Source organism: Ginsengibacter hankyongi (assembly GCF_008710285.1).
GTDB lineage: Bacteria > Bacteroidota > Bacteroidia > Chitinophagales > Chitinophagaceae > Ginsengibacter > Ginsengibacter hankyongi.
In genome coordinates, this window is sequence record NZ_VYQF01000011.1 from 57,672 (window position 1) to 115,342 (window position 57,671).

Sequence of the window (57,671 nt, forward strand, 5' to 3'; positions counted from 1 at the left end):
TTTTGGTTGAATATCCATCCTCATTAATCTTCGTATTGCAGTTGGAGCCGTGTACCAAACATTTACTTTTTGGTCCTCCAGGATAGAATACCATCTCACTGCATCAAATTCTTCTGCATCGACAACATTGGTAATGCCATTTACCAGGGGTGCAATAATCCCATAGGAAGTTCCGGTAACCCATCCGGGGTCTGCAGTGCACCAGAAAATATCTCCTTCATGAAAATCTAAAACATACTTGCCGGTAATATAATGCATCAGCACAGCACCATGCACATGCAATGCACCCTTAGGGATACCTGTAGTACCACTGGTAAAATGAAGCAGGGCGGGATCTTCCGGATCAGTCGGTGGAATAAAAAATTCATCATAAGCTTCTTCCAACAATCTTGGCAGTGATAGGACTTTATCATTCACATGCAATTCTTCATCAGTTAATAAAATAAATTGAAGCATTGGTAATCTATCAAGCAATTGCTTTACTTTTTTTTCAAACAATTCTTTAGTTGTAACTAACACTTTTGCATCGCCTTTACTTAAACGCTGAAATATGGGCTCAGGCCCAAATACTGAGAACAAGGGACAAAATACCGCTGTCTTTTTTAAGGTGCCAAGTGCAGCGATATATAATTCAGGTATCCTGCCGGTTAATGCAAAAACCCTTTCACCTTTTTTTATTCCTAATGAGGTAAGCACATTGGCAAAACGTGAACTGAGTTTATGTATATCGTAATAAGTAAAGTCTTTAAAGGTTTTATCTTTTAGTATCCAGCGGAGAGCAACAGTGTCTTTTAATTTCCCCTTAGCATGTCGCTCCAGCGCTTCATAAGCTATATTAAATCCTTTTTGTTCGGGTAATCCATCCAGGAATTTTTGTTCATCCTGCCAGGTAAAAGAATGGCGGAAGACTTCATAATCCTTTAGGTTTGGAACAACACCGGGAGATAATGTAATTCCGGATCGATTTTGCATTGACTCATTCATTTTTATAAATCCTATAAAAGTGTTTCAGGCTTGTCTTCATTTTCCGTAAACTTTTCCTCATAATCAGAAATTATCAATTCATCAGAAGAACTTCTTCCAAATTCATTTACCTCTTTTAGAGTAAAATCATCCATGCCTGTTGTTTGCTCCCATTTGTCTTTTTCTTTGCGCAGAATTTGAACAGAAAGGCCAAAGCGCTGTATGAATTCTTTCTCAACATCTGCAATTCGATAGTAGGGTTGAATTTCCAATAAACCGGATACATGACTGAGTTTAATATCACCCACCAGGCTGTTAGGATCAAGGCGGTCTGCTTCTGAAGAAGCTTCATATTTTTTGTGTGGTTTATGAAAAAAATCAATTTTCAGGTAAGGATAATAGTTAGAAAATGTTTCCTGTATTTCCCTAAAACTTGTGTTATCATTTATTTCGAGATGCATTACTACATTTATAAGTTGTTAGTAAATGAAGCCATCTCAAAGCTATTGCAAGGTTGTAGCAGGCTCAATGATAACCGTTACCCGAGGGTATGATGGTGGTCAGAATTTGGTTATCGATATTTTAAATTAGAAGACAAAAATTTATCATCACTTAGAAAATAAAATCATTCCGCTAATTCTGATTAATATCATTCAGTTCACTGCACACCGTCATCTATATAAGTTGTTCAACATTGTAATTTCATTAAAAAGAAAAGATTATGCCTGTTGTAAATAAAGAGTTAGGCAAGATTTTTAGTGACATGTCTCATATTTATCAATATAAAAATGGTAAGCAGAGATTCCGTGCTATAGCATATGAAAAAGCATCAAGAGTAATTAATGATCTACAGGACGATATTACAACGTTCACTAAAAAAGGCCAGCTGGAAGAAATACCCGGGGTTGGGTCGAGTATCGCAGAAAAAATAAATGAATATGTCAAAACAGGAAAGATCAAAAAATTTGAGAGCCTGAAAAAAACGGTTCCTATTGACATGCTCGAACTCATGAATATTTCAGGGTTTGGACCGCAATCTTTAAAGCGCATTCACCAAAGGTTAAAAATTAATAATCGTGATGAAGTGATAAAGGCTTTGCAGGATGGAAGGATCAGTGAAATAAAAGGCTTTGGAAAGAAAAAGGTGGATAACATGCTTCGTAGCCTGAAGCTGCATAAAACGGTTGAAGAACGCATGTTGCTTTGGAATGCGATTGAAGCAGGCAACAAGGTCCTGGATGAATTTAAAAAGATGAAAGAAGTACGGCAGGCAGAGTTGGCTGGCAGCCTTCGAAGAAAAAAAGAAACCATAGGCGATATAGATATTTTAGTTACATGTGATGAAAAGAGCAGGAAAAAAATTATTACAAAGTTTGTAGCTCTTCCTCTTGTTAAAGAAGTGCTTGCGAAAGGCGACACCAAAGCCAGTGTAATTATTAATGAGTTTAACAAGCAGGTAGATGTTCGTATCATTAATCCTGATGAATGGGGTTCTGCTTTATTATACTTCACAGGATCAAAAGAGCATAATGTTCAGTTGCGAACCATAGCCAGGGATAAAGGATATAAGATAAGTGAATATGGTTTGTTCGATATAAAGACGGGCAAACGAATTGCCGGAGGCACCGAAGAAGAAATCTATAACAAATTGGGATTTGAATCGATTCCTCCCGAGATGCGTGAACAAAAAGGCGAGCTTGATCTTGCTGCCAAAAATAAAATTCCTTCGCTGGTTACATTGACAGACATAAAAGGCGACATGCAAATGCACAGTACCTGGAGTGATGGAACAATGGATATTGAAGATTTGGCCCGGTTTGTTTCAGGGCATTATCCTTACGAATACATTGTATTGACAGACCATTCGAAATCAGAGATAATTGCAGGTGGAATGAATGAAGAACAATTTATTGACCAGGTAAAAGAGATCAGGCGTGTAAATACTAAACTGAAAAAAGATTTCATTAAAACGGGTACAGAAGTTGACATCAAGGCCGATGGCAGCTTAGATCTGAAAGATGAACTGCTTGAGCAATTGGATTGGGTTTGCGCTTCTATTCACACCGGGTTTACACATGATAATACAGAAAGAATTATTGCAGCTTGTGAAAATAAATTTGTGAATTGCATTGGTCATCCTTCAGGTAGATTAATTGGCCAACGGGAAGCTTACCCTGTTAATTGGGAAAAAGTTTTCAGAGTAGCTAAACAAACAAATACTGCTTTTGAAATTAATTGCCAGGCTGATCGTATGGACCTGAATGATGAGCTCGCCATAATGGCAAGAGAAAATGGGGTTAAGCTGACCATCAGCACTGACAGTCATCAGCAAAGTCAATTCGCTTTTATGCAATTAGGAGTTTTTATTGCCCGCCGTGCCTGGTGTACAAAGAACGATATATTGAATACAGCATCATGGAACGAGATTAAAAAATTTGCAGAACGTAAGAGAAAAAAATAATTATTCAATGCCATTTTCAAAAAATGCTTTAAAGGTTTTGGAGAGCCGTTATCTCCGCAGAAATTTAAAAGGAGAATTAGCTGAAACTCCGGATGAATTATTTATGAGAGTTGCTAAAGCGGTAGCAGAAGCAGAATTGGCGTGGGGAACACATAGCGAAGCAGAAAAATGGCAGGCGATATTTTATGAATCCATGAAGAACTTATTATTCCTTCCGAATTCTCCTACGTTAATGAATGCAGGAACGTCATTAAATCAGCTAAGTGCTTGTTTTGTATTACCAATAGAAGATAATTTGGATAGCATATTTACCACTTTAAAGAATGCAGCGATGATTCAACAAAGCGGCGGCGGTACCGGTTTTAATTTTTCACAGCTCAGGCCTAAGAATGATCTCATTTCAGTAACAGGTGGCGAAGCTTCAGGTCCTGTTTCATTCATGAAGGTTTTTAATTGCGCAACGGAACATGTAAAACATGGCGGAAAAAGGAGAGGAGCCAATATGGGTATTTTAAAAGTTGATCATCCCGACATTGAAGAATTTGTTGTTTCAAAAACAGATGAAAAAGCGCTGAACAATTTTAATATCTCCGTGGGCATTACCGATAAATTTATGCAGGCTGTTGAGAAAGACGAAACGTGGGAACTCATTCATCCAAATTCCAAATCAATTATCAAAACAATAAAGGCAAAAGATTTATGGAGATTAATTATAGAAAATGCCTGGTCAAGCGGTGATCCCGGATTAGTATTTCTGGATACCATTAATGCAGGTAATCCTTTGTTACCACTTGGGAAAATTGAATGCACCAATCCATGCGGTGAAGTTCCATTGTTGCCTTACGAATCATGCAACCTGGGTTCTATAAACCTTTCAAAATTTGTTGAACAGGAAGGAAGAAAAAACATTATCAATTTTACAAAGCTGGGATCAACAATTGAAATGGCCATTCGGTTTTTGGATAATGTAATTGAAGTGAACCATTACCTGCTTCCGCAAACGAAAACCATTGTTACAGCAAATAGAAAAATCGGTTTAGGTATAATGGGTTGGGCTGACCTGCTGATCATGCTTGAGCTTCCGTATGATTCCAATGAGGCAATATCACTCGCTCACCAGGTAATGAAATTCTTCAAAGAAAAAAGCCTTGAAGCTTCCGTTCAACTGGCAAAGGAAAGAGGCGTTTTCAAAAATTGGGAGAAAAGCATTTTCTATCCAAATATTAAACTTCGCCATGCAACAAGATTAAGTATTGCGCCAACAGGAACTATCTCTATTATTGCTGACACTTCTTCGTCTATTGAACCTTTGTTTGCCGTTGCTTATCGCCGCAGTCATGTGCTTGACGGAAATATTCTTTCAGAAATAAATCCTCTTTTTATTGATTATCTCAAAAAAAATAAATTGTATTCTGAAGGCTTGATGGACGAAGTAAAAGAAACCGGGTACTTACAACATATCAAACAAATACCAGCCGCAACTAAGAATGTTTTTAAAACAGCTTTGGAGATTTCCCCTGACTGGCATTTGAAGCACCAGGTGGTTTTTCAGCGCTATGTTGATAATGCTGTTTCTAAAACAATCAACCTGGCCGAAACAGCCAGTGTGAGTGATATAAGTGAAATCTATTTGAATGCATGGAAACAAAAGACAAAAGGAATTACCATTTTCCGTTACAATTCAAAAAACAAGCAAGTACTTGAAAAGGGCATCAGCAGCGGCATACAATCCTGCAAGGTTTGTATTAATTAAATTCAAAAAAATTGTTTTTTTATAATAAAAAGGGACTGTATTAGCAGTCCCACGATACAGTAGTTTTAATATCTTTTTGCGAATTTTCAAAGCATCCCCGTGTCAATGACAACGGTCAGCATATCTGATGATAGACAGCATTATTTAAACTATCGCCTTTTATATAAACCAATCAGTTCGCCGAATCCAAGAATATGATCGCTCATAGCTTTTTCCAATTCTATCTTTTTTGTTGTAGCAGGCAAACGCAACAATGCATCCAGGGCATAAATTTTAAAAAAGTATCGATGGGTACCAGATGGCGGGCAGGGGCCGTTGTAATGATTTTTCTGAAAATCATTAATTCCTTCTATACCCTTTATATCATTTTCTTTTATGTGGTGAGTTACGGGAATATTCCATACCACCCAATGAACCCATGTGCCAATCGGGGCATCGGGATCATCAACAATCAAAGCAAGGCTTTTTGTTGCTTCCGGAATAACTTCAATTTCAAGCGAAGGGCTGATATTATCACCATCACAAGTATATTTTAAAGGAATATATTCATTGTTATTAAAAGCGGAACTGGTGATTTTTAGCTCCGGGTTAGTAACTTCAACAGATGGAATGGCGAATTCCTTGTCTGGTTGTTTTTTCTTTTGCATAATGAACGTTTACTGCACTAAAAACATAAAGTTTAAAAAGAATCGCAAAAATTAAAGCGCCGTTTTTAAATATCCCCCAAAGCAAATACATTAATTGTTTGGCGTCAATGAGTATCGTCAGCGGTTCTATTGATTATGATCATTATAAAATCGTATTCAGCCAATAGAATGTTTTAAGGTTGATAAGCACAATTTATATTTCCCGAAGGCAAAACTGCTGTTGTTTTCTGATTACAATCAATGCAATCAATAATTATCGTCATAAATAAAGAATCCGGATATTAGTTCCTTTGAATACTAATAGGGATCTTTTAAATGAAATTATTTGCATTAAACAAAACGCGAAGCTTTGGCGAATTGGTCGCCAAAGAGCTAAACTTATCATTAAGCTTATATGAAGAAAGGGAATTTGAAGATGGCGAGCATAAAGCCCGGCCACTTGAAAATGTACGTAACCAGGATGTGTTTGTAATTCATTCTCTTTATAGTGATGGAGACCAAAGTGTAAATGATAAACTGTGCCGCCTCCTTTTTTTTATCAGCGCTCTTAAAGATGCATCAGCAAAAAAGGTTACGGCAATAATCCCTTACTTATGTTATGCACGCAAAGACCGGAAAACAAAATCACGCGATCCTGTGAACACCCGCTATGTAGCCCGTTTACTCGAAGCTTCGGGAGCTGACAATATAGTTACAATGGATGTACATAATCTGCAGGCTTTTCAAAATTCATTTAGAATACCAACGGAAAACCTCGAAGCAAGAAAACTATTTGGCGTTTACTTGTTACCGTTAGTTAAAGACGATTCCCCCGTAATTATGTCGCCCGATTTCGGAGGTATTAAGAGAGCAGAACAGTTTCAACGTACGCTGACTAAACAATTAAATAAAGAATTACCGGTTATATTTATGGAAAAATACCGAAGCAGCGGTGTGGTATCCGGCCAAAGAATTACAGGAGACGTTAAAGATAAAGCCGTCATCATAATTGATGATTTAATAAGCACTGGTGGTACTATTGCTAGAGCTGCTGACTCCTGTAAAAAATTGGGCGCAAAAAAAGTATTGGCGCTGGCAACACATGGCCTTTTTACAGGCACACCTGATGAAACATTGCAAAAGAGCCCACTCGATCAAATATTAGTTACCAATACAATTCCGCCTTTCAGATTGGACAATACCAGGACAAAAGAAAAAGTGACTGTTTTAAATGCAGCGCCGCTTTTTGCAGAAACTATAAAGCGTATGGAGGAAGGAGGATCGGTTACGGAGTTATTCGATGATTAAAGAAATTATCGTTGATGCCAAAAAATAACCATATCGAATCAGTTGTAGAACATAAAGTGCCATTAACTGAAAAGGTTTCTTTTTTAATGCAGCCACAATCTTATCCGCACCCCGTTACCAAAGTAGAAGCAAAAGAAACTCATATGTCATGGGTTTTTTTGGTGAATGGCTTTGCATATAAACTTAAAAAACCTGTTACAAATAGTCTGTTTGATTTTAGAACGCTGGAAGCCAGGTTGAAAAACGGTATAGAAGAGGTACGTGTAAATAAAAGATTAGCTGATGATATATATCTTGGAATAGTGCCGCTTGTTATTAATGAAGTTGGAAAACTGCAAATAGAGGGAAAGGGAAAAATTGTTGACTGGCTGGTAAAGATGAAACGCATCTCCGAAAAAAATTTCCTTCATCTGGCAATAAAATCTCAAAAGCCGGATAAGGCTTTAGTTGAAGAAGCGGCCAAAGTATTGACTGAATTTTATAAGAATGCTTCACCTGTAAAAATAGAGCCGGTACTGCACAGGAAAAAATTGAAAGAGGACATAACTTCTACTCACGCAGAATTGATAAAAGAGATTTATCATTTTTCGGTTGCATTAGTTGAGCAAATTAGTAGTACGCTGCTTCACTTTCTAGACAATCATTTCTTGCTTTTTGATAAACGAATTGAGGATGGAAAAATCATTGAAGCGCATGGAGACCTGAAACCAGAACATATTTGTCTTTCACCCCAATCTGCTTTCATCGATGCATTGGAATTCAATACAGAATTAAGAATAATGGATATAGCAGAGGAATTATCTTTCCTTGATATGGAATGTGAAATGATGGGCGACCTTGTTACGGGTCAAATCTTTTTTAATCATTATAGAAAATTAAGTGCTGATGATATCCCTGAATCCCTGATCTTTTTTTATAAATCAAAGAAAGCTTTTCTTCGTACTTATCTGGTTGCACGACATATAACAGAACCCAGCTATAAAGATGATCCAAAATGGATGATCAGGGCTAACGCTTATTTACAATTGGCTAAAAAATACGCTTATAAATTAATTCCTTAGTAATTCAGCTTTTCAAAACACCTTTTTCTTTTTCCCAACGCTCCATAAATCCCAATGCATCATCATCACTAAGATTATAAAAGCTTTGGTAGGCTTGCGATACGGCGAAGAAATCACCGGGCTTTTCCAATATAATAACTTCATCTGCTTTTTCACCCAGCATTTCTTCCATGTCATACCCCGAAACCGGTGCTGCAATAACAATCTTGCCGGCTTTTCTTTTCTTACACATTTCTATCGCAGCAAAAATGGTAGCGCCTGTTGCTATCCCATCATCTGCCAGGATAACGGTCCTGTCTTTTAAATCAGGTAATGGTTTTCCTTTGCGTAAAATTTTTATCCTCCGCTCAATTTCTTTTTTCTGTAGATCTATTATTTCATTTATCGTTTCTTTTGAAAATTCTTCATTTGCAAACGGGCTTAAATAAACACTTCCGTCTTCTGCAATGGCGCCAAGAGCATATTCCGGATTTGAAGGATGGCCCAGTTTACGTGAAATTAAAAGAGAAAATTCAGCATGTAAATGAAGCGCTATATAATAAGCGGTTTCAGCGCCACCTCTCGGAATACCCAATACGATTACGTTTTTATCCTTGTATTTTTCAAGGGCCTTTGCCAATTTCAGGGCAGCATCTTTTCTATCTGTAAACATGGCTTATTTTTTAAATTTTATAATAGTTATGTTTTCATTCATGTCAATAGTACTTGTCCCCTGTCACTAACCTTTGTTCCGAATTTTTCTGACAAATATTGCATACGTTTTATACTCCATTTATATTCATTGCCAACTGCTAAGTTCACCTGGTAACGGGAAATCAAAACGGGGAAGAGTTCCAATTTTGTCAGGCCCTTTTCACCGGCATCAATACGAAAGAAAAAGGAATGGTCATTTTTTAATACAGGATCAACCATATAATCATCTACAAAATCTCCTGTGTCGTAGAGTATCAATTTATGATGGTATACCTCTATGCCCTGGAAATTATGGGCACTATGGCCATGAATAATTTCAGCACCTTGTTCAATCATTTGGTGTGCAAAATCTATAAAATACTTTTGGGGAAATTCCTGCATATTCGGTCCCCAATGAATACTGACTACAACAATATCTGCTTCTTTTTTTAGCTGCTCTATGTTGAGTAATGCCCTTTTGCGATCATCTTCACTGGATACATTAATATAATTTATTCCGCTGCTGGAAGCACCGGCTTTCCAGGTGGGTTCGTTATCTGTAAACCCTAATATCCCTGTTATAATATTGTTCCTGGTTATAATAACATGTTTGGAAGCTTCTTTATCATTGATACCTGCTCCTACATATTTTATTCCGGCGTTCTTTAATGTTTGAATCGTTTCTATTAATCCCTGTTCCGAGAAATCTAATATGTGATTGTTAGCAAGATTAGCAACCGTTACATTCGCATCTGTAAGACATTTAATTTTATCAGGTGTAGCTTTAAAGTTGAAGGTTTTTTCAACAATTTTATTGCTATTGGTTAAAGTTGTTTCCAGGTTCACAATGTTCAAATCTGTACTGTGAAGTAAGGGCAGCACATTTCCCCATACATACCGGTAACCTTCCTGGGAGATAACAGTATCAACTTCTCTTCCAATCATAACATCACCCGTTAAACCAATAACTAATTTATCATAATTCATATTTCAATTACAGATTTTATCCTTTCAACCTAATATCTCGTAATTAATGCGATGTGCTGGTAGTCTTTAAGCATACCGTTATCTGTAAAAAATACCTGTCCATTTTTTTCCAACATCATTTCAATAATATCATCTACAGCATCTGCTAAAATTCTATGTGCATTTTGCGGTGGGCGAATGAAAAGCCGGTAGGCATCCTTTACTAAAAATCCGGGTTGGCGAAAATCTTTCTCTACCAAAAGCTTTAACCCTCTTCCTTCCTGTACTGCCTTCCAAACTTCCTCTACACCATGTATGCCGTGATGTTCACCAATCTTTTCGATAAACTGTTTTATTAATTCGACTGTTTCATTATCAAGGTGGGAGCGCATCACCGGCCATACAATCGTAGCAAGGTCAATCGGATGCGTATAATTTAAACTCCGGTCAATTTTACTAATGATGTTTTTTTTGTGTGCCAGTAAATCGTCGAATAATGCCAGCTCTTTTTCGGTACCCAGCAATATTAGCGGAATGTCGTTTAACAGGTAATCATTTAAAGCTTCATTTACCCCGCGGAAAAAATCCCGGAACCTGATATCTTTCAGTGCAGATTTTTCCTTTTCAACATTTCTCACATGCGCATATCCTGCAGCAGGTGTGCCGCGGCTGGGTGGATTGTAAATGTATTCCTCTTTATATTCTTTCGGAAAATTGTTGTCATTGATCTCATTCAGGATGTTCCACGTGCCTTCGAAAAGTTTTATTTCTTTTTCGGTAAGCAGTAAAACAAAATACGGCTTCGAGTAATTCATTTTATAAACCAGGTCACGCAATTCAAAATTGTCGCCCACCATTACTTTCTCCTCAACTGGAAAAGGAAATTGTACTAAAAGTTTGATATTGGGTGACACATATAATCCTAATCCCTCGGGGTTATGATTAAAATCAATGCTCTTATATAATTCATCCAATGACTTTAACAATGGCTTTATTTCTGATTCTTCGTATTTGAATTGAAGAAATTGCCGGGCGTTTTCCAGCGCTTTATCCACTTCAGGTTTATCGGCCCTTCGTTCCGGAGACAACTTGTGCGTGGGAACAATAACTGAAACGCAAATTTGCCCTTTTTCCTTTTGCATTTTCAGCAAATCTTCTTTCAATAATTTTTCACTTTCCATAAAATAGCTTTGTGATGAGTGTTGAAAAATAGGTTTATAAGTTTCCCGTACAAATGATGGCTCTCAAATATTGGTATGATTGTTATCACATCTCTTAAAAAATAATTATTCTAAAATTTCTTATTTAAAATTTACGTCATGGTATACTGCGTTTATCCGTACCGGTTATATAAGTATTTTCATGCCGCATCGATAAAAAATGCATTCTTCTTAATCCTTTTATGAACTTCAGGTGTCTCATCTCCATATCCCAGGATTATGGCAAGTTTTATCTCTTCTTTTGGTGAAGTTTTTAACTGGGAGTATAGTTTGGTATGCTGCAAATATTTTCCAAATCCGACAGGGCAGGTATCCAGTCCCATGGATTTTGCTGCGAGCATAATGTTTTGTGCGCACATGCCAATGTCGAGATCAACCCACTCATTATTCCTGGGGCCGGTAATAAAAATTACAACCGGGGCTTCGTAAAACACATGGTCTTTAGTTTTTAAATAATGAAAACCACTTGAAAAATTAAGCAAGTGAATTATATTCTTTACAATTCGTGTCGGACCAGCCTTTAAAAACTCTTTAGCTGTTATTTTTGAGATTGCCTTTGAAAACGATTGGATAGTTTCTTTATTAGTCACTACATAAAATTTCCACGGTTGTTCATTCATCGCAGAAGGCGCCATACGTCCGGCATCCAGTATTTTTTCAATAATGGTTTTGTCAACATTTTTATTCTTGTATTTTCTTACAGACCTTCTTCCATAAATCGATTGAAGGGTTTCAATTGTTTCCGTTACTTCGTTAATTACTGAGGTTGCCATTGTAAAAGATATTTAGAAATTAACTAATTCTATGACCACAGTTACACCACCTTTCTATCAAAATTAATTTTACAAATTCTCAGTATTAATGACCTACGTCATTTGAATACATAATTGCTCTCATGGTTTTTAACCATAAACAAATTTTCACTGGCAAAGTGATTTAATGGTAATCAGCTAGCGATATTTTTGGGTATTTGCCCGCATAGACACTTAAAACACTAATCCTTATATTCCAAAGGCCCAATCTTTAAACTACTTTGCGTGGTAAACAACCGGATGCATAATAAATGACATTTCAGATCCCTAACAAAAGAACAATCCAGATAGCACAGTAGAACGAGGAAGAAGAAAAATCGACGAGCAGACGGGCCTGCGAGTTTGTACATGATTTAATTGAAAGTAAAAAAGGTGAGCATGGTGTACGACCCCGGGCAAGCGATAGCTGCAAGCCTTCTTTAAGACGCCTATTGCTAACTTTCAGATTGTCGCTGAGGGCCACAATCGCTTCCTGTTGCACTTCATTCATCTGTTCTGAAAGGTGCTGCCGGTAAACCTTCCTTATTAATTAAATTTGGATTAATGGGTTCGTCTGCCCAGGCATAGCGCACATATTTTGGCGACGGGACATCATCACTCCAAACAATCACTTTATCACCTTCAATTTTTGCATTTGCCCAAACGAATTTTTTGTCATCGCCCGCTATAGCAAACTCAGCAGGCGCTTCACCATCATTCGTGGTTAATCCGCTACCTGTTTCGTTGAATGAAATAATTATTTTGTTGCCGTCGATGGTTGAAGTTTTATATATCGGCCCCGCATAAACGATATTTTCCCCGTACGCGATTTTTTCTGCCGCCAATGCAAGTCGGTCACCTACTTCTTTCTTATGATCCGGGTGTATGTCATTCCATTCACCCACATCAATAGCCACTGCCATTGCGGTGTTTGACACGGATAATGATTTTGCCTGGGCTTCTCTGAATGTGGCCCATTGACTCTCAGAAGGCAAATAATTGTAATCACCAAAGCCGGGAAGTTGAACGAACAAAAAGGGAATATCACCTTCTTTCCATTTGTTGCGCCAGTCGGTAATCATTGCGGGCTGCCGTTTCGCATAATCGCCTGGCTTTCCTGTGTTGCTCTCACCCTGGTACCACACAAAACCTTTGATAGTATAACCGACCAAAGGAGCAATCATTGAATTATACAAGGCTGTTGGTTGGTTTTGTGCTGCAATGCCAAAGCTGCCAAAACCACGTCGTGGGAAGTTCACACGTCCCGCTTTATATTCCCAATAACCAGTGAGATCGATCGTATCATTGCCTGCAATTAATTGATATGGTTTATCCGGAACAAAGCCGCCTTTGCCAAAGTTATTGGTAACCCGAACTACAAAAAGATTTTTACCAGGTTTTAAAACACCACCAGGAACCGGATAGCGCCGTTGCGGGTACATGTAACCGGTAGTCCCAACTTTTTTCCCGTTAATATATAATTCATCGGCATCTACAATGCGACCAAGAAATACTTTTGCAGGCACGTTAGTCATAGACGCAGGCACATCAATTTCCCTTCGATACCATACTACGCCATTCAGATTTTTTGCGCCCTGGTCTTCCCAAAAGCCCGGTATGGCAATGCGATGCCACTCTTTGGGTGTGTATGAAGGTTCAAACCATTTTTCAGTCATGCCCTTATCTTCGGGATGTGGCATCGAACTCATAGCAGCAAACGCTTTACGATTGGCTCCGTTAACGTAAGCAGTGTCTTTATTTTTTTCAATTGTACTAAGTATTGAAGGAAGATCTTTGAAGCTTTCTTCGCTCATCATGGATTCAATGGGAACGCCGCCCCAGCTTGCATTAATGATGCCGATGGGCACATGATATTTTTGATACAAAGCTTTAGCAAAAAAGTACGCCACGGCTGAAAATTCTTTTATATCATTTGGGTTCGCCCATTTCCATGAGCCGCCCGGCAAATCTTTCTGGGGACCTTGCAGGTTGGTTACATTAGGAACCCAGAACTGTCTTATTTCAGGATTGTTAGCATTTGCAATTTCATCAGCATAACGTATACCATGTAATATCATTTGATGTACCATGTTTGACTGGCCTGTACACAACCACACGTCGCCCACTAATATGTTATGTAAAGTGATTTTGTTTTTGCCCGATATCTCCATCGTATAAGGTCCGCCGGCTTTCATAGATGATAATTGTAGCGACCACCTTCCATTATCATCTGTTCTTGTTTTATACTTTTTACCATTAAACTTCACGCTTATCTTTTCGCCGTTTGAAGCCCATCCCCACAAGTTTATTTTTGCGTCCCGCTGGAGTATCATGCTGTCTCTTATAAGTTGTGGTAGTTTTACCTGTGCACTTGCATAATGTGTTGCAATCAGACAAACACCAACCGTAAAAATTTTCCTGATAAACCTCATGGTAATCTTATTTAATCTTTTTAGCAAATTCAGTTGAACCGTAACGGGCTAACTCAAACCCTGAAACATTTCCATTATTATCTTTTATAAAATGAATTTTAAAGAATGAGGATGTGAGATAGAAATCAATTTCAGATGCGGCAAATAATCGGGACCAATTGTTGCCCACATAAACTGTAAGCGCATTATTTTCTGATTTCATTTCTATCATCATTCCATCGTTCAATTTATAAGTACCGTTATATTGTTGAAGAATGTTAGCTGACAATTGTAATGAAGGCCGCTTGAATACAAATTGCAAACCTCTTGCATATCCTTCGCCTTTTGTTCCTGAATGACCCGTGTTTTCTAAAATTTTACTTTCTATTTGCAGGTTTGCATAATGACGGCTTTTTAAAAATGATGTCAGCTTTTTAAAACCCGGAACACTTAATTCTGCACCACCCACACACATAAATAACTTTGCAGGAGAATTGGATTTATTTGAGTAATAATTTTTTTCATACGGATACAATATCGAATTGCTCCATGTATATGCAGGACTTGCGGCTATATAACGGTTAAACATATCCGAATGTGTGAAGAGCGTGTAAATGGTAAACAAGCCTCCAAGGGAACAACCGACTAACGTTTTATCATTTGCATCAACACGATAATTGCTTTCAATGAAAGGAAAGATTTCATTTTTTATAACTGAAAGAAATTTATCAGCACCGCCACTTTGTGGCAATCGCTTTTCGTTGGTGGGTGTATAATCTCTTGCTCTTAAGCTGTCAGGATTTGAATGATCGCCGCCCCAGGTAATACCAACAATAATAACTTCCGGAACAAAGCCATCATAATATTGCTGACCGTATAAAGCGGTTAACAAGGGAAAATCCCATTGCGAATCCATTAAATAAACAACAGGATATTTTTTATTGCTGTTGGCATAACCTGACGGTAATGAAATCTGCAAGACATATTCTTGTCCGTTTACGATTTTCGAAATAAATGTTTTTGCTTGTGAACCAGGAATTGTTACTTCAGTTGATTGGGCAAACGTTAGAGATGCAAACAAGATGGTGAATGATATCAGTAAGTATTTTTTCATGTTATTGTATGTTGTTAGACCTAACAGGTTTCAAAAACCTGTCAGGTCTTCTGCGGGTAATTATAGCAACACTTCTAAATCATTATAAGGATTAATTGTTTTGATCAAACCATTTTCATCATAATCAATTTTATCAACCTTAATACTTCGTAAATGTGTTACTCCTTTGCTTAAGCTGCTATCATGATAAAATAAGTACCAATCGCCGTTAAATTCAACAATTGAATGATGGGAAGTCCAGCCAATAACAGGATTTAAAATTCTTCCAGCATACGAGAACGGTCCGTAAGGATTATCAGCAATGGCGTAACAGATGAAATGTGTGTCACCTGTTGAATAAGAAAAATAATATTTGTTATTGTATTTATGCATCCAGGATGCTTCAAAAAATCTTCTATCGTTATCGCCTTGCAATAATGCTTTTCCATTTTCATCTGTTATCACAACATCTTTCGGCGCTTCAATAAACTGTAATAAATCACTTGTGAGCTTCGCAATTTTTGCACATAAAGCTGGTTTATCATCATTGGGTAAATGTGCCGTTGGACTTTCTGGCTGCGATGCATTAAATGTTCCAGTTTGCCAGCGTTGTAATTGTCCGCCCCAAATACCTCCGAAGTACATGTAATAACTCCCATCCTCATCTTTAAACACGGCAGGATCAATTGAAAAACTTTCTTTGATGGCTTCAGGTTCCGCTTTAAACGGACCGGTTGGTGAGTCGCTTATTGCAACACCAATTCTAAAAATTCCATCATGATCTTTTGCAGGGAAGAATAAATAGTATGTACCATTTTTCTCATTTGCATCGGGTGCCCACATTTGTTTTTCAGCCCAGGGTACATCGCTTACGTGTAAGGCTATACCGTTATCTTTTGCGTCACTGATTGGTGAATCCATTGAGATAACATGGTAGTCTTCCATTGCAAAGTGGCTGCCGAGATCATCAAATGCTTCGCCTGCATCCACATCATGCGAAGGATAGATATAAATTTTCCCATTAAACACATGTGCCGAAGGATCTGCTGTAAAAATATTTGTTATTAGCGCTTGCGAAATCGCTTTTTTATTCAGTTCATCAAAGTTGATGTGTTGTATGTCGTCTTCGGGCATATTTGAAGTTTTGTGGATAAACCTAACAGGTTCCGAAAACCTGTTAAGTTTAATTGCTGTTATCTACGTCTTTTTTGTTTTAAATCGCTTTCAATTTGTACTTCCATTTTTTTATTGATAGAATAGAAAAACAATAAACCTGCGCCGATCAAAAACGGGATTGCCGGGTAAACGCTAACGAGCATTTTTGTTCCCTGTATTGCTTCGGGCGATTGTACATTGCTGTTGGGAACATAGTTGTATAAACCGAGAATCCATGTGAGTACAGCGCCTCCAAGGCTGAGCCCAACTTTTAAACCAACCATCATCGCAGAAAAAATAATGGCTGTTGCACGGCGGTTGTTTTTCCATTCACTGTAATCTGCAACATCCGCGATCATTGCCCATAACAATGGGATGGTTAAGCCATAAAAAAAGCCATGCAAAATTTGCGATGCAAACATTAACCCAACCGAGGTTGACGGAAATAGAATGAACGCTAAGATGAACAGTGTTGAAATAAATAAGCAGGTGCCGAACACATCTCTTTTACCATATTTGTCTGCAAATTTTTTTGACAGGGTGATGCCAATGATCATAAAAATAATTCCACCTGCATTAAATAAGCCAAAGCCTGCTGATACCGGATCTTCGCCAAAAACATTGAGACAAATATTGGAAAGGAAATGAACGATGGGACTTACAAATTTAGTAAGGCTTGCACGATCAACATAATTGTTGAAGTAATAAACATAAGAGCCACCCTTCATTGAAAGGGTGATGAACACAAGTGTTGTAAGCACCAACATAATGATCCATGGTTTGTTTTTAAACAAATCAGCTAAGTCTTCTTTTACACTTGATTTTTGTTCGGGCTTTGGAACAATGCGTTCTTTCGTTGTTAAAAAAGTGATGAGCAACATAACGGTTCCGATGATGGCAAGCCATGTCATTACTTTTTCAATCCCTTGCGATTTATCGCCGTGACCAGCAGATTCAATTATTGCCAACATGAATACCTGTACAAAAAATTGCGCAAACATCACGGCAACAAAACGATAAGAGGATAAGCTGTTACGCTCGCCCATGTCGCCGGTAATAACGCCACTTAGCGCAGAATAAGGAAGGTTATTTGCAGCATAGAAAAATAACAACAACGTGTATGTAATAACAGCATAAATAACTTTGCCCTGGTAAGAGAAATGTGGCGTGCTGAATGCGAGTAATGCAATAACACCGAGAGGAATAGCGGTAAATAAAATCCATGGCCTGAACTTTCCCCACCTGGAATAAGTTCTGTCAGCTAATGCTCCGATGATTGGATTAAAACCAAAGCCGGCAATTAGACCCACCGTTAGTATTAATATCGAAGCGTGTTCCGGTTTAAGACCATAAATATCGGTATAGAAATAAGCAAGGTAGGTTACTAATGTTTGAAACACGAGGTTTGCTGCAAGGTCGCCAAGACTGTACCCAACCTTTTCAAGCACAGATAATTTATGAGGCGCCACCGCGAGTTTACTTGCATTCGCTGCGCCTGTTTTTTCTTCGGGTAATGATAATTCTTCGGTGCTCATATAAATTGCTTTGGTTTTTATTTGCTTACAGATTTTGCAGTTGCAATAACACGATAAAATGCCGGCTTCGGCTGAAAATTTCTGTCGAATAACAACGGGTAATTTGTACGGCCACGAATTGGCCAGCCATTCAACCATGATTGTCCGTCATTAACGCCCCAGAAAGTAACGCGGCTTACACTCTTTTTATATTTTAAAAAAAGTTGAAACAAATCTGCATAGGCTTTAGCCTGCATTTGTGCCACAGAATCCGGTAGGCCATTGGCATAAGGATTCATCTTTGCGTTGCCAGCCGCCGTTGCACTCACATCCGCTGTTGCATTGTCCCATGGATTGGGCAGTACACTTAAGTCCAGTTCAGTGAACATCACTTCAATCCCTAAAGTGGAAAATTCTTTAATACTTTCTTCTATGTCTTTCATTGGAACTTTATCATATCTCCAATGGCCTTGTATACCCACACCATCAATACGAACACCTGCAGCCTTGATTTTTTTAATCAAGGCAATAGCGCCTGCTCTTTTCTGAGGCTGTTCTATGTTATAATCATTGTAATACAATTTTGAATGCGGCGATGCTTTTTGGGCGAGACGAAACGCTTCGACCACATAATCATCTCCGAGTTTTTGCAGGAAGATAGATTTACGTAAAGTGCCATCTTCATTCAATGCTTCATTCACCACATCCCATGAATACACTTTTCCATCATAATGTGCGGCAACAGTATTGATATGATTTACGAAATATTTGCGCACTGAATCAGCATCCTGCATGTGACGCATGAACGAAGGCAATTGGCTGTGCCAGATAAGATTGTGTGCATTTACTTTTAAGTTATTCTTTTTTGCATAAGCGACTAACTTGTCAGCTAAATCAAAATTGTATTTATCCCAGCCGGGCTGTATGATCTCTGCTTTCATTATATTTTCCGGTGTAACAGCATTGAATTGTTGTTTAATTAACCTGTCGGATGCTGTATCTTTTTCTTCGATCTGCTGTGTGTTTATTGCAGTGCCAATGAGAAAATCATTTTTAAATACTTCCTTTAAAGAAGTTGCAAACGTGCTTTGTGCAACAACTGTTTGGGTATTTATAATCAACGCTGACAATAATATCGTTGCAGCATAAAGGTTGAGTGACATTTTTTTTATCATAAACTAATTTTTTTTACTTAACAAGTGTTTCCTGCGGACCGAGATAGCTTCGTTTTAATCCGCCGAAATCGAGAACTATTTTTTGCAGGATAACTGCCGGACTTACCATCCAAAACTTAACGGTGTGTTTTTCTTTTTTACTTATTGAATGATTAGTTGTTTTAATGATGATATCATTTGCCACCCATTGATTCCATTGGCGCCCGTCATTATCATCTTTGTTGATGGAAATAATCTGCGGCTTTTCATTATCAATTGAAATCGCGTATTGTAGACCGTTAGTGTCATTGTGAAAATTGAGTGTTGGTGAGAAGTAAGCATTCAATTTGATGGCGCCGGAATTGTAAGCATAAAAATCATATTCAAGCTGTGGCGTGGTTGAACCAATGGTTTGCGTTTGCGATGTTACCGGAAAGGTTGTAATTCCATCGCCGTCCCGGCCAATGTTTGGAATTACTTTCCATTGAATATTTCCGGCATCTCTTCTTTTGGTGAAGTGTGCGGCTTCAATGGAAACATATCCATTCAGTTCATAAAATAAATTTCCTTGACTATTATGCGGTATTAAAGATCTTGCAGTCCTTTCAACAGAATCTATTATGGTTAATGGTTGCGATGTGGAAGCCTGTGAGACATATTTTACTTCAGGCATTTTTTGACTGCGTGGTTCCTGCCAGTAAGTATAACCAATGTGCGTTTGATCCATCATGTGATTCCATTTGCCGTTGTTTAGCCGGTTATATTCAGCTGAGATTAATGAATCATTTGCATAAAATTGTTTGACTTCATCCGCATATTTATTTGCCTGGGGATTCTCCTCTTTTGCGTAAAAATGATTCCATGCAACTGCAGTATACATATCCTGGAGATTGGCACACGCTTTTACAGGATGCAACACTAATTCAAAGAATGCATCCTTATATTCAGCCGGCAATTTATTGCTAACGTTCTCTGCTTCATCCCGGAGTTTATTCCATTTATCTGTTACCCTGTTTGCTTCGTTATAGTTTTCGATGCTGTAGGTATTTTCATTAAGCAATTCGGGTTTTCTCCTTGCATTAAATTGTGAATATTCTTTAATAATGTTGCCGATCTCTTCTGCATGCTGCGGACCAAATTGTTTTGAAGCCCATTGCGTGTAATAATCATTAATGTTGTTTTCGTTCCACTTGTTTACATTCCAGGCATAATCTAAGAAAAAGGAGATAGGAAATTCCATTGGTTTAAGATCGCCCACATTTACTACCCATATATTTTTTACTCCATATTCATATGCCAAATGCATTTGCTCCCATACCCGTGCAATGTTGTTTGTGTTGAGCCACTTGTAATTTCTTGGTCCACCCACGTAATCGAAATGATAATAAATTCCATAGCCGCCGCTTCTTGGCTTATCAGTAAGTTTTGGAAGCTTGCGAATGTTGCCCCAGTTATCATCGCATAACAATAAGGTAACGTCGTCGGGTACACGCATACCTTTATCATAATAATCCTGCACTTCTTTATACAAAGCCCAGTCCTGTGGCGTTTCACTGGCGGGTTTGCCGGTAACGTCTGTAATAATTTTTCGCTGGTCGGCCACAATTTTTTCCAGCAAGCCTATGGCGGTGCCTTGTGCCATTGGCTTATCGCCATCGCCACGCATGCCAATAGTTACAATGCTTTCGTGATGATCCATGTTCTCAATTCCTTTTTTCCAAAAAGCCTTTAAAACAGAATCATTGGTGGAATAGTCCCAGGCGCCTTTTCCATAACGTTTCCATTCCTGCTGTGCACGCAACATCGGTTCATGATGGGAGGTGCCCATTACAATGCCCCATTTATTTGCAAGAACCGGGTTCAATGTATCATCATCATTAAATGCATTGCCCCACATGGCCGGCCATAAATAATTTGCTTTTAAGCGCAGCAATAATTCAAACATCTTTTCATATGCGAGGTGATTTACACCGCCAAACTTTTCCTTTGTCCACCTGGAAAAAGCAGGCGCTTCATCATTGATAAATATGCCGCGATATTTTACCGAAGGCGAGCCATAATTATAGCTTCCCTTCTTAATATAGATTTCGGATTTCTTTTTTACAGGAACATCAGCCCACCAATACCAGGACGATACGCCCATCTGTTGCGATAATTCGAATATGCCGTAAGCTGCACCACGCTTATCGCTTCCCACAATTACCAATGCACTGCTTACACCTTTGATCGGATTGCTGATGGTTTGCAGTTTAAATGCTTCCCATTTGTTTTGTACACTTTCAACCTTTAATTTTTTTTCTTTAATGAGTTGATGAATTGTTTGCGAACCATTGATAGTGCCAATAATGATAATATTTTTTGAAGAGGAGGGGAGTGAGGAAATGATTGGTGGTTTCCTGCCGGTTACCATTTCAATATCGCCCTGCAATAGTGAAGCAGCCTTGTGAATAAGCCAATCATCATTATTATCTACGTATATTGAAGCGATGTCTGTTGCGGTAACTAAAGGGAAAGCACCATTTTCAGTTTTTCCTGTGACAAAAGATTGAGCGGTGGAATAGTTTATAAGCAATATTGAAAATGTAAACAGTTCCAAAAACTTTTTTTTCATATAACAAGCATTCTTACTAAAAAATGAGGCATCGTAATAAATCAAATCTAAAAAAGCACTAATAAGTAAATTGTCTGTTCTCAAATACCAAGCGACAAGCTAGTAAGTAACGTAATCAAATTTTCCACAGTAAAATCGGGCGAAAATCGAATGTTAAGTAAAAATAGAAAAAATATTGCAATCGGTTGCTTTTTAAAAAAATACTTATTATCTTCGGTTAATAATTGTCACATTTACACTTATAATAAAAGAAGTTAGCAGTTAATTGAAATAAATAGGGATAAAATTGGTGCCGTCAAACGGCATTTACGTTTGCCCCTCATATTTTAGACAACCTTTTAATACTACAAGAGAATTAAGGGAATTTGAAGTTCAATCTTTTTGCAATAGTTGTGGTTAAGTTTTTCTCAAACTATATCAAGTAGTGGAGGGATGTTTCTACATCCTTCTTTTTTTTACAAAATTGTGAGATAAAAAAGCTACCTGGCAATTCAGGGCTATTTCCAGAGAATTATAATGATTCAAACAATAGAAGCTGGTAATGAGTCGCAGAACGTTGGGTATGCCAGCAACTTTTTAAGAATCTTATTTATGGCTGGTACTTGCTTTTTTTAATGACGATTCCCTTATAATTAATTCAGATTTTATCACCACTGTACTGGAAAGACTCAAGTCCCATACACCTTTCAGGTGATTTATAAGATTATGCGCAGCCACCTTACCCATTTCAAAACCCGGATAATTTATAGTGGTAAGTTTCGGACTTACAACTTTACCAATATTATCGTTGTTAAACCCAACAATTGCAATATCGCGGGGGATTTGAATACCGGCATCTTTGAGTACCTGCATTACAACCGCCGCACAAAAATCGTTGGTTATAAAAATGCCATCCGGCAACGTTTTCAGCGCCAGGATTTGTTTTGCAGCTCTCGTTGCATCTTCTTCTTTAAGACCCTCAACAACTACCAGTTTTTCATCAAATTTTAAATTATTGTCAAGCAGTGCTTGCTTATACCCACGCATCCTTTCTGAATACACATTTCTTTTTAAACTAGACGTTATGTGTGCAATACGTCGACAACCTTGCTCTATCAAATGCGCAGTTGCATCATAGCCGGCCTGGAAGTTATTGATGATAACCTTGGCATCGTCACTCTTTTCAAAAACGCGGTCAAAAAAAACAACGGGTATATTCTTGTTCTGGAATTGTTGAAAGTGAGACAGGTTCTCGGTATCAGAAGATAGTGAAGCGATAACTCCATCAACTCGTTTATTAAAAAGATTGCGGGCATTCACTTCTTCCAGCGCTACGCTTTCGGCGGAGTGAACAATTATCAGGTTATATTTCGCTTCGCTCGCAATTTTCTCAATGCCTGCTAATACCGATGTAATGAAAGAACTGTTTAATTCATGAAGGATAACCCCAATGGTATGGGTTTTTTGTGATCGCAGGCTGCTTGCGAAAAGATTAGGGCGGTAACCCATTGATTCCGCCATCGCATTAATTTTCTTACGCGTGGAAAGGCTGGTGGATGGGTTATTTTTAAGTGCACGACTTACTGTAGCTGTAGACACACCAAGTTTATCAGCTATGTCATAAATTGTAATTTCCTTTTTTACTTTCACTTCCTTTTTGATTATTCCATAAAAATAAGGTAACCTTTTAAAAAAATATTATGCAACCGATTACTATTTAGAAATAAATTGGTACTTTAGATTTTAATTAGATCAGGCATTGTTTTACGATTGCCACGGTATTGGGAGATTTTGAGAAAATTTCCTGTTCGGCTTTTTAATAAACGATTGCATCTTCTACTAAAACAAAAACGTGTTATTTGAAACAAGGATTTTAAAAGATATACCATTTTTTACTCGTCTTTCTGATTATATCAAACACACTAATTCAAAGGGTTTTCAATATTTTTATCACAATAAAAAATTTAATTATTAAACAATTATGGAAATAATCTTAGGAGAAAAGGAATATTTTAAAGGATTGGGCCAGGTTAAGTATGAGGGACCGGAAAGTGACAACCCATTGGCATTTCGGTGGTATGATGAAAATAAGGTTGTCGCCGGGAAAACCCTGAAAGAGCATCTCCGCTTTGCCTGCGCCTATTGGCATTCTTTCGTAAACGAAGGTAGTGACCCCTTTGGTCCTGGCACTCATGTTTTTGAATGGAACAAAAAAAGCGATCCTGTGGAAAGGGCAAAGGATAAGATGGATGCGGCATTTGAATTTATCACGAAAATGAATTTGCCTTTTTATTGTTTTCACGATGTTGACGTTGTCGATTACACGAGCGATGTTGCGGACAACGATAAGCGTCTGCAGACTATGGTTGAGTATGCAAAGCAGAAACAAAAAGCCAGCGGCGCAAAATTATTATGGGGCACAGCTAATGTTTTTTCTAATCCGCGCTACATGAACGGAGCCGCAACCAACCCGGACTTTCATGTGCTTTCTCATGCGGCGGCACAGGTGAAGGCAGCGATTGATGCTACAATTGAGTTAGGTGGTGAAGGCTATGTATTTTGGGGTGGGAGGGAAGGTTATATGACCCTTTTGAATACCAATATGAAACGTGAGAAAGAGCATTTTGCCCGGTTTCTTCATACTGCTAAAGATTATGCAAGAAAGAATGGATTTAAAGGTACTTTCCTTATTGAGCCGAAACCGATGGAACCAACGAAACATCAATATGATTATGATTGCGAAACCGTAATTGGTTTTTTGCGTCAGTATGATTTGTTGAACGATTTTAAAATTAATATAGAAGTTAACCATGCCACGCTAGCCGGGCATACTTTCCAGCACGAATTGCAAGTGGCGGCCGATGCGGGTATGCTTGGATCGTTAGATGCTAACCGGGGCGATTATCAAAATGGCTGGGATACAGATCAGTTTCCTAATAATATTAACGAACTAACGGAGGCGATGCTGGTGTTCCTCGAAGCAGGTGGTTTAAAAGGTGGCGGTATCAACTTCGATGCAAAGATCCGTCGTTCATCAACTGATCCCGCAGACCTTTTTTATGCCCACATTGGTGGTATGGATACATTCGCGAGGGCATTGATCAGTGCTGATGCAATTCTTGAAAAATCAGATTTTAAAAAGTTCCGTAAAGATCGTTATTCCTCGTTTGACAGTGGTAAAGGAAAAGAATTCGAAGATGGTAAATTGTCGCTGGAACACCTTCGTGCATACGCTATTCAAGCGGGCGAACCGGAACAAATAAGCGGCAGGCAGGAATATCTCGAAAATATCGTGAATAGGTATATCTAATAATATTTGAGGTACTTAAGGCGGACACCCCTGGCAATTTACCAGGGGTGTCTTGCATTAATGGGTATTTAAAAATTCGACTTTGTTTTATTCTCCCGCTGACACCTTATTTACGGCGGCCACCAGGAAAATATAATTAGCACAACCGCCTACTGTCACTTCATTTTCACCCCAGAAAAATGGCCAGTCCTCTTTGTTTTCAGGAAAGTCCGGTTTTATCAATAATACACCAGGCACAATACCTCCTGCAATGAAACTGAAATTTGCCCTGTTATTTCCATAAGTAACTTTCTTCGATTTTGTTCCGACAGAAGAAACGAAAGAGATATTAGAATAAGGATGGCAACCGAAAATATAATTCAATCCCTTGTACACGTATTCGGTGTTCATTATATCAGGATAAAATTTATTCGCATAATAATTTGTAGTTGCAAAATTTACAACGCCGCCGCTGCCACCCCAACCTCCGGTCGCAATCGGTACACCGTAGGGATTTTGTTTGGCATAATCGTCGCAAAATGTTTTATACTTCACCACATAATCACGCAATTTCTTTTTATAATCACCATCCATGTATGGAACTGCCTGCAAGGCTGGCGTGATTCCAAATTGAATAAACCTGTCGAGTGATTGCCACACCGCATTTTTAAATACGTTTGCGTATCGCTCATCTTTTGTGGTGATGTATAACTGCAAAGCCGCAGACATTTTAAGACTATTTCCGAATCTTTTGGAAAAACCGGATGTATCTGCCTTTGTGATACTATCGTCTTCATTCCATAATTGTTTTGCATAGAATAAGCTTTGTTGCGATAAGCTATCATCAAAACCTTTTAATGCACGGCTTGCGGCGGCTAATGCTGCGGCGGTATAATAATCGAGGAATGTTGTTCTTTCTGTAAAAGCCCAGCGATCATCCAAAGTGCCACTTGATTTGCCATCGGTTTCATAAGGTTTCAGATCAGGGTTGTAAGGAAGATTATCTGTTTCGTCGACAGCGTCACCAAGATGATGATACTGATGCAAGTTCGGAACAACAATGCCTCTAACTGGATGGCCTATGTTTTTTACCTGCGCCACCATATTCAATGTGCCATGTTCAATCTGTTGCAAAATATCAGGCTTACCATCAGGGCGATGGATATCAACATAACGGGTGGGGTAGTCGACAAAAGTCTCATCGCGGGTTGGCTTAAATTTTTCCCATGTATCCACCAAACTCAACACAGCATCGCAATGAGAACCTGTTTGGATATCAAAATCACCTGCATCAAACCAACCACCAACAGCCAACCCGGGAATACGCTCCAGTGGTTTATATTTTGTTTGGGTTGATGCACCCATGCTGTAACCATCGAAGTGTTGATGATTCGTTGGCGCCTGTAGGGCATCATCTAAAAATGGTGCACCATGCCACACACGATAAGCCTCATTTACTTCCATGTGATCCATCTGCACTGGAAACCAAACATCTAAAGTTGGATGCCATAAATCATCGTATACATTTGGGGCAATTGAAAATGTATTTGTTTTCTGGTTGCCATATTGAATGAAGTACAGCCCGGGATCTTTTACAGAACTGAAATCGAACTTTGCATAATTGTAGCGTAAATATCTTCCCCAGGGTTTTACATCGCCTTTCAATTTCTCAATATAATTTCCGTTTGCTGTTACCTGGAATAAGGAGGCTGTTTTTAAAGGCGTATCATTTTTATCCAATTCGATAACAGCTGTTTTCTGCTGGCCCGGAGTATAACCTACCTGTGAAAATTCAATAACAGGTTTACGTTTCCAATTAGGTATGGCATTCGGTTCAACATACCACGTTAATACTTTCCCTGTTTTGTTTGCCGGCAATAAACTGCGCACAATAAACCACCCGTTTTGTGCAAGGTTGCGGCCATCAAACAACATTAAATTTTCATCATTAGTTTCTGATACAATCTTTACTCTTCGCTCAGGATCTTCTGGCGCCAGCACAAATGTTTTACCTGTAACGATGGAAGAAGGCACAATAAATTCAACTCTTCCCCTGTCATCGAATGTTGTGTGACCTGCGAACTGTGGTATCTTTTTACTGATTGGTTCTATACTTGTTTGGCTTGAAGGATATAGAGGGAATAAGCCAGGCTTCCCATCAGCCAAAAATGTTTTTTCAAAATAAGCAGAAGGAAGAAATTCAAGATTGAAACCTGCATTACCAATTAATTTTTCCGGAACTGGTTTATCAAGATAAACACTTATTTCAAAGCCATTGCCTTTACCCGTAACCGCTAGTCTTGAATCGAAATCAAACTCGGTATACCTCAATTCTACTTCGATGCTGTTTTTTTTCTTATCAACTTTCCTGCTTACCATCCTTGGTATCAAATCCCATTGTTCCGGTGTGTTTTGTAAGCGCACCGCACCACCTGTAGCAGTTCTTACACCATGATGAATTAACTCGATACCGGAAGTTTTTTCGTCGAAAAACATTCCGTTATACTCGCTGCTAAAAACCAAAACATTTACGCCCTGTTTTTCGAAGTAGCTCGAATCGTTTATTTGCAATTGTTGTGAAAAAGAATTTGCGCCTAAGAACAAAAAGCAAATAATACTACTAGCTATAACTAATATTTTTTTCGAGAGATAGATTGAATGCATGGTCTTGATTTTAGTTTTTTATTAAAATATTTTTTAATGTATGTTGCTTACTGCACCCTGAACCAGTCAACATCAACATAACCGCCCAATTCTTTTGTTGCATAATTAAACAGGCAAAATTTATTTCCTGTAAATATTTTTAAACTGAAACGCATTGTCAAATCATTGCCCAATGATTTGAAAACTTTGTTATCGGTGCTATATTGAAAACTTGCCTTAATATTGGCGTTAGAGGCAATTGTTCTAAAATAAATGATTGAAGTGTTGGTCAAAGCCGAATCAATTGTTTTGCCATTGTTCACCATTATGATGTATTGCTTACCATTGTTTTCTTTAATACCAATATATGCATACGGATCCTGGAACACAGCGAGCCCTGTTATATCGCCCTCTTTCATATGCCCTACATCAATTTTTGTTGTCGCAATTGTGGGTATGTTTTGGTCATGTTTTGCAAATGGTCTTTGGGTTAATGTATTGCGTGCCATTCTGAAATCCTGGGTCTGGCTTGCCGTCATTAATCTTAAATAACCTGGCTTCTTTGTTAATGACCATTTTGTAGAATCAGGATTATGATTCCAGCCCCATTGCATGCCCAATTTCTTTTCATTGAATTCATCTGATGTAGGCAAATCTTTGATGGGATATATTTTACCAACGTTTGGTTTTTTATAAGTTGTTACTGCTTTCCCACTCACACCAATCATTGGCCAGCCATCCTTCCAGGTTACAGGTTGCAATGATGGAAAACGGCCAAACGGTCCGCTATCCACAAATAAAATCGTCCACCATTCTCCAGTTTGCGTTTGAATTAATGCGCCCTGGTGTATGCCATAGTTGATGCCTTCGGTTGTGTCATAGAGTAATAGCTTTTGTTCATAAGGTCCATAAATATTTTTGGAGCGCAGAGCAACCTGCATACCGTCACGACCACCATACGTGCAATACAAATAATAGTAACCATTAATCTTATAGACATGTGTTCCTTCAAGACCTTTGCGAATATTTCCTTCAAACACCAATGAATCGGGGCCAATTGCAATAAGACTATCATTCACTTCAGTAATAGAAATCTTGTTGTAACCCTTCGCTACATAAACTTTACCATTATCATCAAAAAACAAACCAGGGTCATAAAAACCTTTTGGTAGATGTGTGATGTGCCATGGGCCTTCTGCTTTATCTGCTGTACACATAAAGCCGCCTTCATTCAACGTAATAAACAATAAGTAAAATTTGCCGTTATGATACTTCATACTTGTTGCCCATTGTCCATGTCCATACCTATTGCATGAATCCAAATCATAACATTTACTAAAATCAAGTCTTGGAACAGCATTGCTGCAATACGACCAGTTTACAAGGTCACGGGATTTTAAAACTGTTACGCCGGGAAAAATAAACATCGTGGTTGTAACCATGTAGTAAGTATCGCCAACGCATATAACATCAGGATCAGGAAAGTCTGCGGAGACTAACGGGTTCGTATAGGTGCCATTGCCTTTATCGCTGTGTACGTTTTGGGCTTGCAACCTGTTTGCAGAAATCGTACAGAGTAGTAAGAGCGATAAAACGAGCCCCCGTATTTTTCTAATCACCGTCATAGCTTTTTTAAATGTTTATGTATTCCTTAAACTGTGGCGTACTATAAAACAATCTATCTATCTTGTTTGAATTTGCATTACGGTTACAGAATATGGGGGAAAGCTTTGACGAAACGTTTTCTTTAATCCATTAACCGTTGATGTTACCGGAACAATTTTCTCCGGTTCACTGATAGTATTTGTATCAGTTGGTTTATCATTTTTTATTACGACGATAGTTGCCTTGGGTGAAACCTTTGCAACGCCATCAAGATTTATTTTTATTGTTTGTTTTTTGGCAATTGTATTTACAACTTTCAGGTAAATAGTTCCTGTTGTATCATTCATTGTAGCTGAATAAAATATGGTAGGAACGGTTTTGGGTTGTATGCCGTCTGCACTGTCTTTTTTAGAGAGCGGCCGGTTTTGAACGGGTATATTTTCAACTGTTGCAGGCACTATTTTATCGCCTAAATAATGGCTAAATAATTTCTGCACATAATAAGATGGCGAGCCATAACTATTGAGGGCATTATATCCTATCAGGTCGGAATCCCATTGCCATGCTTTCGGTGCTGTTGAGGTTGCTGTATTTACATTTACAAACAATGGAGCATAACAGGACATAATCACTATATCTGAGTTGCGCTCCATCCCCGTCATCCAGGCAGCGTCACCCAAGGCAGCATTTAAATTGGTGGTTGGTGCACCTTCGCGTGTTGCCCATTCTCCTACAAATATTTTTGGACCATTGCGATCGTAGTTATCATATTGCGAAGCATGTTCCCACATATCCCATGAATTGCGATAGTAATGTTCATCAACCACCGCAGGTTGTTTACCTGTAACTTTCATGGAAGGATATTGCGTAGCTGGTATCGTAGAAATACAGGTGAGTTGCGGGTACTTTGTTTCGATTGCGTCTCTAAATTGCTTGAATCTTCCATCATAACTATTCGACCTGTCAAACCAATCTTCATTTCCAATTTCGATATAGTGAAGTTTAAAAGGTTCAGGATGTCCATCTCCAGCACGCTTAGCGCCCCAATAGGTTGTCGTATTGCCGGTAACATATTCTATTTCATCCAGCGCATCATTCACGTAAGGTTTTAATAACGGGCCTGCATCGATATGATCACCCTGCAGCGAATAGCCAGCATACACTGCTAATACAGGTTCAGCGCCCATATCTTCTGTCCATTCTAAAAACTCCAGCAAACCCATTCCATCAGATGCACGATAACCCCATGAACCTTTATGCCCCGGCCTGTTTTCAATCGGGCCAAGCGTTGTTTTCCATGGAAACGCATCTGTAATCATTGGGCCTTCCAAAAAATTGCCACCCGGGAATCGAAGAAACTTTGGTTTCATATCCACCAGCATCTGCATCAGGTCGGTACGAAATCCATTTTGCTGGTTATTAAACGTTGGAGGAAATAATGAAACAAGGTTGAAATAATATACACCAAGGCGATTAGTTGAAATAACAAAGCGTGCATCTTTTGTCGGTTGTACATCTGCGGCGGTCGTTAATGTGAGATTATACTTTTTCCAATAAATACTTTTTTCAAGATTGATAGTGCCCGAAGCATAGACTGTTTTACCATCATTACTTTCAATGGAAACCGTTACAGGTCCTGGCGTATTGTTTTCAATATCAGGAAGCGGCGGTGTTGTAGGTTTTGGTTCCCATGGCCAGCGGAAAGGCTCGGTGCGTGCTGATCCTTTTATATAAAATGATGCCCTGTAAGTGGTAGATGGTTTTACGGGTATGCCCCAAAATCCTTCGTTAGCGATGCCCACTTTCCCCGAAACTTTTTCAACGGTAAGCCGTAAGCAGATTGAAAGGGCACCGTTGATAGCCTGGCCGCGTTCATCATACGGTATATGATCTTCGTTCGCAGCAATGAGTTGAATGGATGCTGTGTCGGCCGCATTATCTTTAACAAGACTCCAGCCTTCCGGGCTGGTTTTGCTGTCTTTAAATATTCTATTGCGAATCAATTCTCCATACAAACCACCATCATAAGAGTGGTTGATCTCTTCGGTCATTAATCCATACAAATTGGAACTTACACTGGCACGTGCATGGTCAAGATGCAATGTGATTGCAAGTGTCGTCTGTGCGTGGCAGTTAGTATAACAGAAAATTGCCAATGCGGATAGAGAAAAAAGCTTGCGAAATTTCATGATAAGATAAATATTGAGTTTGTAATAGTTTTTAAATTGATTTATTGTTTGCTTTAATATTTAATAATTTTATTTAACCAGGCGTACAAAATAAACACCACCTGCAGTCCCATCTTTTAATGATTGAAACTTTACACGTATGTGATCTTTTCCTTTAAGCATGGAATCCGGAATTGCATAGCTGATATCAAAGAACCTGGATTGATTCCATTTGCCTGTATAATCTTCCGTAACCAGTTTTTCATCATCAATGTAAATTTCAAATTTCCGGTTGCCCCATTCTGCGCCCCAATAACGAACCATCAATCCAAGGTTGGTTTCTTTCTTTGTTGACAAATCATAACTAAAGTAACCTCCATTAAAAGCTTCACGATACAACTCATTTTGGTTGGTACCCGATCTTGACTGATTGCTTTGCATGGCATGATCCACTTCGGGTTGTTGTTCACCCGGTGCAACAAAATCTATCGTTCGTTTTTCCAGCGCAAGTTTTTCTTTTTCTGCTGATGATATTGAATCGAGGTATAAATGATATTGCGCATTGCTCAAAGCCATCCAATACATCATGTAGCGTGCATCATGAATTGTATAAAATGGTTCCAACTCAACATCAATTGGGTTGATCATTTTTACATTATGCAGCGTAAAGTTTAGCGGCTTATTTCTTACCGGAACTAAATCATTTGTAATGGCTGATAAAGTGTCTTCAATAATAATAGGTGCCTTATCTAACGGTAGTTTTTTTCCGGAAGGAATCTGTCCCCAGCGACTATCGTCGGCAATTAATCCTTTTAAATCTTTTGTTCCCGTTTTTGCGCCAAGCAAAATTGGTCCGTGCATGATAGCGATATAGGTTGGAACATTGGGCAGGTAAGATATGGTATTATGCATAGGTAATATAATCTTCACAACATCACCGTTTTTCCATGTTCGGTTGATGGTAATATAAGATGAAGGATGCTTTGTATATGATACGGGGTTACCATTCACCAAAATCTTTAACGCACCATCTGCAACCCATGCAGGATAACGAACCATCAATTTGAAATGAGAGAAACCTTCTGTTATGGTTAGTGTAGTCTGTTCTTCGTAAGGAAATTTTGTTTCCTGTTTTATTTTAATGCCTTTATCTCTCCAGTTCAATTCAGATGCAATAAAAAGATTTAAAAACAACGAGTCGTGCTGATGCGTATAAATAAGCTCATTGTATTTTCCATGATTTTCCATGCCGGTTCCAACGCAGCACCACATCGCTTCATTCGGCGCAGAATAAACCCGGTAGCTGCGTGGCCGAACAGGCGTGAAATATACATAGCCCCCGGTCTCAGGATTTTGTGTTGAGAGAATATGATTATCAACTGTTCTTTCGTAATAATCCATGTACTTAGCTGAAGGAGTTGCCCTGAAAAGGTCTTCAGTTAACTTGAGCATATTATATGAGTTGCATGACTCAGGCCCTTCTACATCATTGATAAAATCTGTATATGCAACTGCGCCTGGAAAAAATTCTCTCCGGCTGTTTCCTCCAAAAGCAAGGCTGCGGGTAGCTGTTACCGTTTGCCAGAAAAAGTTGCCGGCGTCTTCGTATTTTTCATCGTGTGATAATTCGCCAATGCGTTCAAAACCTATTGCTTTAGGAATTTGCGTATTGGCATGTTTGTTATCAAGATTATCAATACCTTTTGACATCGGATCTAATAACATTTTATGCGAGAATCTTTTTGCTGCGATTAAATATTTTTCATTTTTTGTTATTGCGAAAGCATCTGCTAATACTTCATTCATGCCACCTTGCTCGGTGTCAAGCATTGATTGCATTTGTTCGTCGCGTAAGCCAGCAGTGATGTTTATGGCCCAATCACAAAATTTTAATAAGATATTCTTTGCATCTTCATTGCCCGCATAATTCCATGCGTCTCTTAAACCTGCATACATTTTATGTACATTATACCAGGGAACCCATGCGGTATGAAATGCAGTGAAGTCACCGGTTTTAAGGGTTGACCATATTGTTTTGCTATTGGGAACGCCACCAACATATCCTGCGCCCCAGCCAGGATGATTTTTGGTGTTGGCTTCCTGGCAGGCTTTCAATTCGCTGATCATGTAGAGCATTCTTCTTTTACATTCGGAGTTGTTAGTGGCTGCAACATTCATTGCCAATGCTGATAAATAATGACCCCCGATATGACCATCCAACCCTTCCCAGTTTGTATAGCTGGAATCTTTAGGCGTCAATCCTACTTCTTTGAGGTATGGCGCTAATAAGCGATCAACTTTATATTGCAATAGCGTATGTATATTGAGGTCACGGGCTTGTTTAAAAGGACCATCCAACAGCTTAACATCACTTAATGGAAATTCATTCGCATATAACTTTTCCTGTGCAAACACTTTACTGTAAAGACATGTTACACTCGTTAGGTAAATAAAATAAAAAACAAGTTTCATAGTATTCTTTTAAAAAACTTAAAGATTTTTATATCCTTTGATTTTCGTTTCGTAGATCTTATTTTTCAAACTGCCGGACAAAATTGTTTCACAAATACAAAAAAGCCGCTTTCCTAATTCTACTGTTCTTGTCATGCGAAAATGAATAGAACAGTAATCCAAAATTACCACGTCAATTGAATCAATGACACGGCGTGATCGGGGAGAACAAATGTCAAATCCACTTTTCTATTATCCACCTTCTTCCAAGCCGGTGAAGTAAATAACTGTAGTTGTCCCGCTTTCTCTAATTCATTGAATTGCGCTTCACTTACCTGTTGCGGCTTTCGCAAGGCCTTCCATTTTTCAAATGAATTGCTGAATTGTTTGTCCACGCGATAGTGATGAATCAACACTTTGTTTTTACCGATGCCATCAATTGTAAGTGTAACCAGCGAAGACGAATCCGAAATATCTTCTTCATTAAAATTCCAAACCATCACATACACCGAATTTTGATTTTTGCAGGCTATGGCATTGATATCATTTGCTGTGGAAGAATTGTTCGATATGATATCGGTAGCGTTTAAACCATTATCTGTATGCACGGGTATTCTTTCACCGCCCATCAATCCGAACATGCGGAATACATTCAAAATAGGTTTGTCAATGCCATGTGTAGCCAGGTCGCGAAAACTTGCAAACCAATCCTGGTCTTCGAACTCAAATGACCAACTTACTGCTCCTCTTAGATTAATTTTATATTGATCCATCAAATCATAGATCCTCGCAAAAAATGCAGCGGTATAGCTGGAGTACATTGTGCCATTTCGATAACCGTATTGGGGATCTCTGGTTTCTGAACACGCTGCACATCCTTCCGGATCACATTCTCCAATAATAACCGGAATATTCTTTAGTTCCGGAAACGAATTCACCGCTTCAAATCCCCTTTGAATATCTTTTAATTGAACACCCATATTCATACGTATATGGCCGTTCACTATTTCGGGAGAACCTTTGGCGTGGAAGCCGATATATTGCAGTGGCGTTCCTGTTTTGCCTGTCGCATAATTTTTTCCATGCAGGCAATGTTTAATGAATTTTGTAAGAAAATTAAATGCTTTATCATCCCGCGGGCTGGTGCTATGCGGACCGCCAATAGTACATTCAGGGCAAGCTTTTTTTAACCCGTCGGCAGCATAATCGTATAGCTTGCAATATTCATCAAATGTACCGGACCAATAACTGATATTCGGTTCATTCCATACTTCCCACAACCATGTTGTAACTTCTTTTTTCCCATAACGTGCAACAGAATGTTTTACCCATTGGTACAGTAGTTCTCTCCATTTATTGTAATCCTTCGGGGGATAAGTCCAGCCGGTCCAAAGATTGCCGCCGGTACTCCATTTATGCTCGTACGGTTCCGGATGAGAAGAAAGATCTTTCGGCATAAACCCGATTTCCATTAAAGGTTTCATGCCTCTTTGAATGTACGTATCAATAATGCTATCCAAAATTATCCAGTTGTAAACCGGGTGGCCATTCTTATCTTCTTTATAAGCATTCGTAAAGCTCCACTTCAGATCAGGCCCGTCGCTTTTGCCTTTTGATGTAAGTAAGTTATGGGTTCTTATGTAAACAGGAACCGGGCTTAAATGCTGAAGCTCTGTCAGTAATTTCTGACCATCTTTTCTTGTTGTGTAATTCGCTTCATCATAACCAAAGAATGACCAGAAAGGATTCATTTTGCCAATGGGTTTACTGGCATTTACTTTAATAGATACAGCACCATTCTGGGCAAATAAGCAATTAAAGCAAATTAAAAAGGCGAGTATCAATGCCAGGTATCTCATGTTATTGTTTGTGCTTCTTGTAATGTATGATGAACAGCTACCACTTCATCCAAATCAATTCATAATTTGATTCCCCATTTAATGTGAACGGCCATCGCCTCTTCTCGTATCATTCTTAATAATATCATCCAGGTTATTTACCGGGCGTTCTATATCATAAGGGATTGGCATGCGGCTGAATTGCTGGAAATAGAGCAGGCATGCATCTTTCCATAAGACAGCATTTATTTCCTGCTCACGCAGTTTTCGCTGAACTTCCATAAAGCGGGTGCTGTCAACAAAAGGCCCTGCTTTATCCCAGATCTTTTGAAATTCACGCACCTGGTTTACTCCTGTATCATAACGATAACACAAATCATCCCATAGCGTGCGTCCATCTTTCATTTTATAATCCCATGGTAAATGATGAAACCATAACAGGAATTTTTCAGGACAGGTAGCCACATTATTGAATTCTGAAGAAAGCGGTTCATGATATTGGCTTATAGCATCGCTGCCTTTCTTTGTGCGATCAAAACCAATTCCATTTGTACTGGCCTGGTGATAATAGGGTGGCGTCCAGTCAGGCCTTATGCCCTTTGGCGCCCACCATGGCCCTGGGCCGTAATGCCCGTTTGCAGACATGATATGATGCAGGCCAAGCGGAGTCATAAAATTTACGGCTGCCTCGCGGCTATCAATCATCATTTGCTTAACCGGTACAAGAAAGTTTTTTGTCCAGTCACCTGTATAGTCGGCTTCCCCGGATTTTTGAGATGAATCGCCATAGAAAGTAAGCTTGATCCATTCATCGGCTATCTGCCCGCTTTTTAATGTGTCATTCCATGCTAATCTTCCAAATGCGTACCAATTGGCTTGTGCAAAATGATTGCCGCACCAGTTAGTATCCAGTCCTATGTTAGAAACTCCTGCAATGGCCGTATTTTTTTGCGGAAAGATACTTCCATCGGTACAACGTGCTACTATGCTGCCTTTGCCTTGCTGGTAGGTATCGCTCTGTAGGCATTCTTCCCACATTGTAGATAAGAACACGACATAGACGGCATGTCCAAGATATTCCTGCGTTACCTGGAACTCAGGCATTACAGATGTTTTTTTCATGGCACCAAACAGCGGACTGAATGGTTCTCTTGCCTGGAAATCAATAGGGCCATTTTTAACTTGTATAATAACATTGTCCCTGAATTTTCCATCCAATGGCATAAACTCGTCATAAGCCTGTTTTGCACGATCTTCATTGTTGGCACTATATACAAATGCACGCCACATAACAAGACCTCCGAAAGGGTTTAATGCATCTGCCAGCATGTTTGCACCATCGGCATGTGTACGTCCATAATTTTGCGGTCCGGGTTGTCCCTCACTGCTTGCTTTTACAAGGAAGCCTCCGAAATCCGGAATGATGCTATAGATTTCTTTCACCTTATTTTTCCACCAGGCCATTACTGCAGGATCAAGCGGGTCAGCAGTTTTAAAACCACCAAGCGAAACAGGCGATGCAAAGTTTACAGAAAGATATATTTTAACTCCGTAAGGCCGCAATAAACTAGCGATTACCTTTGCCCTGTTGAGATAATCCGGTGTTAATATCATTGGCGATGCATTCACGTTATTTAAAACGGAACCATTAATGCCGATGGAAGCATTTGCCCGGGCATACTCCTGCCATAATTTTTTGTCTTCATCCGTAACCGTGAAAGGATCTTGTTTACGCCAGAAAATAGAATTTCCGGCATAGCCGCGCTCAATTGATCCATCGGGATTATCCCAATGATCGAGTATGCGGAATTGGTAAGATGGATTATCGACGCCGCCTTTTGGTTTCCCGCCGGTTTGCTGGTTGCGCAACAGTTCATAAACGCCATATAAAATTCCTTTGTCAGTATTGGCCTGGATAACATTTTCATTCAATTTAAATCCATCAACTTTTACGGCCCTATCTTTTTTTATTATTAATGATATCGTGGCCCCCGGTGCACCTTGCCAGCTATCGTGCAACTCCTGGCGGGCAATGGTAAGGGTAGGAGAATTTTGTTTGCAAATAACATGTACGGGTAACGCTTTTTTATCCCGAAGCCAGAGTTGATGCCCATTCTGGGCATGAAGCAATAAAGAGGTAAAAAGAAAAAAGAAGCTGGAGATTATTACTTTCATGCGGTTGAATATTTTAAAATCGTTATTGTGCTTTAACGCCCACTTTTATCTGCGTAAAGGAATGCGCAGGAAAGGCAAAAGACAACTTGTTTCCTGTAACCTTTGCTTCTTTTGTAACCGGTTTATATTGTGCCTGTTTGTCTATAGAGAATGGCGCTTTAAGGTCATCGCTATTTATTACGCTTACTTCTGCTTTACCTGAAAAATCTCCTGAGTTATTTATTACGTCAGCAGTAATACTTTTAGCCTGCTGCCTGTTTACAACATTGATATAAGCGGTGTTGATTTCTTTAGAATACGAAGTTGTAACATCAAGATATGGTATTCCTTTGTATTGTTCTGTATTGAAAGTGTCGCAGGCAACATAAGTATCTACCGAAGCGCCACGACAATTGTTTGAGAAAAGTTTGAAAGTATAAAATACGGGAGATTTAAAAGTTCCTTTTTTAGGATCGCTTGACAACAAAGAAGTGAGCATTGTAAAGTTGGCCATTTTTACTACATCTGCATGTCGTATAAATGAATTCAGGCATTGCGCTATCGGCAACACACTCATGAAGTTTCTTGCAAAAGCGCCCCACTCATCAACCGAAAGATAAATAGGTTTTTTATACCCCTGCGTATTAGATACTGCTTCTATTTCTCCGGCAGTAATTTTTATCCGGTCATCAAAAATTTTAGCCCCTGCTCCCATATTGGTATAATAGTCAGGAGAATTTTCCCAATAGCTGTGAATAGACAGGTATTTTATTTTATCGCCGATACCTGTTAATATTTTTCGATTCCAGTTATCCCAACCATCCGGACTGCTATACCAGGAAGAACCACATCCCACAAACTCGATATCCTTATCGACTGCGGACATCGCTTTAGCAGCTTCCCTGGCAACTTCAATGTAGTCTTCTGCATTTTTATGTCCTAACTCCCATGGCTTACCATCTACTTCATTGCCCAAATCCCATATTCTAACGTTGTATGGTTCGGGATGACCGTTCTTTGCCCGCAGGTCTGAGTAGTAAGTGCCCTTTTTGTAATTACAATATTCAACGAGGTAAGCAGCGTCAAGGATAGAACCGAGCCCAAGGTTTACACCTAAAATATTTTCACTGCCGATAGATTTATTAAGCTTCATCCATTCATCTGTTCCAACGTGATTATTATCAACACCTCCCCAGGCAAGATTTATACGTATTGGTCGCTGATCTTTTGCGCCGATGCCATCCTTCCAGTCGTAACCCATTAAAAAGTTTCCACCAGGCCAACGCATATTGGTAACCTTCAATTCTTTCATTGCGTCTATATAATCTTTGCGGAAACCGTTCTCGTCGGCTAACGGCGATGACGGATCGTAAAGATTTCCATAAAGCGTATTGAACTCAACGGAATCCGGCAAGCCCATTCTCCGCCCATTGAAATGAATGGGTTCCATAAAGACACCATAGATCTTCGGGTCAATTTCGCCAACCGTGCGGTTAACATCAATTTTAATAGTAGCATTTTGAGCAAACGTCGCAAGGGACATCCCTAAGGCACTTAAAAAAGTAAAAATGATTTTTTTCATATAGTGTTATTTATAATAAATATTTGGGTATTCAATCCTCCTGATAATGATATTTCGATTGCAATAACTTGAACCTTAAAAAATAGGACTTCGTACAACCCGGTCCGTTGATAAACCGCTTTCATTCGTGCAATGTTTAAAAGTAATTTTCATCTTAATAAATACAGTCTGGCAGGAAATGACCCTAAGCCAAAGCATGTCAGGCCTGCATGTTTTACATAGTCCATTTTTTATATTAGAGATCTGGAGATGATTTTACTGACCTAAATCTCAATTAATAAAGTGGATTCGAAGAATTTTATGTTAACGATCTCTGGCCCCATTTCATGTTTATCAATCAATCGTTTAAACGAAAATAAGATATTTTAAGAAAAAAATTGTAACCGATTGCAATTTTTGAATTTTTTTCTCTACTTTGCATGAGTATTGATGTTTGGAACATACAAATTGCTTGATTATACTCCGGATATTTAGTGTCAATAAAACTTGAAAGTTTCTCGAATTATCAAAACTCCGGATTGAATACAGTGAGTAAGAAAAAAGACTGTTGTAAATAAATTCTGTTATTTATCATATTCAGTCGTTTTGCTTAGGGAGAGAATATGAATAATAGATAATCCAAAAAGTTCAAGGAAATAATACCAATTAATCGATTTTTAAACCAATAATTGCTTCTATTATGAGACAAATCAAAATTAACGGAGTGATGAAGGCCGTACTGTGGGCTATCATATCCGTGTTTTTTTCTTTCACACAGTTATCGGCGCAGAACGCCTCCACTAGAATAATAAAAGGTAAGGTGATCTCTAGCGTTTCGCAGGCTTCTGTACCTGGCGCTTCAGTCTCCGTTAAAGGAACACATAATTCAGTTATTGCGGGGGATGACGGTGAATTTACTATTTATGCCCAAACGGGTGATATATTGGTTGTATCTTATGTAGGATTTAAATCGAAGGAAGTGAAGGTAGCCGCTGGAGAAAATACAATAAACATTGGTCTCACCCAAGATTACAGCAATCTGCAGGATGTTGTGGTAATTGGATATGGTAAAACGAGAAAATCAGACTTAAGTAGTGCCGTAGGTACGATTTCAAATACAGAACTTACAAAAACCATAAATGTTACCCTTGATGAGGCACTGCAAGGTAAAGCAGCCAATGTATATGTATCTCAAACCAGCGGCCAACCTGGTGCAGGCGCATCTGTTATTATAAGAGGGGTTAGCACGGTTACTGGTAATTATCAACCGCTATATGTAATAGATGGTGTTCAAATAAGGCCCAGCACCCCTACTGGTGGAACTTATAACCAACCATCAGGATATACTAATGAACTGGCTGGGTTAAATCCTGATGATATCGAAAATATAAGTGTACTGGAAGGGGCGGCAGCAACCTCAATATATGGCGCAGCGGGGGCAAACGGGGTCTTAATGATTACTACAAAACGTGGTAAGTCAGGACAAACAAAAGTAAGTGCAAGTAGCTTGTTAACTTCGCAACAAAGGCCTACAGAAAGGCCCGTAATGAATTTGCAGGAATATGCAATATACATTCATAGGCTACAAGCGCTAGGATTAGTAGGTGCTGAGCCACCTGAATTAGGAGACCCTTCTCTATTAGGACCAGGAACAAACTGGCAGAACGCACTATTTCGCAATACCCTCTTGCAAAAGCATTCATTAGCGATAAGTGGTGGTTCAGATAAAACAACCTTTTATTTATCAGGAGACTATTTGTCCCAGGATGGGGTTGCGCTGGGCTCAGGTTTTAATAGAGGATCTATAAGGCTGAATCTCGACAACCAGGCGAATAAGTGGCTTAAATTCGGGGTAAGTTTAAATGCATTTACAACAAAAGAAAAAGTGAATACCCTCAATGGAAACTTGATTAATATCGCTATTACTCAAAATCCAACTATACCTGTAAAAAATCCCGATGGTTCATTTGGCGGTCCTGCACCAGCTCAGACGCAATATGCTCAAACGAATCCGGTTGCATTGGCGTTACTCAACAACAACTATAATACCTCTTTTGGGGGAATCGGAAATTTTTACCTCGACATAAGTCCGATAAAGGGCTTGGTATGGCACACAGAAGTAAATGGCAACTATACATTTACTAATAATTACACTTTCAATCCTTATTATTCTCTTGGATCTTACCAGGGAAACAAAACTTCAGGCAGCAGGGCAAGCGGTAATAATTACTGGACATCGCTTAATACAAGAGTTCAGTATGATTTTGCAATTCAAAAACATGTTATTACGGCTATGGCCGGGCACGAAGCTGCCCACTACGCCTACCAGGGTTTAAGCGCTTCGGGCATTAATTATTCTACAAGTTTAATCCAGGAATTAAGCGTGGCGGACCCATTGTCTCCTCCGGGAACGAGTTATAGAGGTGATGGCGCCACTGAGTCATATTTTGGGCGCTTGAATTATACATACGACAATAAGTATATTGCGCAATTTGTAATAAGGAGAGATGGAAGCTCCAACTTTGGAGCAAACAATAGGTTCGGAACATTTCCCGCAGCGTCAGTTGCGTGGAAAATATCTGAAGAAAAATTCATGAAAAGTCTCACTTTTATCAATGATTTAAAACTAAGAGCTGAGTACGGCATCTCAGGAAATTCCGGTAACAACGGCAGCGCTATATATTCTAATTTATATGCCGCATCCACAGTGTGGGGAGGTGGCCTTTTGCCGGCAAATTTTCAAAATCCGAATTTAAAATGGGAACAGGATAAATCCAAAAACATAGGGCTTGATCTTCATATGTTCAATAACCGGGTTGAAGTGATTGCAGATGCCTACATAAAAGATATTTCTAACCTTATATTGATTGCATCAGGATCGGATGTTTTAGGCGGAAATATCAGTGGCGGATATGGGGGCCTTCTGAGCTGGCCTACTGAAAATTATGGCGGCATTCAAAACAGGGGTCTGGGTATTACACTTAATACCGTAAATGTTTCTACAAAGGACTTTCAATGGAAAACCGGTTTTAATTTTTCAATTGATAAGAATAAAGTAACAAAATTAGTAACCCCGCTTCTCACAACCTATCAGTCTAATACAAACAGCCTGCAGGCCCAATTTCTTACCGAAGTTGGCCAGCCAATTGGTATGATCACTGGCTATATTGCTGAAGGGCTTTTTGCTGATTATAAGGATATAGCAGGCCATGCCATACAAACTTCTAATGGTATTTTAACAATTGATCCAAGACAGGGGTCATGGGTTGGCGATGTTAAGTTTAAAGATATTGCCGGAAAGGATACAATAATAAATGGAAAACATGAAAGTTTACCGGATGGAATTATTGACGCAAAAGACCGAAAAATACTTGGAAATCCATGGCCAAAATTTACTTATAATTTCACGACCTCCTTTAGTTATAAGGGCTTCGATTTAAGTTTATTTTTCACAGGAGTATCGGGAAATCAAATACTCAACCTAACCCGTTATCAGAATGAAATGCCCCTTGGATCAGGCGTTTATAGCAACTATTACAAATCGGTGGCAAATTTTGCAGTGCCCAGTAGCCTGGACGCAGCGGATGCACTTACTGCAACATTAACCAATCCTGGTACAAAAATTTTCCGGCCCACACAAACGGACGCCAATGGAAATGTGAGGCTTTCTCAATGGGACATCGAAAATGGCTCATATCTTAAGTTAAAAAATGCACGCCTAGCATACCGGGTTCCGTCGAGGTACTTATCTTCTACTCACATTATAAGGGGTGCCACCATTATTGCCCAGGCACAAAATGTCTTTACAATAACGAAGTACACGGGTTTTGATCCGGAAGTGGGAATGTATAACTATAAAGGTGTTACCAATATTATAGGATTGGATGAAGGTAGATATCCGGTTACAAGATCCTATTCAATAAGCCTGGCTTTAGACTTTTAAAATAAATCCGAAAAAAATAATTTATGAAACAAAAAATATTAATAGCAATTACATCTTTTGTGAGTTTCTTTTTCATACAAGGATGTAAAAAAGATTTTCTTAACCGGCCGCCCCAGTCTTCACTTACATCAGGAGTTTTTTACGCCACAGACGCCGACATTCTTACTGGCACAGGGGCTCTGTATAGCGTTTCATGGAGTTCTTACAACGGAACGCCCCTCAATGCTTTCGGGGATGTTTTGGGCGGTAACCTTATATGGGATAATTATCAAAACAGGGCTGCTTATATTAACTTCGCGATTTCAGCTACCGACCAAAGCGGATCTCTTTCCAGTACTTACAATGCCTTCTGGTCTGAGATAGCAAATGCCAACGTTATTGCTTATAATATTCAACACGCTGCTCCGGGCGCATCTGTATCGGGTAAAAATTCCGGCTTGGCAGAATGCAGGTTTATGCGTGCAACGGCATATTATTATCTCGCGTTAAATTGGGGAGCCGTACCGATTATTTATGATAATATAAAACAGATTGGTGACACAGGTATTCGTAGAAATAACCTCGAAGATGTATGGAAATTAATTATTTCCGATCTGACCTGGGCAAAAGATCATTTGGGAGCGACACCTCTGCAGCCGGCCCGTATTACCAAGTGGAGTGCCGAAGGCATGTTAGCAAGGGCTTATCTGGTGAGGTCCGGTTTAGGTCAATCTGGAGGCACACGTGTTCAAAGTGATCTCGACAGTGCCAAATTTTATGCGGGCGATGTATGTAACAATAGTGGCTTAACATTAATGTCAAATTACTATGACCTTTTTACCAGTAAAAATTTCAGTGGTACCAATGTTCCATCTGAAAGCTTGTTTTCTTTATTGTGGGTTCCGAATGGTGATTATTTTGCGCACAATCATATGCAGGCTAATCTTGCCTACTCTTCTAAAATAACTCAAACTGGTGATGGCTGGGGCAGCTCATTTGGCGCGTCTGCCAGTCTATTGCAATATTATTTCGATCCTGCGAATAAAGCAGATTCTATTCGCAGAAGGGCAACATTTTTTATGCCGAATACTTACTATCCGGATATTGATGTGGCAGATGGAGGCTGGAAAGTTGATACCACCTTATTCAATAATTCCAAAATATACGTACCTGGTCAGTCCGGCAACGGAAATACCAATGACAGGGCTTTCGTAAAAAAATATGTAATTGGTTCTCCCGCTGACAATGGCGGAATCGGCGGAACACAGAATATAAATTTAAATACCTATATGTTTAGGCTTGCCGAGGTATACCTGATATATGCGAATGCAATTTTGGGTAATAACGCATCAACATCTGACCCGGAAGCATTGAAATATTTTAACGCTGTAAGATTACGGGCTGGAATTGCCCCAAAATCATCTATTACATACGCAGATATTTTCCAGGAAAAGAAAGTTGAATTTGCCTTCGAGGGCAACGCCTGGTACGACTGGAAGCAGTGGTATTATTTTGACCCAACTAAGGCGTTGCAATACTTCAGTACACAGGACAGGGGACCTTATAATATTTCTTATAATAATGGGAATCCATTTATTACTTTCTTTGGCCCAGATAATAAAACACCTGGTACCGTTACTTATCCTATTACGCCAAATACTGTAGATGCTCCTTACCCCGAGACATCACTTTTGGTAACGCCATCCTTAGCGCTACCGCCCGTACCTTTTGATTTTAGCAAACTGAAATATTAAGAACCTCATTTTAAATAAATTGATATGAAACAAATAGGACTATTGATAATTATAGCAGGAGGTATATTTTTTTCCTGCAAAAAAAATGAATCTGGTTCGGGACAGCCAGTAATCACAAACGTAAGAAGCGTTGACACCACAAAACGTGATAGTTCATTTACCAAGGCGATTCCAGGCACTCTTATCGTAATACAAGGAAATAATTTTGATGGATTAGAGGCTGTATTTTTCAACGATACATCCGCGTACTTTAATCCGTCCTTTGCAACCAATACAAATATAATCGTTACTATACCGGCAACTGCCCAAACGGCTGCAACGGACCCAACAGTTCCGAGCATTATTAAAGTGGTAACTAATCATGGAACGGCAACATACTCTTTCCAGCTTTATTTGCCTCCTCCGGCCATAACTTCTATTTCCTTTGATAATAGCGGAACGATGGTTTTCATTAACGGATATAATTTCAAAGGTGTTAAGAAAATTACATTCCCTGTGCCCGGTGCCGACACCGCACTTTCCTATTCAGTTAATAAAGAGTTTACCCAGATAACTGCGGCGATACCTCCGGGAGCTGCTTTTAACGATTCTCTACGTGTTTATGCCACTTTTGGAGTTGGCGCATTTTCTTATCCGCCTCCCATGATTATCACTTCAGTTTCCAATGAAAACAGCACAGCAGGTACAATAATCACGTTAAACGGGACAAATTTTGTTGGTATCAGCGACGTAATCTTTCCGGGAAATATTATGGGGACGAATTTGCAAATTGCCGGCGTTAATCAGTTGTCCGTTACTGTGCCTCCGGGAATCACCACTACCGATTCCTTGAGATTAAGCGGTACATTGGGTAAAGCAGCTTCACCTCAACTTTTTGATTCGTATATCACCCACCCGTCACCTGGTTACTTGTCTACCTTTGATGTTCAATACAACACTGACAACACAGGTTTCGTGGGCTGGACAGGTGGTTATGCTGATGCTCCAACCACATCAGCCAATTATCCCGGAGGAACGGGCGCTTCAGCAGTTTTGTTGCAATCAATTGCAATGCCAGCGAATGCTGGTCCAACCTCTCAAGGCAATCCTGGGCTCTTGCAACTAAACGCTGTGCCGTGGGTGTCTAATACAGGCACTTCAATAAATAGTTATTCACTAAAATTTGAGCTTTTCGTTAAAACTCCATGGACTTCCGGAGAACTATGGATTGCAGTTGGTGGATGGTATGGATGGAGCTCTTATACGGCAAGATATGCTCCGTGGGAAACGGCTGCAAGTGGCAAATTTCAGCCAACGGGGTGGGTAACTGTAACTATTCCTCTGACAAAATTCATTAAAGGAAATGAATTTTGGCAAACATCATGGAACCCGGCAGGAGCGGCTGCTTCGAAGTTCTCAGATTATCCTGCAACGGCCTTAGGTTTCCTTATTGCAAATGATCAACCAAAGGCAGTTCCGGCAAATAGTATAAACCTCGCTATAGACAATGTTAGAATTGTAAAGGGGCAATAATGAATGGTGAAAAAGAATTTTAAAATGGAAAAATTATCATCGGCCTCAATTCTTTTTGTTGTGTTACTAAACATAAGTTGTAAAAAGAATTCGTTGGCTGGCGGCGGTGGGGGAGGTATTAATCCTCCCCCACCAACTGATAGTGTTTATAATCCTACAGACCCTTCTTTAACTTCAACCATCGGGTTTTTTAACGAAGGATGGAAACCAAAATCTTTTACCGTGCCCGACGTCATTGCCGGGTCGGTTGCCTCAAATTCAGCAACAGATTCCTTAACGATTGATGTAAATAAGGTACTCGTTAAGGTACCCCCCTACGTTTATGGGGCCAATTCAAATTTATGGAGCGGGCAAACGGTTAACCAGCCTGCTTTAATGCAATACCTTACCGATCTTTCTCCCAACATAATCCGCGGCCCTGGCGGTAGCATCAGTGATGTTTATTTCTGGAACGGTACAGATGCAAATCCCTCTCCCCCTGATGCGCCAGCTAGCCTGCTTAATTCGGCGGGAATAGCCACCACCGCCAGCTACTGGTATGGTGGTAACAATGCGTCGTGGACATTTAGTCTCAGCAACTATTATAATCTACTTGCACAGACAAATAGCACGGGAATCATTACTGTAAATTATGGCTATGCACGCTATGGTACAAGTGCCAATCCTGTAGCAACGGCGGCGCACCTGGCAGCTGATTGGGTAAGATATGATAAAGGCAGGACAAAATATTGGGAGATTGGAAATGAAAATTATGGGAATTGGGAAGCGGGCTACAATATCGATCCGGCTAAAAATAAGGATGGGCAGCCGGCCACAATATCCGGCGCTGTTTATGGCAGCCATGTAAAAATATTTGTAGACTCGATGAAGACCGCAGCACAGGAAACAGGCGCCACTATTTACATCGGTGCAGTGTTATACCAGCAACTGCCTGCGAATTTTGACTATACGTCAATTAAAACATGGAATCTTGGGGTGTTACAAAATGCCGGCAGTAAAGTAGATTATTTTATTGTACATGATTACTTTACCGCTTATGCCGCCAATTCTTCCGTGTCGGACATTTTAAATACAGGAGCTACAATTCCTGCTGGCGTAATGTCTTATGTGAGCCAGCAATTAACTGCTTCCGGAGTGGGATTAAAACCCGTTGCCTTTACTGAGTGGAATATCCAGGCGATCGGTTCCAAACAAAGTGTTTCTTATATTTCAGGTATCCACGCGGCAAAAACGATCGGTGCCATTATTAAAAATAATTTTGGCGAGGCAAGCCGGTGGGATATTGCCAACGGTTATGCAAACGGCGACGATCAGGGCATGTTTAATAATGGTGACGAGCCGGGGGCTCCTCTGTGGAATCCACGGCCATCATTTTATTACCTGTACTATTTTCAGAAATTTTTTGGCGACCGAATGGTATTTGATACGCTTAAAGCGCTAAATTCAGATATTACTACCTATTCTTCAACATTTTCTTCAGGCCAGGCGGCAACTGTTATTATCAATTCAGCGGGCTTGAGCCATGTGGTTGCTATTGACTTTAAGCATTTTCCTGCCGGCAGTAAATATTACTGGTATGTGCTTACGGGCGGAACAGATAACGCCCCATTTTCAAGCCAGGTATTTGTTAATGGAAATGGACCTTCTACGGCAACTGGTGGACCCTTGAACTACAGCTCGCTTAAAGCTTATTCAGCAAATCTTAATGGTACTATAAAAATCAATGTACCTCCATTAAGTGTGATTTATTTGGTTGCAGATAAAAAATAGACCGGCGTTATTTTATTTAAGGATAAGGGAAACCATAATTTTTATTTAATAAAAATTATCGTTTCATGTTTATATTAGTTGATTGCTTAAAAATATTTAGTGAGAAATCTTATTATATCGTTCATCCTGCTTTCATTAATTACCTCCTGCGCTTCACCCAAAAAGCGCAACGGTTTATTTTTTTCCATTTTGCCTTCATCCCAAACAGGTGTTGATTTTAATAATGCAATCGTCGAAAATGATTCAACGAACATGTTTGTAAATGAATATACGTATATGGGCGGTGGCGTAGGTATAGGCGACTTTAATAACGATGGCTTGCCTGACATATTCTTTACAGGCAGCCAGGTAAATTGCGCATTGTATATTAATAAAGGCAATATGCATTTTGAAGATATTACAAAAAGCGCCGGCGTAACAACTAGTGCGTGGTGCACAGGCGTAAGCATTGTTGATATTAATAATGACGGGTGGCCCGATATTTACGTTTCCGTATCAGGCAATGTGCCTGGGAACAAAAGAAAAAACCTGTTATATATTAATCAACATAACCTCACCTTTAAGGAAGAAGCGGCAGAATATGGGCTTGCAGATTCATCTTATTCCACCCAGGCAGTTTTTTTTGATTACGACAAAGATGGAAGGTTGGACATGTACCTGCTGAATCATACATTAAATGATCATAGGCCAAATGATATTCGGGATAACAGAATTGACAGCGATGCAATAGCAGCAGATAAATTATATCATAATGAAGGTATATCGGCGGGCATGGACCACCCTGTATTTAAAGATGTGTCTAAACAAGCCGGCATTATAGAGGACGGCAATGGCCTTGGTGTTACCGTCAGCGATTATAACGGTGACGGATACCCGGATATATATGTTGCCAATGATTACATAAAAAATGATCTTCTTTGGCTTAATAATAAGAATGGAACATTCAGTAACTGCATAAGTTCTGCAATAAAGCACCAAAGTTACTCCAGCATGGGTGCCGATGCTGCTGATTTAAATAATGATGATAAGACAGACATTATAACGCTTGATATGCAGCCGGAAACAAGTGAACGAAAAAAAATGATGTATTCGTTTTTAAATGACCAACGCCACCAATTGGAAATGGATAAAGGTTATCAGCCGGAATATATTCACAACATGCTGCAGTTAAATAACGGTACAAGACAAATGAACAATCGGAAAGAACCCTTTTTCAGCGAAATTGGCGAAATGGCCGGAATTGCCGAAACTGACTGGAGTTGGAGTGTTTTGATTGCGGACCTGGACAATGATGGGTGGAAAGACGTACACATAACGAATGGCCTGGGAAGGGATCCAACCAATATCGACTTCCTTGAATACCGTCATCAGACCGTTATGGCCAGTGGAATTCCGGATAATGACCCTGCCCAGATCAAAATTTTTATGGATCACCTGGCTCAGTTAGGAAGTGTTTCACTAAACAATTATTTATATTTAAACAACGGTGGATTATCCTTCCAGGATATTTCAGCAGCCGTAGGAATAAATCAAAAATCGATATCTAACGGTGCCGCCTATGTGGACCTGGATAATGACGGCAATCTTGATCTTGTTACCAACAACATAAATGGTAACGCATTTATTATTCATAATGAGATGGGTGCACAAACTGATACTCTTAAAAAAAATAGTTACCTGGAAATTAAATTGAATGGAGATACATTAAATAAAGAAGGGATTGGCACTGTGTTGTATGCTTATTCAAATGGTGTAACACAAATGCTGGAACAATACCCTGTACGAGGCTATTTATCAACCGTAGACAGCAGGCTGCATTTTGGATTTGGTCAACATAATTGCGATTCACTAAAGATCACCTGGCCCGACGGAAAAATGCAATTGATAAAACACCCTCCATTAAATAAAATATTGTTCGTTAGCTATAAAAATGCAGCTCTTGAAAACGCACGAACTGATTCGATTTCCGATTCAAATTTTGCAGATGTTACTCAAAGCCTGAATATAGATTTCCAACATAAAGAAACCACGTTTTTTGATTATGGTTTTCAGCCGCTTCTTCAACAAAAGTATTCGCAGGAAGGGCCATTCTTAAGCACGGGAGACATGAACGGTGACGGGCTTGAAGATTTTTTTATCGGTGGTGCCTTTAAACAATCGGGCAATGTGTTTTTGCAACAAAAAAACGGCACATTTAAAAGCAAAGATCTTACCACAGGTACCAAATACGAAGAAGATATGCAGAGTGTTTTATTTGACGCTAACGGTGACGGTTATCCTGATCTATTCATTGCCGGCGGCAGCAGCGAATTTGACCCCACCTCTTCTTTTTACCGCCCACGCCTTTATCTTAATGATGGAAAAGGAAATTTCAAATCAGACAGTCTTGCATTTTCGCCAATTATCCGTACTCCAGCAAAAGCCATTGCTATTGCTGATATGGATGGCGATGGTGACATGGACATTTTTATTGGCGGAAGAGTGACGCTAGGTACGTATCCCTTTCCACCTCGAAGTTATTTGTTACGAAATGATAGGGGCAGGTTTACCGATGTCACAAGGTCCGTTTGCCCGGAACTCGAAGATATTGGACTTATAAATTCTGCACAGTGGATAGACATAGATGGAGATAAAAAACCAGAACTTATTATGGCAGTAGATTGGGCTCCCATACGTATTTTTAAGAACAATGGAACGACGCTTACTGAAATTACCACTCAGACAGGATTACAAAATTTTCCAGGACTCTGGAGAAGTTTTGTCGTTACAGACATAGATCATGATGGCGACCTGGATATAGTTGCAGGCAACATAGGATTAAACAATCCGTACCACATCAACCAACAACAGCCTGCAGAATTAATTGCAAAAGATTTTGACGGAAATGGTACGATCGAGGATATTTTATGTTATTACATTAAGGATAATAGCGGCAAATACATTTTATCATCTGGTATTTCCAGGGACGATTGGGCGAGACAAATGCCCTCCATCAAAAAAAAGTATGAGCAAAACAGTTCATATGCGAAGGCATCGATGGATGAATTATTTAATAAAGAAATGATGACCGGTGCTACCGTTTTAAAATGCAGTGAAGCGAGAAGCGGTTATTTTGAAAATAACGGTAAAGGTCAATTTACTTTTCATCCTTTTCCTTTGATGGCACAAGAAGCGCCTGTTAACGCTATTGTTTGCGATGATGTAAATGCAGATGGAATGACAGATGTTATAATTGCAGGAAACGAATACCAGGGTAATGTGATGCCGGGACGTTATGATGCCTCCTATGGTTTGCTTCTAACGGGAATGGGCAAAGGACAATTTAAAGTGGTACCTCCGGCAAGCAGTGGCTTAATAATCGATGGCGACGTAAAAGATCTTAAAATAATTACCGTTGGAAAACGAAAGATATTATTATCAGCAGTGAATGATTCGAAAATGAAAGCGTTCAGTATTAATAAAAATAAACACGAAAAATTTTGAGTGTTTAAGACTTGCCTTATTTTGACGCAATATCTCTTGCGCAGTTATGCATGTAAACTTTATTTTAGTTTCATTCAACCACTTTCCCCTTAAATAAATTGAAGAAATTAACGGAATGTTGTCCTGCTGGTTCCTTACCATGTTCATTAATCGACTGATCTACGAAAATGAGATTTTCAATAAATAAATTGTAACCGGTTGCAATTTTTGAATTTTTTTCTCTACTTTGCATGAATATTGAGGTTTGGAACACAAAATTGCTTGATTAAATATTCGGATATCGAGCCTCAGTAACACTTGTAAGTTTCTAGAATCATCAAAATCCTGGATCGAATACAGTAAGCATGAGTAATGGTTGTCATAATTAAATTGCATTATTTTATCATGTATATGCATTTCATTAATGCAATCAATTGCATTGTTTATAGTTGGCCCGGTTATTACGAGTAAAGTCCGATTGCGTATGAATATCAGAGTATCTAAACATAAGGTATTAGCTAATCCAAGGGAAAAACTGCCTTTAAAAATATTGTGGACACCCTTCAGAATCATTTCTCCGGTAACGTTTTCCAACTGCATGTGCCTGGTAGCAATCTATCCCCGTGGAAAAATCGGGCACGATCACCTTTGCCGATTAAGATTATAGTAAAAAAATCTAAAAACTAATTTCTATTCCATCATTCGTTTACCAATAATGCGCTTAATAAAAAATATTTTAAATCATGATAAAAAAAATCAAAGCCAAAATTCTCTGCGTTATCCTCATGCAAATGTTTGCAACCTGGGGCTTTGCTCAAACCCTAGTGGTAAAAGGCACCATAGAAGATGATACAGGAGCACCCGTAGCCGGCGCTTCTGTTGTTGTCAAAGGAAGCAATACTAACGGTACTACCACAGACGCAAATGGTACTTATTCTCTTTCCGTACCCGCGGGAACAACCATTGTTGTTAGTGCCGTAAATTTTCTTCCTAAAGAAATAAAAGTTACCTCAGGCGGCACAAGAAATGTTGCCTTAACCCGCTCAGAAAAATCGTTGGGCGAAGTGGTGGTAATCGGTTACGGTACTCAACGAAAAGAAGCCGTAACGGGTTCTGTTGCCTCAATCAGTGGGGCAGCGCTACGTGAAGTACCGTCGACCAATATTACGCAAGCCCTGCAAGGCCGTTTGGCAGGCGTGGAAATTTCACAAACCGATTCGAAGCCGGGTGCTACTATGCAAATTCGGGTTAGGGGTACAAGATCACTTACGGCCGACAATAACCCGTTGATAGTACTCGATGGTATCCCTTTTGTCGGTGGGCTCGGTGATATTAACCCCAGCGATATCAAAAGTCTTGATGTATTGAAAGATGCTTCGGCAACAGCAATTTACGGCTCGCGTGGTGCCAATGGGGTTATTTTAATAACAACCAACAGAGGCCGCAAAGGAGATAAGCCAAGGGTATCGTACAACGGTCGTGTCGGTGAAGTTACTCTTTTTGCCAAATACCCAATGATGAACGGCCCCGAGTTTTACGCGCTTCGTAAAGCAGCGGGTTTATATACAACCCTGGGAGCTGATGAAGACAGCACGGCAAATACTGATTGGCAGAAAATGTTTTTCAAAACCGGTTGGGAGAATAGCCATGATGTGGATGTTTCCGGCGGAACCCAGGGTGGTAACTATAGCTTCGGGCTGGGATATTATAACAACCAGGGTGTAGTACCTACGCAGGCATATACCCGTTATTCAATGCGGTTTGCCATTGACCAGGAAGTTGGTAAATATTTCCGCTTTGGCTTAACAACAAATAATAATTATAATCTTACTACAGGCAGCCAGGTAGGCTTGTACAACGTTTTGAGCATGTCGCCTATCGCTGTTCCCTATAACCCGGATGGCACATTGAAGAGAAGCATACAAATGCCATTAGATAACCAGTTTGTTCAAACAAAAAGTGTGGTAGACAGTTTAAAAGATCTTTGGCTAAATGAGACCAAGGGCTATGCGACATACAATTCAGCCTACGGTGAAGTGAAAATTCCGGGTGTACAAGGATTAAAGTATCGTTTTAACCTGGGCCTGGATTTTGTTCAGAATAATAACGGTGCATTTACCGGACCGGGCGTGGGAAGTTCCAATCCAACAACGCCATCAACTGCTTCGGTTGATCATCAAACTACCTACCACTGGACAATGGAAAACCTGCTTAGTTATGACCGTACTTTTGCAACAAAACATACATTGAATATAGTAGCATTGTATTCTGCCGAACAAAACAGGTTTGTGAGGACAAACATGTCGGCGCAAAACGTCCCTTCTGACGCTTTTCAATACTACAATATTGGTCAGTCAAACGCAACAGATATAACGGTTGATCCAAGGAACCAGGCTTACCAGTTATCTGGTTTAACGTCGGCGATGGGACGTGTAATGTACTCCTATAGTAATAAGTATATGGTTTCTGCCACCATACGCTCTGATGGTTCTTCCAGGCTGGCGCCTGGACATAAATGGCACACCTATCCTGCAGTTTCTGCCGGATGGAATATTACCAACGAACCGTTTATGCAAAATATATCTGTTATAACCAGGCTGAAACTTCGGGCCGGATACGGAGAAACCTCCAACCAGGCGGTTGCTCCATACTCAACCCTGGGCTTGTTATCAACTTCCCCCTATAATTTTGGACCTACAGGATATGCAACGGGGCTATATGTATCCCAACTGCCTAACCCACAATTAGGTTGGGAATATTCTAAGACATGGAACTTCGGACTGGACTTCGCCTTACTTAAGAATAGGCTGTCTGGTACAGTAGAGTACTATATTACGAATACCAATGATATCCTTTTGGGAGTATCGCTTCCCCCAACATCCGGAGTGGCCAGCTATACAGGAAATATTGGATCCACTCAAAACAAGGGTATTGAGGTTAGCCTCGACGGAACTATTCTCGATAACGTAAATGGATGGACCTGGACAGCAGGGTTTAACGTGTATGCAAACCGGAACAAGATAGTTTCCCTGGCTTCCGGCGAAAAGCAGGATATAGGCAACGGATGGTTTGTGGGTCACAATATTAATGCTATTTACGATTATAAAAGAGTAGGACTTTGGCAGGCTAAAGATCAGTATTTAAGCGTCCTGGAACCAGGCGGAAAAGTCGGTATGATCAAGGTGCAGTATACGGGTGCTTACAATCCGGATGGTTCGCCGACAAGAGCAATTGGGCCCGCTGACCAACAGGTTATGGATGTAGATCCAAAATATGAAGGAGGCTTCAACACCAATGTATCTTATAAAGGATTTGATTTCAGCATTGTCGGAGTTTATCAGCACGGAGGAATTCTTGTAAGTTCCATCAATGGCTCAGCAGGCTATCTTAATCTTGAGACCGGCCGTCGTAACAATATCAAGATTGATTATTGGACACCCACCAACACCGGGGCCAAATATCCGAATCCGGCTGGCGTAATAAGTGGCGACAACCCTAAATATGCCAGTACGCTTAGTTATTTTGATGGTTCCTATATGAAGGTAAGGGCAATCTCACTTGGCTACAACTTTGCAGAGAACAGCTTGCTGAAAAAATCCCAAATCAGCAACCTGAGGCTTTACTTCACGGTACAAAATCCTTTTGTTATGTTCTCGCCATTCACGAAAGAAATGGGCCTCGACCCGGAACCCAACTCCTATGGCAATCAAAATGCAGCAGTACCATTCTCTTACAATCTAAGAAGGATACTTACAGTAGGTTATAATACGCCATCTACCCGAAATTACGTACTCGGCGTTAACTTGACATTTTAAAATAATAATATTATGAAACATATTCAAATAAAAACTCTAATCGCCTCCGCACTGCTAACAGTAGTCTTTGCGGGATGTTCTAAAATTTTGGACGAGAAGCCGCGAAGCATTTACACGCCGGGATTTTTTCAGACTCAGGCTGGTGTTTACGACGGATTAACCTCTTTGTACTCTAACCTGAGATACATGTACGGGAATGCCTACTACTATAATTCCTGCGAAACCGGGACAGACGAGGTGACTTATGCTCAAAGCGCTGACCAAAACTTCAAAGTAATGGACGTTAGCGGTAATGGGGATATTACTTCTACTTCGAGCCGTGCAGACGTGCTGTGGAATAACGTATTTCACAACATCAACACCGCCAGCGGTATTATTCAAAATGCCAGCGCAGTTGGGCTCCCGGCTTCACTTATCGCTGAGGCCAGGTTTTTCCGTGCATTTGATTATTTCCAACTGGTACAAACTTTCGGTGGAGTGCCTTTGGATCTTGGAGCAGGAGAGCTTCAGTTTAATACAAATCCAGTAAGAACGTCCGTGCGCAACACGGTTCCGGAAGTTTATACGAAAGGTATTTTTCCTGATTTGGATTCAGCCGTAAATGACTTGCCAGCTGCGGGTCGTGTAACGGGTGGTGCTACCCAAACCCTTGCCCGCCTATATTTAGCCAAGGCCTACCTTACCTATGCCTGGTGGTTGCAAAACCCAAACAACATTCCAACATACCCCGCGAGCGACCGTAAGGACCCCGGGGGACATGATGCTGCGTATTACTTTCAGCAGGCATATGATGTGGCAACGGCCGCTATTCAGAGTCATGGAGCCTTTGGTTTACAGCCAACTTACTATGACCTGCATGTAGGATCGAATGACCGGAATAAAGAGGTATTATTGTACGCAGATCATACACAGCAAAACGAACAGTACAACGGCGCCAGCCTGACTTATGGCAGCGGTGGCGGCCAGGATAATTTCGCAGGCTGGATGATGACCTGGAATTATACCGTTATACACAGTGCCAAAGATCCTGCCTGGACAAGTACGGTTAATTCTGTACAGCGTGCTGCGGAGCAACACCTGGGACGCCCATGGACCCGTATGTGCCCAACAATCGGTGCGATTGAAAATACTTTTTCCGATAAAACTAACGATTCACGTTACGATGGCACATTTACCACAGTTTATCGCGGCAACTGGAACTTGGCAGGAACCGGAGTTAGCCAACAAACATTGTATGGCGCAAATGGATTGCCGCTGAAGGCGGGAGATGCTGTTTTGACTTTTCTTGACAGCGAACCGGGTACCCCTATTACCTATCCCAGCGGAGCAGGTAAAAGCAATTGCGGTGGAGGAGAATTGCCCGGAAGATCAGACTTTGTAATATCACCGGAAGGCATAAGTCGTATCACGTATCCGGGTTTATGGAAACTTGGCGAATACCGTACAGATAATGCCGGCGGACTCGGACAACCTAATGCTGCAAGTACACGCCCTTTTAACATTGCCTATTTTTCCGAGCTCTACTTTGTTGCGGCCGAAGCTGCCGTAAAAGGTGCAACTACAACAGCAGGTATGGGTGCCCGGGACCTTGTTAATGTAATTCGTGCACGTGCAGGCATGTGGCGCTTCGACAATAACGGTGATTCAACCCGGATAGAAGACCATAGCGCTGATATGATTGCTGCTACGCCCGCTACTATCGATATTAACTATATTCTTGCAGAGCGTTCACGCGAATATTATGGTGAAGGCCAGCGCTGGTTTGACCTGGTACGCACCCAAACCTGGGCAGACCTTGCCTCAACCTATAGGATTTGCGGACCTAACAACGGAGATCATACACCGAAGACAATAACGCGGAATATTCAACCTTCTCTTTATCTGCGCCCCATACCGCAAGGTCAGCTCGATGGTATGCAAGCGTCCGATGCAGACAAGGCAGCTTATCAGAACCCAGGATACTAAAAATTGTGTGTTTTTGCAATCTTC

Annotated in this window: 34 protein-coding genes (1 of these 34 only partly in view); 12 read left to right on the plus strand and 22 right to left on the minus strand. The window is 39.7% G+C overall.

Annotated elements, in window-relative coordinates; all coding sequences use genetic code 11:
* A protein-coding gene (acsA, locus tag FW778_RS20780; RefSeq protein ID WP_150416814.1) for an acetate--CoA ligase crosses the window boundary here: on the minus strand, window positions 1–972 show its 5' portion. Its footprint begins 780 nt before the window's first position; 972 of the gene's 1,752 nt are visible here — the first part of the coding sequence; it begins with the start codon at window positions 970–972; its stop codon lies off the left edge, out of view.
* Window positions 973–995: 23 nt separating this feature from the next.
* A complete protein-coding gene (locus tag FW778_RS20785; protein ID WP_150416815.1) occupies window positions 996–1,424 on the minus strand; it encodes a hypothetical protein in 429 nt (142 codons plus the stop codon).
* A gap of 260 nt (window positions 1,425–1,684) precedes the next feature.
* On the opposite strand from FW778_RS20785, the gene polX reads away from it, so the two are divergent.
* Both polX and FW778_RS20795 read left to right on the plus strand, forming a co-directional pair.
* Window positions 1,685–3,424, plus strand: a complete 1,740-nt coding sequence (gene polX / locus FW778_RS20790) for a DNA polymerase/3'-5' exonuclease PolX (RefSeq protein WP_150416816.1) — start codon at window positions 1,685–1,687, stop codon at window positions 3,422–3,424.
* A gap of 7 nt (window positions 3,425–3,431) precedes the next feature.
* On the plus strand, window positions 3,432–5,177 hold the full coding sequence (locus FW778_RS20795) for an adenosylcobalamin-dependent ribonucleoside-diphosphate reductase (RefSeq protein WP_150416817.1): 1,746 nt from the start codon (window positions 3,432–3,434) through the stop codon (window positions 5,175–5,177).
* 149 nt (window positions 5,178–5,326) lie between these two features.
* Here FW778_RS20795 and FW778_RS20800 read toward each other — a convergent pair whose 3' ends face one another.
* A complete protein-coding gene (locus FW778_RS20800; protein WP_150416818.1) occupies window positions 5,327–5,824 on the minus strand; it encodes a YbhB/YbcL family Raf kinase inhibitor-like protein in 498 nt (165 codons plus the stop codon).
* A 315-nt stretch (window positions 5,825–6,139) separates the two neighbouring features.
* Between FW778_RS20800 and FW778_RS20805 the strand changes: the two genes are divergently transcribed.
* The gene (locus FW778_RS20805; RefSeq protein ID WP_150416819.1) at window positions 6,140–7,111 is read left to right on the plus strand and encodes a ribose-phosphate diphosphokinase; all 972 of its coding nucleotides are present in this window, start codon (window positions 6,140–6,142) and stop codon (window positions 7,109–7,111) included.
* 14 nt (window positions 7,112–7,125) lie between these two features.
* Window positions 7,126–8,172 (plus strand): hypothetical protein, encoded by a 1,047-nt coding sequence (locus FW778_RS20810; RefSeq protein ID WP_150416820.1) that lies wholly within the window; start codon window positions 7,126–7,128, stop codon window positions 8,170–8,172.
* Between the two features lie 4 nt (window positions 8,173–8,176).
* Here the strand turns inward: FW778_RS20810 and FW778_RS20815 are convergent, their stop codons facing one another.
* From FW778_RS20815 to FW778_RS20865, 11 genes are all read right to left on the minus strand, one after another.
* Window positions 8,177–8,824, minus strand: coding sequence for a phosphoribosyltransferase (locus FW778_RS20815; RefSeq protein WP_150416821.1), 648 nt, complete (start codon window positions 8,822–8,824; stop codon window positions 8,177–8,179).
* A 38-nt stretch (window positions 8,825–8,862) separates the two neighbouring features.
* A complete protein-coding gene (locus FW778_RS20820) occupies window positions 8,863–9,831 on the minus strand; it encodes a CapA family protein (RefSeq protein WP_150416822.1) in 969 nt (322 codons plus the stop codon).
* A gap of 29 nt (window positions 9,832–9,860) precedes the next feature.
* The gene (locus FW778_RS20825; protein WP_150416823.1) at window positions 9,861–10,991 is read right to left on the minus strand and encodes a baeRF3 domain-containing protein; all 1,131 of its coding nucleotides are present in this window, start codon (window positions 10,989–10,991) and stop codon (window positions 9,861–9,863) included.
* A 179-nt stretch (window positions 10,992–11,170) separates the two neighbouring features.
* Window positions 11,171–11,803: a nitroreductase gene (locus FW778_RS20830; protein WP_150416824.1), complete on the minus strand. Its 633-nt coding sequence runs from the start codon at window positions 11,801–11,803 to the stop codon at window positions 11,171–11,173.
* Window positions 11,804–12,324: 521 nt separating this feature from the next.
* Window positions 12,325–14,253, minus strand: coding sequence for a sialate O-acetylesterase (locus tag FW778_RS20835; protein WP_150416825.1), 1,929 nt, complete (start codon window positions 14,251–14,253; stop codon window positions 12,325–12,327).
* 7 nt (window positions 14,254–14,260) lie between these two features.
* On the minus strand, window positions 14,261–15,346 hold the full coding sequence (locus tag FW778_RS20840) for an alpha/beta hydrolase (protein ID WP_150416826.1): 1,086 nt from the start codon (window positions 15,344–15,346) through the stop codon (window positions 14,261–14,263).
* Between the two features lie 60 nt (window positions 15,347–15,406).
* Window positions 15,407–16,459 (minus strand): glycoside hydrolase family 43 protein, encoded by a 1,053-nt coding sequence (locus tag FW778_RS20845; protein ID WP_150416827.1) that lies wholly within the window; start codon window positions 16,457–16,459, stop codon window positions 15,407–15,409.
* A gap of 59 nt (window positions 16,460–16,518) precedes the next feature.
* Window positions 16,519–18,015, minus strand: a complete 1,497-nt coding sequence (locus tag FW778_RS20850; RefSeq protein ID WP_150416828.1) for an MFS transporter — start codon at window positions 18,013–18,015, stop codon at window positions 16,519–16,521.
* A gap of 17 nt (window positions 18,016–18,032) precedes the next feature.
* Window positions 18,033–19,169, minus strand: coding sequence for an endo-1,4-beta-xylanase (locus FW778_RS20855; protein ID WP_235906513.1), 1,137 nt, complete (start codon window positions 19,167–19,169; stop codon window positions 18,033–18,035).
* Window positions 19,170–19,182: 13 nt separating this feature from the next.
* Entirely contained in the window at window positions 19,183–21,759 is a 2,577-nt protein-coding gene (locus FW778_RS20860) for a glycosyl hydrolase 115 family protein (protein WP_150416829.1), read from the minus strand.
* Window positions 21,760–22,344: 585 nt separating this feature from the next.
* Entirely contained in the window at window positions 22,345–23,388 is a 1,044-nt protein-coding gene (locus FW778_RS20865; RefSeq protein WP_150416830.1) for a LacI family DNA-binding transcriptional regulator, read from the minus strand.
* A gap of 331 nt (window positions 23,389–23,719) precedes the next feature.
* Between FW778_RS20865 and xylA the strand changes: the two genes are divergently transcribed.
* On the plus strand, window positions 23,720–25,048 hold the full coding sequence (xylA, locus tag FW778_RS20870) for a xylose isomerase (protein WP_150416831.1): 1,329 nt from the start codon (window positions 23,720–23,722) through the stop codon (window positions 25,046–25,048).
* Between the two features lie 87 nt (window positions 25,049–25,135).
* Here xylA and FW778_RS20875 read toward each other — a convergent pair whose 3' ends face one another.
* From FW778_RS20875 to FW778_RS20905, 7 genes are all read right to left on the minus strand, one after another.
* Window positions 25,136–27,691: a glycoside hydrolase family 9 protein gene (locus FW778_RS20875; RefSeq protein ID WP_150416832.1), complete on the minus strand. Its 2,556-nt coding sequence runs from the start codon at window positions 27,689–27,691 to the stop codon at window positions 25,136–25,138.
* A gap of 47 nt (window positions 27,692–27,738) precedes the next feature.
* On the minus strand, window positions 27,739–29,295 hold the full coding sequence (locus FW778_RS20880; protein ID WP_150416833.1) for a glycoside hydrolase family 43 protein: 1,557 nt from the start codon (window positions 29,293–29,295) through the stop codon (window positions 27,739–27,741).
* 57 nt (window positions 29,296–29,352) lie between these two features.
* The gene (locus tag FW778_RS20885) at window positions 29,353–31,464 is read right to left on the minus strand and encodes an alpha-L-arabinofuranosidase C-terminal domain-containing protein (RefSeq protein WP_150416834.1); all 2,112 of its coding nucleotides are present in this window, start codon (window positions 31,462–31,464) and stop codon (window positions 29,353–29,355) included.
* A 69-nt stretch (window positions 31,465–31,533) separates the two neighbouring features.
* Window positions 31,534–33,915, minus strand: coding sequence for a glycoside hydrolase family 127 protein (locus FW778_RS20890; RefSeq protein WP_150416835.1), 2,382 nt, complete (start codon window positions 33,913–33,915; stop codon window positions 31,534–31,536).
* A 164-nt stretch (window positions 33,916–34,079) separates the two neighbouring features.
* On the minus strand, window positions 34,080–35,753 hold the full coding sequence (locus tag FW778_RS20895; RefSeq protein WP_150416836.1) for a GH39 family glycosyl hydrolase: 1,674 nt from the start codon (window positions 35,751–35,753) through the stop codon (window positions 34,080–34,082).
* A 78-nt stretch (window positions 35,754–35,831) separates the two neighbouring features.
* Window positions 35,832–37,907, minus strand: coding sequence for an alpha-glucuronidase (locus FW778_RS20900; protein WP_150416837.1), 2,076 nt, complete (start codon window positions 37,905–37,907; stop codon window positions 35,832–35,834).
* Between the two features lie 22 nt (window positions 37,908–37,929).
* Window positions 37,930–39,468, minus strand: a complete 1,539-nt coding sequence (locus FW778_RS20905; RefSeq protein ID WP_150416838.1) for an alpha-L-arabinofuranosidase C-terminal domain-containing protein — start codon at window positions 39,466–39,468, stop codon at window positions 37,930–37,932.
* Between the two features lie 679 nt (window positions 39,469–40,147).
* Between FW778_RS20905 and FW778_RS20910 the strand changes: the two genes are divergently transcribed.
* The 5 genes from FW778_RS20910 to FW778_RS20930 all read left to right on the plus strand — a co-directional run bounded on the left by FW778_RS20910 (window position 40,148) and on the right by FW778_RS20930 (window position 51,888).
* A complete protein-coding gene (locus tag FW778_RS20910) occupies window positions 40,148–43,390 on the plus strand; it encodes a SusC/RagA family TonB-linked outer membrane protein (protein WP_150416839.1) in 3,243 nt (1,080 codons plus the stop codon).
* 23 nt (window positions 43,391–43,413) lie between these two features.
* On the plus strand, window positions 43,414–45,123 hold the full coding sequence (locus FW778_RS20915; RefSeq protein ID WP_150416840.1) for a RagB/SusD family nutrient uptake outer membrane protein: 1,710 nt from the start codon (window positions 43,414–43,416) through the stop codon (window positions 45,121–45,123).
* Window positions 45,124–45,147: 24 nt separating this feature from the next.
* Window positions 45,148–46,635, plus strand: a complete 1,488-nt coding sequence (locus tag FW778_RS20920) for a glycan-binding surface protein (protein ID WP_150416841.1) — start codon at window positions 45,148–45,150, stop codon at window positions 46,633–46,635.
* A gap of 24 nt (window positions 46,636–46,659) precedes the next feature.
* Entirely contained in the window at window positions 46,660–48,405 is a 1,746-nt protein-coding gene (locus tag FW778_RS20925; protein WP_150416842.1) for an alpha-L-arabinofuranosidase, read from the plus strand.
* A 99-nt stretch (window positions 48,406–48,504) separates the two neighbouring features.
* Window positions 48,505–51,888 carry a VCBS repeat-containing protein gene (locus FW778_RS20930; protein ID WP_150416843.1) on the plus strand — a complete coding sequence of 1,128 codons (3,384 nt, stop codon included), beginning with the start codon at window positions 48,505–48,507 and terminating at the stop codon, window positions 51,886–51,888.
* 70 nt (window positions 51,889–51,958) lie between these two features.
* Here FW778_RS20930 and FW778_RS23305 read toward each other — a convergent pair whose 3' ends face one another.
* The gene (locus tag FW778_RS23305) at window positions 51,959–52,120 is read right to left on the minus strand and encodes a hypothetical protein (RefSeq protein WP_202552411.1); all 162 of its coding nucleotides are present in this window, start codon (window positions 52,118–52,120) and stop codon (window positions 51,959–51,961) included.
* Between the two features lie 490 nt (window positions 52,121–52,610).
* On the opposite strand from FW778_RS23305, the gene FW778_RS20935 reads away from it, so the two are divergent.
* Entirely contained in the window at window positions 52,611–55,682 is a 3,072-nt protein-coding gene (locus tag FW778_RS20935) for a SusC/RagA family TonB-linked outer membrane protein (protein WP_150416844.1), read from the plus strand.
* Window positions 55,683–55,694: 12 nt separating this feature from the next.
* Window positions 55,695–57,647, plus strand: a complete 1,953-nt coding sequence (locus FW778_RS20940) for a RagB/SusD family nutrient uptake outer membrane protein (protein ID WP_150416845.1) — start codon at window positions 55,695–55,697, stop codon at window positions 57,645–57,647.
* Window positions 57,648–57,671 lie beyond the last annotated feature (24 nt).

Coding starts and splice junctions, on each gene's coding strand:
- FW778_RS20785 (WP_150416815.1), bottom strand. CDS start 1,424: ATGCATCTCGAAATAAATGATAACACAAGTTTTAGGGAAATACAGGAA.
- polX (WP_150416816.1), top strand. CDS start 1,685: ATGCCTGTTGTAAATAAAGAGTTAGGCAAGATTTTTAGTGACATGTCT.
- FW778_RS20795 (WP_150416817.1), top strand. CDS start 3,432: ATGCCATTTTCAAAAAATGCTTTAAAGGTTTTGGAGAGCCGTTATCTC.
- FW778_RS20800 (WP_150416818.1), bottom strand. CDS start 5,824: ATGCAAAAGAAAAAACAACCAGACAAGGAATTCGCCATTCCATCTGTT.
- FW778_RS20805 (WP_150416819.1), top strand. CDS start 6,140: ATGAAATTATTTGCATTAAACAAAACGCGAAGCTTTGGCGAATTGGTC.
- FW778_RS20810 (WP_150416820.1), top strand. CDS start 7,126: ATGCCAAAAAATAACCATATCGAATCAGTTGTAGAACATAAAGTGCCA.
- FW778_RS20815 (WP_150416821.1), bottom strand. CDS start 8,824: ATGTTTACAGATAGAAAAGATGCTGCCCTGAAATTGGCAAAGGCCCTT.
- FW778_RS20820 (WP_150416822.1), bottom strand. CDS start 9,831: ATGAATTATGATAAATTAGTTATTGGTTTAACGGGTGATGTTATGATT.
- FW778_RS20825 (WP_150416823.1), bottom strand. CDS start 10,991: ATGGAAAGTGAAAAATTATTGAAAGAAGATTTGCTGAAAATGCAAAAG.
- FW778_RS20830 (WP_150416824.1), bottom strand. CDS start 11,803: ATGGCAACCTCAGTAATTAACGAAGTAACGGAAACAATTGAAACCCTT.
- FW778_RS20835 (WP_150416825.1), bottom strand. CDS start 14,253: ATGAGGTTTATCAGGAAAATTTTTACGGTTGGTGTTTGTCTGATTGCA.
- FW778_RS20840 (WP_150416826.1), bottom strand. CDS start 15,346: ATGAAAAAATACTTACTGATATCATTCACCATCTTGTTTGCATCTCTA.
- FW778_RS20845 (WP_150416827.1), bottom strand. CDS start 16,459: ATGCCCGAAGACGACATACAACACATCAACTTTGATGAACTGAATAAA.
- FW778_RS20850 (WP_150416828.1), bottom strand. CDS start 18,015: ATGAGCACCGAAGAATTATCATTACCCGAAGAAAAAACAGGCGCAGCG.
- FW778_RS20855 (WP_235906513.1), bottom strand. CDS start 19,169: ATGATAAAAAAAATGTCACTCAACCTTTATGCTGCAACGATATTATTG.
- FW778_RS20860 (WP_150416829.1), bottom strand. CDS start 21,759: ATGAAAAAAAAGTTTTTGGAACTGTTTACATTTTCAATATTGCTTATA.
- xylA (WP_150416831.1), top strand. CDS start 23,720: ATGGAAATAATCTTAGGAGAAAAGGAATATTTTAAAGGATTGGGCCAG.
- FW778_RS20875 (WP_150416832.1), bottom strand. CDS start 27,691: ATGCATTCAATCTATCTCTCGAAAAAAATATTAGTTATAGCTAGTAGT.
- FW778_RS20880 (WP_150416833.1), bottom strand. CDS start 29,295: ATGACGGTGATTAGAAAAATACGGGGGCTCGTTTTATCGCTCTTACTA.
- FW778_RS20885 (WP_150416834.1), bottom strand. CDS start 31,464: ATGAAATTTCGCAAGCTTTTTTCTCTATCCGCATTGGCAATTTTCTGT.
- FW778_RS20890 (WP_150416835.1), bottom strand. CDS start 33,915: ATGAAACTTGTTTTTTATTTTATTTACCTAACGAGTGTAACATGTCTT.
- FW778_RS20895 (WP_150416836.1), bottom strand. CDS start 35,753: ATGAGATACCTGGCATTGATACTCGCCTTTTTAATTTGCTTTAATTGC.
- FW778_RS20900 (WP_150416837.1), bottom strand. CDS start 37,907: ATGAAAGTAATAATCTCCAGCTTCTTTTTTCTTTTTACCTCTTTATTG.
- FW778_RS20905 (WP_150416838.1), bottom strand. CDS start 39,468: ATGAAAAAAATCATTTTTACTTTTTTAAGTGCCTTAGGGATGTCCCTT.
- FW778_RS20910 (WP_150416839.1), top strand. CDS start 40,148: ATGAGACAAATCAAAATTAACGGAGTGATGAAGGCCGTACTGTGGGCT.
- FW778_RS20915 (WP_150416840.1), top strand. CDS start 43,414: ATGAAACAAAAAATATTAATAGCAATTACATCTTTTGTGAGTTTCTTT.
- FW778_RS20920 (WP_150416841.1), top strand. CDS start 45,148: ATGAAACAAATAGGACTATTGATAATTATAGCAGGAGGTATATTTTTT.
- FW778_RS20925 (WP_150416842.1), top strand. CDS start 46,660: ATGGAAAAATTATCATCGGCCTCAATTCTTTTTGTTGTGTTACTAAAC.
- FW778_RS23305 (WP_202552411.1), bottom strand. CDS start 52,120: ATGCAAAGTAGAGAAAAAAATTCAAAAATTGCAACCGGTTACAATTTA.
- FW778_RS20935 (WP_150416844.1), top strand. CDS start 52,611: ATGATAAAAAAAATCAAAGCCAAAATTCTCTGCGTTATCCTCATGCAA.
- FW778_RS20940 (WP_150416845.1), top strand. CDS start 55,695: ATGAAACATATTCAAATAAAAACTCTAATCGCCTCCGCACTGCTAACA.